The 55,441-nt window shown below is 70.0% G+C and carries 56 protein-coding genes and 1 tRNA gene (2 of these 57 running past the window's edge); 33 read left to right on the top strand and 24 right to left on the bottom strand.

The features are described 5' to 3' along the window. On the bottom strand, positions 1-269 hold the beginning of the coding sequence (locus AC07VM_RS00840) for a spermidine synthase (RefSeq protein WP_494909606.1). It extends 673 nt beyond the left edge of the window; 269 of the gene's 942 nt are visible here — the first part of the coding sequence; its start codon is at positions 267-269; its stop codon lies off the left edge, out of view. A 72-nt stretch (positions 270-341) separates the two neighbouring features. On the opposite strand from AC07VM_RS00840, the gene AC07VM_RS00835 reads away from it, so the two are divergent. Continuing rightward, positions 342-2,165, top strand: coding sequence for an ABC-F family ATP-binding cassette domain-containing protein (locus tag AC07VM_RS00835; RefSeq protein WP_494909605.1), 1,824 nt, complete (start codon positions 342-344; stop codon positions 2,163-2,165). Here AC07VM_RS00835 and AC07VM_RS00830 read toward each other — a convergent pair. Genes AC07VM_RS00830 through AC07VM_RS00820 form a run of 3 tightly spaced genes read right to left on the bottom strand, consistent with a single transcriptional unit; the run spans position 2,146 to position 3,608 of the window. Beyond that, positions 2,146-2,772 carry a dihydrofolate reductase family protein gene (locus AC07VM_RS00830; protein ID WP_267415317.1) on the bottom strand — a complete coding sequence of 209 codons (627 nt, stop codon included), beginning with the start codon at positions 2,770-2,772 and terminating at the stop codon, positions 2,146-2,148. The two genes, AC07VM_RS00835 and AC07VM_RS00830, sit on opposite strands and share 20 nt — an antisense overlap. Continuing rightward, positions 2,772-3,266: an SRPBCC family protein gene (locus AC07VM_RS00825; RefSeq protein WP_494909604.1), complete on the bottom strand. Its 495-nt coding sequence runs from the start codon at positions 3,264-3,266 to the stop codon at positions 2,772-2,774. Before AC07VM_RS00825 ends, AC07VM_RS00830 begins: the two co-directional genes overlap by 1 nt. Positions 3,267-3,269: 3 nt before the next feature. Next, the gene (locus AC07VM_RS00820; protein ID WP_267415315.1) at positions 3,270-3,608 is read right to left on the bottom strand and encodes an ArsR/SmtB family transcription factor; all 339 of its coding nucleotides are present in this window, start codon (positions 3,606-3,608) and stop codon (positions 3,270-3,272) included. A 115-nt stretch (positions 3,609-3,723) separates the two neighbouring features. Here AC07VM_RS00820 and AC07VM_RS00815 point away from each other — a divergent pair, with 115 nt between their 5' ends. The 4 genes from AC07VM_RS00815 (at position 3,724) to AC07VM_RS00800 (ending at position 8,313) form a co-directional block, all read left to right on the top strand. Next, on the top strand, positions 3,724-5,499 hold the full coding sequence (locus tag AC07VM_RS00815; RefSeq protein ID WP_267415314.1) for a Na+/H+ antiporter: 1,776 nt from the start codon (positions 3,724-3,726) through the stop codon (positions 5,497-5,499). A 103-nt stretch (positions 5,500-5,602) separates the two neighbouring features. After that, entirely contained in the window at positions 5,603-6,514 is a 912-nt protein-coding gene (locus AC07VM_RS00810; protein ID WP_494909603.1) for a MetQ/NlpA family ABC transporter substrate-binding protein, read from the top strand. 96 nt (positions 6,515-6,610) lie between these two features. Next, positions 6,611-7,654, top strand: coding sequence for a methionine ABC transporter ATP-binding protein (locus AC07VM_RS00805; RefSeq protein ID WP_267415312.1), 1,044 nt, complete (start codon positions 6,611-6,613; stop codon positions 7,652-7,654). Continuing rightward, the gene (locus AC07VM_RS00800; protein WP_267415311.1) at positions 7,654-8,313 is read left to right on the top strand and encodes a methionine ABC transporter permease; all 660 of its coding nucleotides are present in this window, start codon (positions 7,654-7,656) and stop codon (positions 8,311-8,313) included. Before AC07VM_RS00805 ends, AC07VM_RS00800 begins: the two co-directional genes overlap by 1 nt. Here AC07VM_RS00800 and AC07VM_RS00795 read toward each other — a convergent pair. Both AC07VM_RS00795 and AC07VM_RS00790 read right to left on the bottom strand, forming a co-directional pair. Next, the gene (locus AC07VM_RS00795) at positions 8,300-9,238 is read right to left on the bottom strand and encodes a pseudouridine synthase (RefSeq protein ID WP_494909602.1); all 939 of its coding nucleotides are present in this window, start codon (positions 9,236-9,238) and stop codon (positions 8,300-8,302) included. The two genes, AC07VM_RS00800 and AC07VM_RS00795, sit on opposite strands and share 14 nt — an antisense overlap. Positions 9,239-9,337: 99 nt before the next feature. Then, the gene (locus tag AC07VM_RS00790; protein WP_494909601.1) at positions 9,338-10,087 is read right to left on the bottom strand and encodes an SDR family oxidoreductase; all 750 of its coding nucleotides are present in this window, start codon (positions 10,085-10,087) and stop codon (positions 9,338-9,340) included. Positions 10,088-10,149: 62 nt separating this feature from the next. On the opposite strand from AC07VM_RS00790, the gene AC07VM_RS00785 reads away from it, so the two are divergent. Then, positions 10,150-10,626 carry an RrF2 family transcriptional regulator gene (locus AC07VM_RS00785; protein ID WP_494909599.1) on the top strand — a complete coding sequence of 159 codons (477 nt, stop codon included), beginning with the start codon at positions 10,150-10,152 and terminating at the stop codon, positions 10,624-10,626. 39 nt (positions 10,627-10,665) lie between these two features. Here the strand turns inward: AC07VM_RS00785 and AC07VM_RS00780 are convergent, their stop codons facing one another. Both AC07VM_RS00780 and AC07VM_RS00775 read right to left on the bottom strand, forming a co-directional pair. After that, the gene (locus AC07VM_RS00780) at positions 10,666-11,160 is read right to left on the bottom strand and encodes a MarR family winged helix-turn-helix transcriptional regulator (protein ID WP_267415306.1); all 495 of its coding nucleotides are present in this window, start codon (positions 11,158-11,160) and stop codon (positions 10,666-10,668) included. A 7-nt stretch (positions 11,161-11,167) separates the two neighbouring features. Further along, a complete protein-coding gene (locus tag AC07VM_RS00775; protein ID WP_494909598.1) occupies positions 11,168-11,665 on the bottom strand; it encodes a GNAT family N-acetyltransferase in 498 nt (165 codons plus the stop codon). Between the two features lie 123 nt (positions 11,666-11,788). Between AC07VM_RS00775 and AC07VM_RS00770 the strand changes: the two genes are divergently transcribed. The 6 genes from AC07VM_RS00770 (at position 11,789) to AC07VM_RS00745 (ending at position 17,386) form a co-directional block, all read left to right on the top strand. Beyond that, positions 11,789-11,860, top strand: a tRNA-Gln gene (locus tag AC07VM_RS00770). A gap of 1 nt (position 11,861) precedes the next feature. Then, complete coding sequence (gene glmU, locus AC07VM_RS00765; protein WP_494909597.1) at positions 11,862-13,292, top strand: bifunctional UDP-N-acetylglucosamine diphosphorylase/glucosamine-1-phosphate N-acetyltransferase GlmU; 1,431 nt, start codon at positions 11,862-11,864, stop codon at positions 13,290-13,292. 6 nt (positions 13,293-13,298) lie between these two features. Beyond that, a complete protein-coding gene (locus AC07VM_RS00760) occupies positions 13,299-14,333 on the top strand; it encodes a ribose-phosphate diphosphokinase (protein WP_267415303.1) in 1,035 nt (344 codons plus the stop codon). Between the two features lie 96 nt (positions 14,334-14,429). After that, complete coding sequence (locus AC07VM_RS00755) at positions 14,430-14,900, top strand: FMN-binding protein (RefSeq protein WP_267415302.1); 471 nt, start codon at positions 14,430-14,432, stop codon at positions 14,898-14,900. Between the two features lie 14 nt (positions 14,901-14,914). Further along, on the top strand, positions 14,915-15,796 hold the full coding sequence (locus AC07VM_RS00750) for an FAD:protein FMN transferase (RefSeq protein WP_494909596.1): 882 nt from the start codon (positions 14,915-14,917) through the stop codon (positions 15,794-15,796). A gap of 15 nt (positions 15,797-15,811) precedes the next feature. Next, on the top strand, positions 15,812-17,386 hold the full coding sequence (locus AC07VM_RS00745; RefSeq protein WP_494909595.1) for an FAD-dependent oxidoreductase: 1,575 nt from the start codon (positions 15,812-15,814) through the stop codon (positions 17,384-17,386). A gap of 97 nt (positions 17,387-17,483) precedes the next feature. Here AC07VM_RS00745 and AC07VM_RS00740 read toward each other — a convergent pair whose 3' ends face one another. From AC07VM_RS00740 to AC07VM_RS00730, 3 genes are all read right to left on the bottom strand, one after another. Continuing rightward, positions 17,484-18,980 carry a sensor histidine kinase gene (locus AC07VM_RS00740; protein ID WP_494909594.1) on the bottom strand — a complete coding sequence of 499 codons (1,497 nt, stop codon included), beginning with the start codon at positions 18,978-18,980 and terminating at the stop codon, positions 17,484-17,486. A gap of 26 nt (positions 18,981-19,006) precedes the next feature. Next, positions 19,007-19,735 carry a response regulator transcription factor gene (locus AC07VM_RS00735; protein ID WP_324170111.1) on the bottom strand — a complete coding sequence of 243 codons (729 nt, stop codon included), beginning with the start codon at positions 19,733-19,735 and terminating at the stop codon, positions 19,007-19,009. A 67-nt stretch (positions 19,736-19,802) separates the two neighbouring features. Continuing rightward, entirely contained in the window at positions 19,803-20,780 is a 978-nt protein-coding gene (locus AC07VM_RS00730) for an acetylxylan esterase (RefSeq protein WP_494909593.1), read from the bottom strand. Positions 20,781-20,975: 195 nt separating this feature from the next. Between AC07VM_RS00730 and AC07VM_RS00725 the strand changes: the two genes are divergently transcribed. Beyond that, on the top strand, positions 20,976-24,917 hold the full coding sequence (locus AC07VM_RS00725; protein WP_494910737.1) for a golvesin C-terminal-like domain-containing protein: 3,942 nt from the start codon (positions 20,976-20,978) through the stop codon (positions 24,915-24,917). Positions 24,918-25,022: 105 nt separating this feature from the next. Here AC07VM_RS00725 and AC07VM_RS00720 read toward each other — a convergent pair whose 3' ends face one another. Next, positions 25,023-26,183 carry a mandelate racemase/muconate lactonizing enzyme family protein gene (locus AC07VM_RS00720; RefSeq protein WP_494909592.1) on the bottom strand — a complete coding sequence of 387 codons (1,161 nt, stop codon included), beginning with the start codon at positions 26,181-26,183 and terminating at the stop codon, positions 25,023-25,025. An 84-nt stretch (positions 26,184-26,267) separates the two neighbouring features. Then, positions 26,268-27,071 (bottom strand): IclR family transcriptional regulator, encoded by an 804-nt coding sequence (locus AC07VM_RS00715; protein WP_267415295.1) that lies wholly within the window; start codon positions 27,069-27,071, stop codon positions 26,268-26,270. 338 nt (positions 27,072-27,409) lie between these two features. Between AC07VM_RS00715 and AC07VM_RS00710 the strand changes: the two genes are divergently transcribed. From AC07VM_RS00710 to AC07VM_RS00700, 3 genes are read left to right on the top strand one after another with little or no spacing between them, the layout of a single operon-like run. Then, a complete protein-coding gene (locus tag AC07VM_RS00710) occupies positions 27,410-28,240 on the top strand; it encodes a carbohydrate ABC transporter permease (protein ID WP_267415294.1) in 831 nt (276 codons plus the stop codon). Then, complete coding sequence (locus tag AC07VM_RS00705) at positions 28,240-29,097, top strand: carbohydrate ABC transporter permease (RefSeq protein ID WP_267415293.1); 858 nt, start codon at positions 28,240-28,242, stop codon at positions 29,095-29,097. The genes AC07VM_RS00710 and AC07VM_RS00705 overlap by 1 nt, the downstream gene beginning before the upstream one ends. Before the next feature lie 53 nt (positions 29,098-29,150). After that, the gene (locus tag AC07VM_RS00700; protein WP_267415292.1) at positions 29,151-30,464 is read left to right on the top strand and encodes a type 2 periplasmic-binding domain-containing protein; all 1,314 of its coding nucleotides are present in this window, start codon (positions 29,151-29,153) and stop codon (positions 30,462-30,464) included. A 72-nt stretch (positions 30,465-30,536) separates the two neighbouring features. Here the strand turns inward: AC07VM_RS00700 and AC07VM_RS00695 are convergent, their stop codons facing one another. Then, entirely contained in the window at positions 30,537-31,256 is a 720-nt protein-coding gene (locus AC07VM_RS00695) for an SDR family NAD(P)-dependent oxidoreductase (protein ID WP_494909591.1), read from the bottom strand. Continuing rightward, complete coding sequence (locus AC07VM_RS00690; RefSeq protein WP_267415290.1) at positions 31,253-32,146, bottom strand: dihydrodipicolinate synthase family protein; 894 nt, start codon at positions 32,144-32,146, stop codon at positions 31,253-31,255. The genes AC07VM_RS00695 and AC07VM_RS00690 overlap by 4 nt, the downstream gene beginning before the upstream one ends. Before the next feature lie 136 nt (positions 32,147-32,282). Here AC07VM_RS00690 and AC07VM_RS00685 point away from each other — a divergent pair, with 136 nt between their 5' ends. The 5 genes from AC07VM_RS00685 (at position 32,283) to AC07VM_RS00665 (ending at position 37,502) form a co-directional block, all read left to right on the top strand. Next, entirely contained in the window at positions 32,283-33,203 is a 921-nt protein-coding gene (locus AC07VM_RS00685) for an SMP-30/gluconolactonase/LRE family protein (protein ID WP_494909590.1), read from the top strand. Next, positions 33,200-33,859: a bifunctional 4-hydroxy-2-oxoglutarate aldolase/2-dehydro-3-deoxy-phosphogluconate aldolase gene (locus AC07VM_RS00680; protein ID WP_494909589.1), complete on the top strand. Its 660-nt coding sequence runs from the start codon at positions 33,200-33,202 to the stop codon at positions 33,857-33,859. The genes AC07VM_RS00685 and AC07VM_RS00680 overlap by 4 nt, the downstream gene beginning before the upstream one ends. An 87-nt stretch (positions 33,860-33,946) precedes the next feature. After that, complete coding sequence (locus AC07VM_RS00675; RefSeq protein ID WP_494909588.1) at positions 33,947-35,419, top strand: ABC transporter permease; 1,473 nt, start codon at positions 33,947-33,949, stop codon at positions 35,417-35,419. A gap of 56 nt (positions 35,420-35,475) precedes the next feature. Continuing rightward, the gene (locus tag AC07VM_RS00670) at positions 35,476-36,201 is read left to right on the top strand and encodes an ABC transporter ATP-binding protein (protein WP_494909587.1); all 726 of its coding nucleotides are present in this window, start codon (positions 35,476-35,478) and stop codon (positions 36,199-36,201) included. 50 nt (positions 36,202-36,251) lie between these two features. Beyond that, the gene (locus tag AC07VM_RS00665) at positions 36,252-37,502 is read left to right on the top strand and encodes an FAD-binding oxidoreductase (RefSeq protein ID WP_494909586.1); all 1,251 of its coding nucleotides are present in this window, start codon (positions 36,252-36,254) and stop codon (positions 37,500-37,502) included. A gap of 51 nt (positions 37,503-37,553) precedes the next feature. Here the strand turns inward: AC07VM_RS00665 and gnd are convergent, their stop codons facing one another. Further along, on the bottom strand, positions 37,554-39,002 hold the full coding sequence (gene gnd / locus AC07VM_RS00660) for an NADP-dependent phosphogluconate dehydrogenase (protein WP_494909585.1): 1,449 nt from the start codon (positions 39,000-39,002) through the stop codon (positions 37,554-37,556). 56 nt (positions 39,003-39,058) lie between these two features. After that, positions 39,059-39,949 (bottom strand): NAD(P)-dependent oxidoreductase, encoded by an 891-nt coding sequence (locus tag AC07VM_RS00655; RefSeq protein ID WP_494909584.1) that lies wholly within the window; start codon positions 39,947-39,949, stop codon positions 39,059-39,061. Positions 39,950-40,048: 99 nt separating this feature from the next. On the opposite strand from AC07VM_RS00655, the gene AC07VM_RS00650 reads away from it, so the two are divergent. The 7 genes from AC07VM_RS00650 (at position 40,049) to AC07VM_RS00620 (ending at position 46,563) form a co-directional block, all read left to right on the top strand. Then, positions 40,049-41,107: a D-2-hydroxyacid dehydrogenase gene (locus tag AC07VM_RS00650; RefSeq protein WP_494909583.1), complete on the top strand. Its 1,059-nt coding sequence runs from the start codon at positions 40,049-40,051 to the stop codon at positions 41,105-41,107. A 55-nt stretch (positions 41,108-41,162) separates the two neighbouring features. Next, a complete protein-coding gene (locus AC07VM_RS00645; RefSeq protein ID WP_494909582.1) occupies positions 41,163-41,951 on the top strand; it encodes an IclR family transcriptional regulator in 789 nt (262 codons plus the stop codon). A 132-nt stretch (positions 41,952-42,083) separates the two neighbouring features. Beyond that, the gene (locus AC07VM_RS00640) at positions 42,084-43,502 is read left to right on the top strand and encodes an MFS transporter (protein ID WP_267415280.1); all 1,419 of its coding nucleotides are present in this window, start codon (positions 42,084-42,086) and stop codon (positions 43,500-43,502) included. Beyond that, positions 43,499-44,284: an SDR family oxidoreductase gene (locus tag AC07VM_RS00635; protein ID WP_494909581.1), complete on the top strand. Its 786-nt coding sequence runs from the start codon at positions 43,499-43,501 to the stop codon at positions 44,282-44,284. Before AC07VM_RS00640 ends, AC07VM_RS00635 begins: the two co-directional genes overlap by 4 nt. Before the next feature lie 17 nt (positions 44,285-44,301). Then, on the top strand, positions 44,302-45,015 hold the full coding sequence (locus AC07VM_RS00630; protein ID WP_494909580.1) for a fumarylacetoacetate hydrolase family protein: 714 nt from the start codon (positions 44,302-44,304) through the stop codon (positions 45,013-45,015). A 16-nt stretch (positions 45,016-45,031) separates the two neighbouring features. After that, positions 45,032-46,069, top strand: coding sequence for an alcohol dehydrogenase catalytic domain-containing protein (locus AC07VM_RS00625; RefSeq protein WP_494909579.1), 1,038 nt, complete (start codon positions 45,032-45,034; stop codon positions 46,067-46,069). Further along, positions 46,066-46,563, top strand: coding sequence for a gluconokinase (locus AC07VM_RS00620; RefSeq protein WP_267415276.1), 498 nt, complete (start codon positions 46,066-46,068; stop codon positions 46,561-46,563). Before AC07VM_RS00625 ends, AC07VM_RS00620 begins: the two co-directional genes overlap by 4 nt. Positions 46,564-46,573: 10 nt before the next feature. On the opposite strand, the gene AC07VM_RS00615 is transcribed toward AC07VM_RS00620, so the two are convergent. Next, positions 46,574-46,699: a hypothetical protein gene (locus tag AC07VM_RS00615; RefSeq protein ID WP_017828452.1), complete on the bottom strand. Its 126-nt coding sequence runs from the start codon at positions 46,697-46,699 to the stop codon at positions 46,574-46,576. Positions 46,700-46,923: 224 nt separating this feature from the next. Here AC07VM_RS00615 and AC07VM_RS00610 point away from each other — a divergent pair, with 224 nt between their 5' ends. Further along, entirely contained in the window at positions 46,924-47,535 is a 612-nt protein-coding gene (locus tag AC07VM_RS00610; protein WP_267415275.1) for a 50S ribosomal protein L25/general stress protein Ctc, read from the top strand. Between the two features lie 99 nt (positions 47,536-47,634). Further along, positions 47,635-48,216 (top strand): aminoacyl-tRNA hydrolase, encoded by a 582-nt coding sequence (pth, locus tag AC07VM_RS00605; protein WP_267415274.1) that lies wholly within the window; start codon positions 47,635-47,637, stop codon positions 48,214-48,216. Between the two features lie 43 nt (positions 48,217-48,259). Here the strand turns inward: pth and AC07VM_RS00600 are convergent, their stop codons facing one another. Then, positions 48,260-48,952, bottom strand: coding sequence for a hypothetical protein (locus tag AC07VM_RS00600; RefSeq protein ID WP_494909578.1), 693 nt, complete (start codon positions 48,950-48,952; stop codon positions 48,260-48,262). Positions 48,953-48,973: 21 nt separating this feature from the next. Further along, a complete protein-coding gene (trpS, locus tag AC07VM_RS00595; RefSeq protein ID WP_494909577.1) occupies positions 48,974-49,978 on the bottom strand; it encodes a tryptophan--tRNA ligase in 1,005 nt (334 codons plus the stop codon). 45 nt (positions 49,979-50,023) lie between these two features. Here trpS and AC07VM_RS00590 point away from each other — a divergent pair, with 45 nt between their 5' ends. From AC07VM_RS00590 to AC07VM_RS00580, 3 genes are read left to right on the top strand one after another with little or no spacing between them, the layout of a single operon-like run. Continuing rightward, a complete protein-coding gene (locus tag AC07VM_RS00590) occupies positions 50,024-50,665 on the top strand; it encodes an SRPBCC family protein (RefSeq protein WP_292768421.1) in 642 nt (213 codons plus the stop codon). Next, entirely contained in the window at positions 50,662-51,345 is a 684-nt protein-coding gene (locus tag AC07VM_RS00585; protein ID WP_267415269.1) for a DUF4166 domain-containing protein, read from the top strand. Before AC07VM_RS00590 ends, AC07VM_RS00585 begins: the two co-directional genes overlap by 4 nt. Beyond that, positions 51,342-51,980, top strand: a complete 639-nt coding sequence (locus AC07VM_RS00580; RefSeq protein ID WP_494909576.1) for a DUF4166 domain-containing protein — start codon at positions 51,342-51,344, stop codon at positions 51,978-51,980. The genes AC07VM_RS00585 and AC07VM_RS00580 overlap by 4 nt, the downstream gene beginning before the upstream one ends. Here the strand turns inward: AC07VM_RS00580 and AC07VM_RS00575 are convergent. The 4 genes from AC07VM_RS00575 to sdhA all read right to left on the bottom strand — a co-directional run. Beyond that, the gene (locus AC07VM_RS00575) at positions 51,974-52,813 is read right to left on the bottom strand and encodes an exodeoxyribonuclease III (RefSeq protein ID WP_494909575.1); all 840 of its coding nucleotides are present in this window, start codon (positions 52,811-52,813) and stop codon (positions 51,974-51,976) included. The genes AC07VM_RS00580 and AC07VM_RS00575 overlap by 7 nt on opposite strands. A gap of 10 nt (positions 52,814-52,823) precedes the next feature. After that, entirely contained in the window at positions 52,824-54,038 is a 1,215-nt protein-coding gene (locus AC07VM_RS00570; protein ID WP_494909574.1) for a YihY/virulence factor BrkB family protein, read from the bottom strand. A 112-nt stretch (positions 54,039-54,150) separates the two neighbouring features. After that, positions 54,151-54,918 carry a succinate dehydrogenase iron-sulfur subunit gene (locus tag AC07VM_RS00565; protein WP_267415265.1) on the bottom strand — a complete coding sequence of 256 codons (768 nt, stop codon included), beginning with the start codon at positions 54,916-54,918 and terminating at the stop codon, positions 54,151-54,153. 2 nt (positions 54,919-54,920) lie between these two features. Next, positions 54,921-55,441, bottom strand: partial view of a succinate dehydrogenase flavoprotein subunit gene (gene sdhA / locus AC07VM_RS00560; RefSeq protein ID WP_267415263.1) — the 3' portion only. Its footprint extends 1,306 nt past the window's final position; the window shows 521 of its 1,827 coding nt (coding positions 1,307-1,827); its start codon lies off the right edge, out of view; its stop codon occupies positions 54,921-54,923.

The following is a 55,441-nucleotide window of genomic DNA, read 5'->3' as shown; positions in this document are numbered from 1 at the left end:
GTGGCCTCGACATAGCGTGCCAGCGTGAGGGCTCCGGCGCCCAGATGCACGGTGAACAGCGGCGCACCGGGCTCCGCCACGGCATCCATCGCCCGGGCGATGTGCTGGATGTACGCGTATTCGAGGTCGGTGGGCTCCGTCATGGAGACGACGGACTGCGGAATCCCGTCGACGCTGAGCTCGTAGCGACCGGGTCGCCGTTTCGACTGCATCAGCTTCGCCCTGCGGTCATCGAGCATGAGCGAGAACACCCGGCGATTCCTTGGCACCAGTCGATCTTAGGTCGGGTGGAGCCGAGGACGGCCGTGGCGCCCACCGCGCGCGGCTACCCTGGAGGGAACATGGCACATCTTCTCGGGGCTGAAGCCCTGCACCTCGAATACCCGACCAGAGTCGTCTTCGACTCCGTGACCCTCGGCATCGAGGAGGGCGATCGCATCGGCATCGTCGGCCGCAACGGCGACGGCAAGTCCAGCCTCCTCGGGATGCTGGCCGGCATCAAGGAGCCGAACTCCGGACGCGTCACGGTGCGCGGCGGCACCCGCATCGGCGTGCTCGACCAGGCCGACAACCTGCCGGACGACCTGACGATCAGCGCCGCCGTCGTCGGCGACACCCCGGAGTACGAGTGGGCGGGCGATGCGCGCATCCGCGACGTCATCGAAGGACTGCTCACCGATCTGCCCTGGGACGCCGAGATCGGCTCCCTCAGCGGTGGTCAGCGGCGCCGCGTCTCGCTCGCGAAGCTGCTCACCGGCGACTGGGACGTGATCGCGCTCGACGAGCCCACCAACCACCTCGACGTCGAGGCCATCACCTGGCTCGCGGGACACCTCAAGAAGCGCTGGTCCCCGAACTCGGGCGCCCTCATGGTCGTGACCCACGACCGGTGGTTCCTCGACGAGATCAGCACCGAGACCTGGGAGGTGCACGACCGCATCGTCGAGCCCTTCGAGGGCGGCTACGCGGCGTACATCCTGCAGCGCGTCGAGCGCGACCGGATGGCGGCCGCGACCGAGGCGAAGCGCCAGAACCTCGCGAAGAAGGAGCTCGCCTGGCTCCGCCGCGGCGCCCCCGCCCGCACGGCCAAGCCGAAGTTCCGCATCGACGCCGCGAACGAGCTCATCGCCGACGTGCCCGAGATCCGCGACAAGGTCTCCCTGCAGTCGCTCGCCGTCTCGCGCCTCGGCAAGGACGTGGTCGACCTGCTCGACGTCGGAGTGACCTACCCGACGGCGGACGGCGGCGAGAAGGTCGTGCTGCGCGACATCGAGTGGCGCATCGCACCGGGGGAGCGCACCGGCATCCTCGGCGTGAACGGTGCCGGCAAGTCCACCCTGCTCGGTCTCATCTCCGGCACCGTGGAGCCGACTGTCGGCCGGGTCAAGCGCGGCACCACAGTGAAGGTGCAGACCCTCACGCAGCGGCTCGACGAGCTCACCCAGCACTGGAACGACCCGGTGCGCGTGATCATCTCCGGGCTGCGCACCTCGTACACGATGGGGGCCGGCTCCAAGGCGCAGGACCTCACGCCGGGACAGCTGCTCGAACGGCTCGGGTTCGACTCCGCGCAGCTCTCGACGCCCGTGAAGGACCTCTCGGGCGGTCAGCAGCGACGGTTGCAGCTGCTCCTCGTGCTGCTCGACCAGCCGAACGTGCTGATCCTCGACGAGCCGACCAACGACCTCGACACCGACATGCTCGCCGCGATCGAAGACCTGCTCGACTCCTGGTCCGGCACGCTCCTGGTGGTCAGCCACGACCGGTACTTCCTGGAGCGCGTCACCGATCAGCAGTACGCGATCCTCGACGGTCATCTGCGGCACCTGCCCGGTGGCGTCGACGAGTACCTGCGACTGCGGCACCTGCAGTCCTCGACCGGTTCGAAGCAGACCGCGACGGCCGCGGCGACGGCGACCGCGGCGGCGACCGCCAAGGGACTCGACGGTGCCGCCCTGCGCACGGCGCAGAAGGAGGTGTCTGCCCTCGAACGGCGCATCCAGAAGCTCACGCAGCAGGTGAACACCGCGAAGACGGCACTGGCCGATCACGACCAGTCCGACTACGCGGGCCTCGGCGATCGCATGAAGAAGATCAGCGATCAGCAGGCCGAGATCGAGGAGCTGGAGCTGCGCTGGTTCGAACTCACCGAGGAGATCGGCTGACCCTATAGCGAAGGTGCGTGGTGTTCGGCGAAGGCTCCGCGCTCTTCAGCTCCAGCGCCACCCGTTCCGCATCCACGCCGTCGAAGAGGCGGATGCCGCTGCCGAACAGCACGGGCGAGACGGCGACATGGAACTCGTCCACCAGGCCGGCGTCGAGACACTGCACGATCGTCGCGGCGCCGCCCGCGATACGCACGTCGCGCGCGCCCGCGGCTGCCCGCGCGCGTTCCACTGCCGATTCGATGCCGTCGTTCACGAAGTGGAACGTGGTTCCCCCCTGTCGCTCCCATGGAGCGCGCTCCTCGTGCGTCACGACGAAGACCGGAGTGTGGAACGGGGGATCGTCCGGCCAGGCGTGCTCGCCGGCGTCGAACATGCGCTTGCCCATCACGCTCGCGCCGGTGCGCTCGAAGGTCTCGCGCACGATGTCGTTGTCGCGTCCTTCCTCCCCGCCGTCGCCGAGCTTCAGGTTCTCCCGGAAGTGCCGCTGCCGGAACACCCATTTCTGCAGCTCCATCCACTGCTTCCCCATCAGCTCGTCGGGGGAGTCGGGGGCGATGTAGCCGTCCAGCGACATCGAGACGCTGAAGAACACTGTGCCCGCCATCAGCCCCGGTGTCCTTTCCGCACGAGCTCGCCGACGTAGGCGGCGAGACTCGCCAGCGTCTGCCGTCCACCCTCGATCGCGCCGTGCTTCTCGATCGCCGCGTCACGCAGCTCCGGGATCGCGAAAACGGTGATCATCTCGATCCGGGTCGTCTCCCCGTCGGCCGTGAACGTGAGGATCGACTCGAATGCCTCGGGGTCGTCGCGATGCTCGCCGTGCCGCAGGGCGATCCGGGACGGAGGCTCGATCGCCGTCCACGCGATCCACTCGGGGTAGTCGGTGCCGTCGGGGCCGTGCATCACGAACACCCATTCGCTGCCGACACGGAACTCGAACGATCGCGTGGTGGTGGTGAAGCCGGTGGGCCCCCACCATTGCGAGAGGTGCCGCACCTCCGTGAACGCCTCGAACACCAGCTCTCGCGGAGCGTCGATCACCCTCGAGATCACGATCTCCCGGTCGGCGGTCGGTGTCTCTCCTCGTGCTTTCTGCATCCGCTAGTCCTGCCTCTCGTTCTTGAGTTCCTGCACATACGCGTCGAGTCGGTCGAAGCTCTCGCTCCAGAACCGCTCGAATCCGCCTGACCACTCGTGCACCGATCGCAGGCCCCGGGCGTCCAGAGCGTAGAGGCGCTGCTTGCCCGCTCTGCGGTCCCGGACCAGGCCCACTTCTCGGAGCACGCGAAGATGCTTCGACGTGCCGGGCTGGGACAACCCCAACTCCTCCGACAGTGTGGTCGCCGGTCGCTCGCCGTCGCGCAGCAGCGTCAGGATCTGCCGACGCCGAGGCTCGGCGATCGCATTGAACACATCCGATGTCGTCGCTGCTCGTGCCATGGAAGCAACATATACCCATATGGGAAAGTGTGTCCAGCGATGACCGGAACCAACTCCGCGGACGAGATCGGCTGACGGAGGAATATCCTTCTCTCATCGCTGTTGGGAGGTAAGGATGGAAGGCCTCGAAGTAACCGTCCTGCTCGGACTCACGATCCTCGTCGGAACCCTGATCGCCCCGCGCGTGCGCCTCGCGCTCCCGCTCGTGCTCGTCGTCTTCGGGCTGCTGCTCGGCTTCGTGCCGCAGCTGCGCGAGGTGCAGCTGCCACCGGAGACGGTCCTGCTGCTGTTCCTCCCGGTGATGCTGTTCTGGGAGAGCCTGACGACGTCGCTGCGCTCGATCCGCCGCGATTTCCGCTACATCCTCCCGATGAGCACGGTCCTCGTCGTCGCCTCGGCGTTCGCCGTGGCCGGCATCGGCGTGCTGTTCGGGATGCCGTGGGAGATCGCCCTCATCCTCGGTGCGGCCGTCGCCCCGCCGGACGCCACAGCTGTGGCCGCCCTCGGCCGCCTGCTGCCGCGCCGCATGTTCATGAAGCTCAAGGCCGAGAGTCTGACGAACGACGGCACCGCCCTGGTGCTCTACGCCATCGCCGTGTCGCTCGCGCTCGGCGGCCAGATCACCCCGCTGTCGGTCACGCTCGATGTGCTGATCTCCTACGTGGGCGGCATCGCGGCCGGTGTCGTCATCGCGGCGCTCGGCTACCTGCTGCTGCGTCGCACCTCCTCGACGATCGTGATCAACGTCGCGCTGCTGCTGATCCCGTTCACGGCGTTCCTCGTCGCCGAGATGGTGCACGCGTCCGGTGTGCTCGCGGTCGTCGTGGCCGGACTCATCGTGGCGTACGTGTCCCCTCGGGTGACGACCGCGTCCTCCCGGAGGCAGGCGGATGCGGCCTGGCCGTTCGGCGTCTTCCTGCTCAACGGCGCCCTGTTCGTGCTGATCGGCCTCGAGGTGCAGTACGTCGTGCACGAGATCTCGGCGGCGGCGATCGGGCGTCTGGTGCTCATCACGCTCTCGGTCTGGGCGACCCTGCTGGTCGTGCGCTACCTGTTCCAGTTGCTCAACGTGCCGTTCCAGCGCCAGACCGGTCCGCGGCCGGCGCCGGGCGCACGAGCCCGCGCCCGCGCCGTGTCGACCGTCGCCGGGATGCGCGGCGCGGTGTCCCTCGCGATCGCGCTCTCCGTCCCCACGACCATCACCGAGGGCGGAGAGATCAACGGGCGCGACGAGATCGTTTTCGTCACCGCGGGCGTCATCATGCTGAGCCTGCTCGTGCAGGGCATGCTGCTGCCGGCCATCGTGCGCTGGGCGCGGTTCCCGGCCGATCATGTCGAGGACGAGGAGTACGAGCTCGCGGAGCGCGCGATCTCCGGTGCGGCGCTCGCGGCGCTGGACGACCTCGCCGCCGAGCACGGGATCGGACAGGAGGTCCGCGACCGCGTGCGCTCCGAGGGCTACCAGATGCTGGAGTTCGCGAACGCACGATCGCTGGCGCGCGAGCAGGCGCTCGTCGACGCGGAGGCCGACGCGCTCGACGAGATGCTCGGCGAACCGGATCCGCTGAGCGCGGGCACCGCCGGGACCGATGGCTCCGAGGTCGATCCGGCGCCGAGCGGAGGCGCAGAGCGGATCGCGGAGACGGATGCGATCGACGGCTCGGTCCTGCAGATCATCGCCACCTCGACCGATGTCGACCTCGCGCAGCGGTCGCCCCTCATCCGGCATGAGGAGCACACGCGGCTCAAGCTCGCCCTCATCGACCGCAAGCGCGAGGTGCTGTTGGGGCTGCGCGGAGCCGGCACGGTGGACGACATCGTCGTGCGTCGCATCTCCGCCCGCCTCGACCTGGAGCAGGTGCGCCTGCAGGGGATCGAAGAGTTCGACTGAGCGGACCGCCGCTCGGCTGTGACGTCGTGTGACACGACGATTCCGCGCGCGCGGTCGAGCCTGCCTAACGTATTCGAGTCCCCCAAGAGAGGAACCCCTTCACATGTCACGCCGCACCACTTCCCTCCTCGCCGCGCTTGTCGCGGTCCCGCTCTTCGTCGCGCTCACGGGCTGCGCCACGGCATCCTCGAACGCCGGCTCCGGCAGCGAGGGCTCGACCGAGGACGAGGTCGTCAAGATCGGCGTCGTCGGCAAGGGCGACGCCCAGTGGCCGGCCTTCGTCGAGGCCGCAGCCGACGAGGGCATCACGGTCGAGCTGGTCGACTTCGGCTCCTACGAGCAGCCGAACCCCGCGCTCACCGAGGGCGAGATCGACCTGAACCAGTTCCAGCACATCGTGTACCTCGCCGAGTACAACAACGCCTCGGGCTCCGACCTCACGCCGATCGGCTCCACCGCGATCTACCCGCTGGGTCTGTACTCGACGAAGTACGACGACGTCGACAGCATCCCCAAGGGGGAGAGCGTCGCCGTCCCGGACGATGCCTCGAACCAGGCCCGTGCCCTCAACGTCCTTCAGCAGGCCGGTCTGGTCGAGCTGAAGAGCGGCGGCACGCCGTACTCCGACCTCGCCGACGTCGACACCGAGAAGTCGAAGGTCAAGGTCACCGCGCTGGAGGCGGCGCTGATCCCGACCTCGCTGCCCGATGTCGCCGCCGCGATCATCAACAACGATTTCGTGCAGGACGCCGGCCTCACGTTCGAGGATGCGATCGCTCAGGACGACCCCGAAGACGCCAGCGCGCTGCCGTACGTCAACATCTTCGCCGCCCGCGCGGAAGACGCGGACAACGAGACGTACCTCAAGCTCGTCGAGATCTTCCAGACCAACGAGGCCGTCCAGAAGGGCCTGCTGGAGTCGTCCGGCGGCACCGCCGTGGCGCTGCAGACGCCGGTGGAGGATCTGGTCTCCTCCCTCGCGAAGGTCCAGAAGGACGCCGACGCGAACAAGTAGGACGCGGGGGATTCCACCCCGTCCGATGAGGGAGAATCGGGTGGCGCGAAAACGCGTCACCCGATTCTTCGTTCCCGAAGCAGACCGGAGCAGCACATGCCGATCGTCACCCTGACGAACGTCTCCAAGACCTACCCCTCCCGCAACGGCGACGAGTCCGAGATCGTGGCCGTCGACGACGTCACCCTCTCGATCGAGAAGGGCGACGTCTTCGGGATCATCGGATACTCCGGCGCGGGCAAGTCCACGCTCGTGCGGCTGATCAACGCCCTGGAGCCCGCGACGAGCGGCACGATCACCGTCGACGGTGTCGACATCACCGCGCTCAAGGAGAGCGAGCTGCGTCGGGTGCGCGGCGGCATCGGGATGATCTTCCAGCAGTTCAACCTGTTCTCGTCCCGAAGCGTCAAGGCGAACATCGCCTACCCCCTCAAGCTCGCCGGCTGGTCCAAGCCCGACATCGAGGAGCGGGTCGCCGAGCTGCTCAGCTTCGTCGGCCTGTCCGACAAGGCGACGGCCTATCCGGAGCAGCTGTCCGGCGGGCAGAAGCAGCGCGTCGGCATCGCCCGAGCACTCGCCACCGGCCCCGCGATCCTGCTGGCCGACGAGGCGACGAGCGCGCTCGATCCGCAGACGACGCACGAGGTGCTCGATCTGCTCAAGCGGGTCAACCGGGAGCAGGGCGTCACGATCGTCGTCATCACGCACGAGATGGATGTCATCCAGACGATCGCGACCAAGGTCGCCGTGATGGAGAACGGCCGCGTCATCGAGAGGGGCGACGTGTTCGACGTCTTCTCCGCGCCGCAGAATCCCGCCTCGCAGCGCTTCGTCGGCACGGTCGTGAAGGGGATCCCCTCGCCTGCCGAGCTGGCCGTGCTCCGCGAGCGCCACCGGGGGCGGCTGGTCACGTTCTCGTTCCGGGACGGCGACTCCTCGCAGGCGCAGGTGTTCCTCGACCTCGCCGGCGCCGGTCTCGACTTCGAGCTCGTCTTCGGCGGCATCAACGACATCCGCGGGCGCGCGTTCGGGCACCTCACCCTCGCGATCCGCGGCGAGAGCGCGGCCATCGACCGCACGCTCGCCGACATCGCGCGACGCGTCGAAGTGACCGAGATCGCCGGAGAGGAGGCCCGCTGATGGACCGTCTGATCCAGCTGTGGCCGGAACTGCTGAAGGCCGCGCTCGAGACCCTGTACATGACGACGTTCGCGTTCGTCCTCGGCGGTGTGCTGGGACTCGCGATCGGTGTCATCCTCTACGTCACCCGCCCCGGTGGGCTCCTGGAGAACAGGACCGTCGCGTTCATCGCGAACCTCGGGGTGAACTTCTTCCGCCCGATCCCGTTCGTGCTCTTCGTGGCGGTGGCCCAGCCGTTCGCACGCCTCGTGGTGGGCATCGGCATCGGCACGACGGCCGGGGCGTTCATCATCGGTATCGCGGCAGCCTTCGCGATCGGCCGCATCGTCGAACAGCACCTCGTCTCGGTCCCGTCCGGCGTGATCGAGGCGGCGCGCGCGATGGGTGCGGGCCCGTGGCGCATCCTCTTCACGGTCGCGATCCCCGAATCCCTGGGGCCGCTGATCCTCGGCTACACCTTCATCGTCGTGGCGCTCATCGACATGACGGCGATGGCCGGGCTCATCGGCGGCGGCGGTCTCGGCGCCTTCGCCCAGGTCTACGGATTCCGGCAGTTCGAGCCGGTCGTGATGTGGACGGCGATCGTCCTGATCGTGGTGTTCGTGCACTTCGTGCAGATGCTCGGCACGCGCCTCGCACGCAAGGTCATGCGCCGCTGACGGGAGTCCCGCCGGCCGGCGCATCCTGGAGGGTGCGCCGGGTGGTGAACACGCGGTCCTTCCCGCTGAGCGGGTCCGCGAAACGCAGCTCCCGCGCGAGCAGCTGCAGCGGGCGGTCGAAGTCGTCCGGCAGGTCGTCGAGCAGGTCGGGGTAGAACCGGTCGTTCAGGATGCCGATGCCGAGCGCGGCGAGGTGCACGCGCAGCTGGTGCATCTTGCCGCTGTGCGGCCGCAGCAGCGTGTGCACCACGCGGTCGTCGCTGCCGATCAGCTCGACGAGGGTCTCGGCGTTCGGCTCCCTGGTGTCGTCGACCTCCACGCGCAGCTGGCCGCGGGGCTTGTCTATCCGATTGCGGTACACGAGCGGGAAGGCGGGGAGGTCGCCGTGTCGAGGGAGGGCGGACACCGCCTCGTACACCTTCTGCACCTCGCGGTTCTCGAACAGCAGCTGGTACGCGCCGCGGGTGGCGGGGCGCGACGAGAACATCAGCAGCCCCGCGGTCGCGCGATCCAGGCGGTGGATCGGCGCGAGGTCGGGATTGTCGAGCAGGTTGCGCAGTCGCACCAGCGCCGAGTTCTGCAGGAACTTGCCGCCCGGGGTCGTCGGCAGGAAGTGCGGCTTGTCGACGACCACGAGATGGTCGTCCTGGTGCAGGATCTCGATCTCGAACGGGATCCGCGTCTCGACCGCGGGCTCGCGGTAGTACCAGACGAACTCCACGCTCCCGAGCGGAGCGTCGCGGGGGACGGGCGCGCCGGCGGCCGTCACGATGTCGCCGAGGTCGAACCGCGTGAGCAGTCGCTCGGGGTCCAGGTGGAAGAAGCGCTCGACCATGTACGCCGACACGGTCGGCCACGGGCCGGTGAGGGGCACGTGCAGGCGAGTGGCTCCCACGCCGTCGCGCATCGGGAGGGGAGAGGGCATGCCCATCAGTCGGCCTCCGGGGAGCAGGGTCGCGGGTCGCGAGCGGGATGTTCCCACCCTAGGCGACCCGCCACCCCGGCTCCTTCCAGGGAGCGGCTGTCAGCGCGCTCCGGCCGCGAGCCAGTCGTCGAACGAGGTCGGTGCGAGCCGGGCGTCCGGTCCGGGGATGAGCACCTCGCCGGCGAACTCCACGCCCAGCGCGGCATCGCGCCATGCCGCCCGCAGGGGAAGGTCGCGGCCGCGGACGGCGAGGGTGCGTCGGGCCATGTCGACCGCGTCCTCGGTGCGCGGGCCCGCGATGTCGAAGGACCCGGAGAGCGGGGTCCCCACGGCCGTGGCCACCAGCGCGGCGGCGACGTCGGCCGGGGCGATGGGCTGCATCAGCAGCGGCGGCACGATCGCCTCGCCGTCGACGACCGTCCACTCGGCGATCATCGCCGGGAAGTCGTGGAACTGGGTGGCCCGCACGATCGTGAAGGGCACCGTCCCCGCGGTGACCTCGCGCTCCTGCGCCCGCTTGCCGTAGTAGTGCGGGTTTCCGGCGACGGCGTCGAGCGCGGCGATCGACAGCGCGACGTGGTGCCCGACTCCGGCCTCGGTCTCTGCGGTGAGGAGGTTGCGGGTGATCGTGGCGAAGGCATGCTCGGCCTCCGCGATGTCGGCGACCGGAGGGTTCGTGGCGTCGATCACGGCATCCGCCCCCTCCAGGCGCTGGCGGAGTCCGACACCGGTGAGGAGATCGACCCCCTCGCCGCGACTCAGCGAGACCGCCTCCTGGCCGGTCCGCTCCAGCTCCGCCACGACCAGACGCCCGATCCGTCCCGTACCACCAGCCACTGCGATGCGCATGCTCACTCCTTAATCATGGATATTACGTGTCCACAATAGAGTCCGGGCGGTAAGCTGGGCAAATGAAACTTCCGGAGACCTCCGAGTGGGTGCTGCACACGGTCGCCGTGATCGCCCAGCTCCCTGCGGGATCGACCGTCTCCGGCGCGCAGCTCGCGGAGCACTTCGGGGTTCCCGGCCCGTATCTCTCCAAGCAGCTCGCCAAGCTCGTGCGCGCGGGCATCCTCACCGGGAGCACCGGGCCGCGCGGCGGGTTCCGGCTGGCCTCGGGCCCGGAGCGGATCAGCATCCTCGACCTGGTGACCGCCGTCGACGGCGCCGCCGACCCGTACGTGTGCCGGGAGCTGCGTCAGCAGGGGCGCGGAGCAGCCCGCCCGGAGGACTGCACGCGGCCGTGCGCACTGGCCGCTGTCATGCGGCGCGCGCACGAGGCCTGGCGCGAATCCCTCGCCGGCGTCACGGTCGCCGAGATCGTCGCGGGCCTGCCGGCGGGAGTCCCGGAGAAGAATCGCAGACTGCTCCTCGAACCCGCGGGCTGAGGGGCACGACGTCAGGCGTCGAAGTTCACGCGTCGAAGCTCAGGCGTCGAAGCTCAGGCTCAGCTTGCGCAGGAGCCCGGCGAGGCGATCGCGGTCCGAACGGGAGAGGGCCTGCAGCAGATCGGCCTCCACGTCGACGAGGCGCGTGATCGCCGCGTCCACGCGGATGCGGCCGTCATCCGTGAGCGTCACCAGCACGCTGCGTCCGTCGCCGGGATCGGCCTCGCGGCGCACGAAGCGGCGGCCGACGAGCCGGTCGATCCGGTTGGTCATGGTGCCGCTGGAGACCAGCGTCTGCTGCAGCAGCTGCTTGGGGGAGAGCTGGAACGGTGCGCCCGCCCGGCGCAGCGCGGAGAGCACGTCCCACTCCCAGTGCTCCAGGTCGCTGCGGCGGAAGACGTCGCGACGGGCGCGATCGAGATGCCGCGAGAGCCGGTCCATCCGCGACAGCACCTCGAGGGGGGAGAAGTCGAGGTCGGGACGCTGGGTGTTCCATGCGCCGACGATCCGGTCGACCTCATCAGCCTCGCTCATCCGCCCATTATCGCGTGCGCGGGGCCGGGGTGCCGGACACCGCGAGCAGGTCGAGCGTCATGAACGTGCTGTGCGGGTCGGGGAGGTAGCCGCCGAACGGGCCGCACTCGACGAAGCCCGCCGCCGCGTACATCGCGCGGGCCGGGACGAAGAACTCCGCGCTGCCGGTCTCGAGCGAGACCCGGCGGATGCCGCGCGCCCGGGCGTCCGCGAGGAGGAACGCCAGCATCGACCTCCCCAGCCCGCGGCCGCGCACGGCCGGATCCGTCCGCATCGACTTGAGCTCCTCGTGCCCGTCCTCGACCGTCGCGAGGGCACCGGTGGCGACGGGGCTCCCGTCGAGGTGGCCGGCGAACAGACGCACGCGCGGCGTCAGCAGGCGCTCGAGCATGAGGGCGTGGCGGCTCTCCGCCGGCGCGGTGTGCTCCATCTCCGCATGATGGGCCTGCAGGAAGGAGGCGAGCTCCGGGGTGGCGGACTCGACCCGGTCGATCACGATGCTCATGGCGTCAGCATCGCAGAGCCGTGTTTCCGACGGATGACGGCGCGAGCACGCGTCATCCGCACACACCGGAACACCGGCCGGATCATGGCAGACTTGTCCCCGCGGTGCCCTCGGGCGTCGCGGTCCGCCGTGGTGTAATGGCAGCACGACAGCCTTTGGAGCTGTGAGGTCTAGGTTCGAGTCCTGGCGGCGGAGCATGACTGGGAACAATCTCGCCATCATCGTCCTCGCTGCAGGCCAGGGCACCCGCATGAAGTCGCGCCTGCCGAAGGTGCTGCATCCGATCGGCGGGCGTCCGCTGGTGGGCCACGTGCTCACCACGGCGGGGCGGCTGCAGGCCGCGCACGTCGAGGTGGTCGTGCGGCACGAGCGCGACCAGGTCGTCGCGGCGCTCGCCGAGGACTACCCCGACGCGGTGTTCGTCGATCAGGACGACGTCCCCGGCACCGGGCGTGCCGTGCAGGTGGCGGTCGAGGCTCTTCCCGACGACTTCGACGGCGACGTGCTCGTCCTCTCCGGCGACTGCCCGCTGGCCGACGTCGACACCCTGTCCGCCTTCCTCGCGGAGCACCGCGCCTCGGGAGCGCCGGCCACGCTGATGACCGCGCTGGTCGACGACCCGACGGGCTACGGGCGCGTCGTGCGCGACGCCGACGGCGGTGTCGACCGCATCGTCGAGCAGAAGGACGCGAGCGCCGAGGAGGCGGCCGTCCGCGAGATCAACGCCGGCATGTACGTGTTCCGCGCCGCGACGCTTCGGGCCTACCTGCCCCGGGTCGGCGTCGACAACGCGCAGGGCGAGATGTACCTGACCGACGTGCCCGGCCTGCTCCGTCGCGACGGCGACCGGGTGGCGGCGTCCGTCGTCTCCGACATCTCGGTGACCTTCGGCGTCAACGACCGCGCGCAGCTGGCCGAGGTCGGCCGACTGCTCAACCAGCGCATCGTCCGTCGCTGGCAGCTCGAGGGCGTCACCGTCATCGACCCGGCGACCACCTGGATCGACGACGACGCGAAGCTCGCGCCCGACGTCACGCTCCTGCCGAACACGCAGATCCTGCGCGCCACCGTCGTCGCCCCCGGAGCGATCATCGGCCCCGACACGACGCTGGTCGACTGCGAGGTCGGCGAGGACGCCGTGGTCCGTCGCACCGATGCGACCCTCGCCGTGATCGGCGCCGGGGCCACGGTCGGTCCGTTCTCCTACCTCCGCGCCGGCACGGTCCTGGGCGCCCAGGGCAAGATCGGCGCCTACGTCGAGACGAAGAACGCCGAGATCGGCGAAGGCAGCAAGGTCCCGCACCTCTCGTACGTGGGCGACGCGACGATCGGCCGCGGCGTCAACCTCGGTGCGAGCACCATCACGGCCAACTACGACGACGTGAACAAGCACCGCACCGAGATCGGCGACGAGGTGCACACCGGGTCGCACACGGTGCTCGTCGCGCCCGTTAGGCTGGGAGCCGGTGCGAAGACCGGTGCAGGCGCCGTCGTCCGCAAGGACGTCCCCGCCGGCGCTCTGGCCATGAGCGTCGCCCCCCAGCGCAACATCGAGGGCTGGGTCGAGAAGAACAGAGCAGGGACGGGCGCGGCGGATGCTGCGTCCCGCGAGAATTCGGCGGAATAGGCGGACATGGCGCGCAAGAAGAAGACGGTCGATCTGGATCGCGACAACGGCGTGGCCCCCGGGATCATCGCCAAGACCAAGAAGCGGCTCGTCGTCGCCGGTGGTCGCTCGCATCCGGCACTCACCGCAGCGGTCGCCGAGGCCCTCGGCACCGAGATCGCGCCGGTCGAGCACCGCACGTTCGCCTCGGGTGAGATCTACGCCCGCTTCGAGGTGTCGATCCGCGGAGTGGACCTGTTCCTGATCCAGACCTTCGGCGAGCCGGTCAACGAGTGGCTCATGGAGACGCTCATCATGATCGACGCCGCGAAGCGCGCATCGGCCAAGCGCATCACCGTCGTCGCCCCGTACTATCCGTATTCGCGTCAGGACAAGAAGGGCCGCGGTCGCGAGCCGATCAGCGCCCGCCTCGTCGCCGACCTCCTCAAGACCGCCGGTGCCGACCGTGTCATGAGCGTCGACCTGCACGCCGCGCAGATCCAGGGCTTCTTCGACGGTCCCGTCGACCACCTGTTCGCGAAGCCGGTGCTGCTGGACTACTTCGAGCGCACCCTCTCGCCCGCCGACCGCGAGATCCTCACGGTCGTCTCGCCCGACATGGGCCGCGTGCGCGTCGCCGACACCTGGTCGGACAGCCTGGGCGCCCCGCTCGCGATCATCCACAAGCGTCGTGACCCGAAGGTCGCCAACCAGGTCTCCGTGCACGAGATCGTCGGCACGGTCGAGGGCCGCACCTGCCTCCTCGTCGACGACATGATCGACACCGGCGGCACGATCGTCAAGGCCGCGCAGGCGCTCAAGGCCGCGGGTGCCCACCGCGTCATCGTCGCGGCCACCCACGCGATCTTCAGCGACCCGGCATCCGATCGGCTGCAGGACTCGTCCATCGACGAGGTCGTCATCACCGACACGATCCCGCTCACGGAATCGCGTCGCTGGGACAACCTGACGATCCTCCCGATCGCCCCCCTGCTCGCACGCGCCATCCACGAGGTCTTCGAGGACGGATCCGTCACGAGCATGTTCGGCGGCGACGCGTAACGCATCGTCACGGCACAGCCCGCGCATAGCCGTGGTGCTTACGGTCGAATGGTCGACCACCGGAGTCGACCGACACCGAGCCGGGAGGACCGCATCATGATCCGCACGACCGTACCGACCTCTGTCCGCAAGGGATCCGCGATCCTCGGGATCGCGGGACTCTTCGTCCTCGCCGGCTGCTCCGGCAACGCCGACGCCGAGTCTCCGGCCGACGGCGGCGCCACGGCGGACTCCGGATCGTCCTCCTCGTCCGGTGGCGACTCGACGGGCGCGTACACCGACGGCACCTACACCGCCGAGGGCTCGTACCAGACGCCCGAGACCGTCGAGCAGATCTCGGTCACGCTCACCCTCGCCGACGGCGTCGTGACCGACGTCGAGGTCACGGGCGACCCCCAGGCCCCCGAGAGCAAGCAGTACCAGGGCCAGTTCATCGACGGCATCGCCGATGAGGTCGTGGGCGTGGCCGTCGACGACCTGAACGTCAGCCGCGTCGCGGGCTCCTCGCTCACCAGCGGCGGCTTCAACGACGCCGTGCAGTCCATCAAGGAGCAGGCGGCCGCCTAGGCGCCTGGCGCGGCATGGCGAGCTGGCGCTTCGAGGCGATCGGAACGCACTGGGAGATCGAGTCGGCGCAGGAGTTGACCGACACCGCTCGTGCGGCGGTCTCCGCCGAGATCGAGCGGTTCGATCGGGAGTGGTCGCGGTTCCGGCAGGACTCCGAGGTCCGTCGCCTCGGGCGCGAGGGCGGTGCCTTCGCCTCCGCCGACGCCCGTCCGATGCTCGACGCGTATCGGGAGCTCTCCGCGGCGACCGCCGGTGCCGTGAACCCGCTGGTGGCCGACAGCCTCGACGCGCTCGGCTACGACGCGGAGTATTCGCTCGTCGCCGGAGATCCGGTGCGCGCGCCGGACGGCTGGGAGCGGCAGGTGCCCTGGACGGCCGGTGAGGTCACCGCATCCGTCCCCGCGCTCCTCGACGTCGGAGCCCTGGGCAAGGGCCGCCTGGTCGACCTCGTGATGCGCGTCCTGGAGCGCGTGCCCGGCGACCTCGTGGTGGATGCCGGTGGCGACATCCGCGTGCGCGGCGCGGCTGTGCGCATCGGCCTCGAGCACCCGTACGACGCGCGGAAGGCGATCGGCGTGGTCGAGGTGCAGGACCAGGCGCTGTGCGCGTCGGCGATCAACCGTCGGGCCTGGGGGAGCGGACTGCATCACGTGCTCGACGCCTGCACCGGACAGCCCGTCCGTACGTGGGCGGCCACCTGGGCGCTCGCTCCGGACGCGATGACGGCCGATGCCGTGGCGACCGCGCTGTTCTTCGACGGCGGCCCCGAACTCGCCGACGCCTGGGGTGTGGAATGGGTCCGCATGAGCACGGACGGGCGCGTGCAGCGCTCGCCCGGGTGCCCGGCGGAGTTGTTCCTCGCCGGTGGCGACACGCGCCGTCCAGCGCAGGATTAGGGAAGAGTGGAGACCGTGATCACGTCATTCGCCGCCGCACGCCAACGGGTCCTCGCGGTGCTCGGCTCCCTGTCGATGTACCGTCTCGTGCTCTTCGCGCTCATCGCCCTCGCCGTGATCGCATTCGCGCTGTCGCTGTTCGGCGTGATCGTGTCGCCGACCCCGCTCGAGCTCGTGGCGTCGTTCCTGGTGCTCGCGATCGTGATCTCGGCCGTCGACGCGGTGGCGCAGCGCATCCTGCGGCTCCCGTGGCGCATCGAGTCCTCGCTCGTCACCGCGCTCATCCTGCTGTTCGTCCTGCGGCCGGGCGTCGAGCTCGGCGCCCTCCTCGGCCTCGCGCTGGCGGGAGCGGTGGCGAGCGTCTCGAAGTACCTCATCGCCTGGCGCGGTCGCCACATCTTCAACCCCGCGGCGTTCGGCGCCGCGGTGGTCTCGATCCTCGGGGCGTTCGGCGCGTTCGAGTGGCTGGGCACCTCCTCCTCGTGGTGGGTCGGCACGCCCGTGCTCACGATCCCCGTGGCTGTCCTCGGCCTCGCGGTGCTGTGGCGCACCGAGAAGGTGCGGGTCGTGCTGGTGTTCCTGCTCGTCGCTGTCGCCACCTCGGTGGTGCGGCAGGCGGTGCAGGCGGCCGAGTTCGACATCGGCTTCGACGTGCTGACCGCGCTGCAGTTCGCGGTGCTGCAGTCGCCGTTCCTGTTCCTCGGGGCGTTCATGCTGTCCGAGCCGCTCACGCTGCCGCCACGCCGCCGCCAGCAGGTCGCCGTGGCCGTCGTGGTGGGCCTCCTGGCCGGATGGCCGATCTCCGTCGCCGGGCTCTTCACGCTCGGACAGGAGCGCGCGCTGCTGATCGGGAACCTGCTGGCGTTCGCCTTCGCCCTGCGCGGTTCGGTGCGGCTCGTGCTCCAGCGGCGCGAGTTCGTCACCCCGACCGCGCAGGAGCTCACCTTCCGGGCGAAGGGGCGCGTGCGCTTCCTGCCCGGTCAGTACCTCGAGCTCGACGTGCCGCATCACCGGCCCGACGCCCGCGGCACCCGGCGGGAGTTCAGCATCGTCTCCGCTCCGGCCGACCTGCCGACGCTGCGGATCGCCTACAAGAACGGCGACCAGAAGCATCCGTCCAGCTACAAGCGCGCCCTGGCTGCGGCCGAGCCCGGCGCGACGTTCGCGGTGACCGGCACCTGGGGGGACTTCATCCTGCCCCGAGGCGACCAGCCGGTGCTGATGGTGGCGGCGGGCATCGGCGTCACGCCGTTCGTGTCGCAGCTGCGTCAGCTGCAGGCGACGGGTCAGCAGCGCGACGTGGTGCTCGTGTACGTCGCCTCCGACGCGTCCGAGCTCGCCTTCCGGGAGGAGCTGGCCGCCACCGGCGTGCGCACGGTCGTGTTCACGCGCGACGAGCCGACCGACCTGCCCCCGCACTGGAGCTGGGCGCAGGGCGCCCGCCTGGACGCGGAGACCCTGGAGCGCACCGTCGCCGACCTCTCCGCGCGGCACGCGTTCATCTCGGGGCCGCCCCGGCTGATCGCCGACCTCGCGCCGGCCCTGCAGAAGGCCCGCAGCCTCACGACCGACGCCTTCGCCGGGTACTGATCCGCGGGTCAGGCCTCGCCGGGTACTGTTCCGCGGGTCAGGCCTCGGTGGTCGTGTTCCGCGGGTCGGGCCTCGGTGGTCGGTCGTGTTCCGCGGGTCAGGCTTCGGTGTCGGCGACGGTAGCGGCGGGGTTGACCGGGATGCGCACCGTGAAGGTCGTGTCGCCGGGTTCGCTGCTCACGGTGATGAAGCCGTGGTGCCCCTCGACGATGGCCTTGGCGATCGCGAGGCCGAGACCCGTGCCGCCCGTCTGCCGGGCGCGTGAGCTGTCGCCGCGGGCGAAGCGCGCGAAGAGCTCGTCGCGGATCGCGGGGTCGATGCCGGGACCGTCGTCGTGGACGCGCAGCACCGCCTCGTCCCCCTCGCGTGAGACGGTGAGCGTGATCGTGGTGCCTGCGGGGGTGTGCGTGCGGGCGTTCGCGAGCAGGTTCCCGACGACCTGGTGGAGCCGGCCGGCGTCGCCCACCACGGTGACGGGCTCGTCGGGGACCTCGATGGTCCAGTGGTGGTCCGCCGCCGTGGGGCGGGCGTCCGAGAGCCCTTCCAGAGCCAGCTGCGTGAGGTCGACCGTTCCGTAGACCAGCTCGCGGCCCTCGTCGAGACGCGCGAGCAGCAGCAGATCCTCGACGAGCCGGGTCATCCGCAGCGATTGCGCCTGGATGCGCTCCAGCGAGGAGGTCGTGCTCTCGACGACCTCCGGGTGCTCGGCCGGTGCCTCGGTCTGACGCAGCGCGCGCAACGACAGCTCCGAGTAGCCGCGGATGGACGCGAGCGGGGTGCGCAGCTCATGGCTGGCGTCCGCGACGAAGCGGCGCATCCGCTCCTCGTTCTTCTGCCTCGACGCCAGCGAGGTGTTCACGTGGTCGAGGAGCTTGTTCAGGGAGGCCCCGACGAGCCCGGTCTCGGTGCGCGGATCGGCCTCCGAGGCCGGCACGCGCTCGGTGATGCTGACCTCGCCGCGGTCGAGCTGCTGATTCGCCACCCGGGTCGCCGTCGTGGCGACCGCGCGCAGCGGGCGCAGGCCCACCCGGATCGTGATCGCGGTGGTCAGCGCCAGCAGGATCAGGCCGCCGATGGTCGCGAGGGCGATCACGGTGAGCAGCTGCGTGAGCTGATTCTGGATGTCGTCGCGGGGCAGGCCGGTGACGACGACGATGCCTCCCGCCGCGGGCAGCGCCATGAGCCGGTAGGAGCCGAGATCGCTGATCGAGACCGTGGCCACGGTGGTTCCCGCCAGTGCCATGCCGATCTCGGTCATCTGCTTCCGGTCGAGCGTCTGCAGAGTGCCGGTGAACTCGTCCTGCGCCGAGTTCTTCACGATCACGCCGCTGGCTCCGGTGAGCGGACTGACCACGGCGACCAGCAGCCCCGCCGCCGGCACGGTGTGCCCGGCCAGGACGTTGGGTGCCGTCGCCTCGGGCGCATCCGTCGCCTCCGCCCACCGCTGCACCAGATGCGCGTTGGTGGCCAGCTTCTGGTCGAGCTGGTCCTCCATCGTCTTGCCCAGCGTGGCGCTGGTGATCACGGCGACGATGACGAGGATCAGCGACACGAACCCGATCACGGCGGTCATCAGCCGTGTCTGCAGGCTCATGGGCCGTCTGGTCATCGCCGCAGGGGTCACTGCGGGGCCTTGATCATGTAGCCGACGCCGCGGACGGTGTGCAGCAGCGGCGTGCGTCCCGCGTCGATCTTCTTGCGCAGGTACGAGATGTACAGCTCGACGACGGACGACTTGCCGCCGAAGTCGTAGCTCCAGACCCGGTCGAGGATCTGCGCCTTCGACAGCACCCGGCGCTCGTTGCGCATCAGGTAGCGCAGCAGTTCGAACTCCGTGGCCGTGAGGTCGATCTCGGTGCCGTCGCGGACCACCTCGTGGCTGTCCTCGTTGAGGGTGAGGTCGGCGACGCGGAGGATCGACTGTCCGTCGTCGGCGGTCGCGTGGCCGGTGCGGCGGATGATCGCCCGCAGACGCGCGATCACCTCTTCCAGGCTGAACGGCTTGGTGACGTAGTCGTCTCCGCCGGCGGTGAGCCCGGCGACGCGGTCGCCCACGGCGTCCTTGGCCGTGAGGAAGAGCACCGGGACGAGGTTGCCGGACTCGCGGAGCCGCTTGAGCACCGACATGCCGTCCAGGTCGGGCATCATGATATCGAGCACGAGCGCATCCGGCTCGAACTCGCGCGCGACCTGGAGCGCCTCCATGCCCGAGGAGGCGGTGCGCACCTCCCAGCCCTCCATGCGCAGCGCCATCGCGAGCAGGTCGGTCAGCATCTGCTCGTCGTCGACGGCGAGGATGCGCAGAGGGGAGCCGTCGGGACGGTGCATTTCGGGCAGGTCGCTGGTCATGTCCCTATTCTGCGGAATCTCCTATGTGATTTCTATGGAGATCGCTATGCGTTGTCTGGGAGCGTGCTCACTCGAGGCGCTCGTCGAGGCGCTCGTCGGGGAGCGCGAGGAAGTCCAGGCCCTCCTGCAGCGCCAGCCGGTCCGCCTGCTCGCCGATCGCCCCGGAGAGGTGACCGTTGGCGCGCACGCCGAGCCGCCGTGGGCCGGACAGCGCGTGGTACACCGCGAACTGGCCCCGCGGGTCGACCGCGGGGTCGAGCACCGCCGCGCTCACCTGCACGGGAAGACGCAGGCGCCGCGCCGCGATCGCCGCGTCGTAGTAGTCGAGCACAGGGCGCGCCTCGGGGTGCGATCGCAGGTGCCGTCGAACGGCCTCGCCGCTGCCGGTTCCTCGCCGGGTGAGGCGCACATCGTGGTTCCCGAAGCTCGGCACGTCCAGGGCCGCCCGACGGAACCGGTCATCCCAGGGGAGGGCCATCGCGCCGATGCCGCCGCCGAAGCTCCCGCCGTGGAAGTCGAGGGCTCCGGACACGGCGGGAGCGATCTCGAGCAGGACCGTCGCCGCACGCCAGACGTCCGCCACGGCGAAGCGGTGCGAGTACGTGTCCCGGTGCGCGATCCCGGCGAGGACGTGCTCGTCGGGAGCAGCGGGGAAGCGGCTCGCGGTGCCGGGGTGCGTGCCCGGGGCGCAGGGCAGGATCGCGGCGGTGTCGGCCGGGACGCGGTCCGGATCGGGGCCGGTGCGCCCGCCGTAGCCGTGTCCGACCACGACGCCGCGCCGCACGTCGTCGGCATCCTGCGGCACCATCACGTACGCGGCGGCCCGCTCGCCGGCGGACGAGGAGAAGCGGATCTCGGTGACGCGGTGGGTCGCGGTCGGCTCCAGCTCGCGCGTGCGCTCCCACTCCACCGGTCCGGCGCCGAACTCCCGGAAGGTGGACCGCCAGAAGTCGTCGAAGTCGGCGGGCTCGTCCGGGGCGGAGCGCGGAGTCAGCAGCGCGCTCAGCGGGTATTCCGTCATCTCCTCGTGAGGATCCTGGCTCACCGCGTGCGTCCCTTCCTGATGTGTGTCCGCCGGCTCGACGTTACCGGCGCCGCGACGGATGGCGCGTCGGCGACCGGCGAGGCGGATCCATTGACATGATCGCATACGGATTGCAGTATGTGCATCATGGATTCAATTTCTGGCAATGGGGCCGAAGACAATTCTCTTCTGTGGAGCCGCCGATCCGTGCTGCGCATGCTCGTGATCGCCGGGGTGCTTCCTCCGGTGCTCGGCTCGCACGCGAACGGCGGATCTGCGGCCGCGACAGAGGTGACCACGGTGGGCGGCGCGTACGCCGATGCGCTCCGTCGCCTCGATAAGCCGAATCTGGCCTTCGACCGGATCGCGCAGCTGGTCGGGCAGAACCACAGGATGACGTTCTTCCAGGCGACCTGGGACGGCGGGGCGACCATCGTTCGAGATCTCGAGGTCGCGCACAACGGTGGCTGGCTGCCGGTCACCGACCCGGCTCACCGTTTCGACGAGCAGTGGCTCGTGCTGGAGGGGTCGCTCCCGGCCGGAAGCGCGCCCGAGCTCTACGGTCCGCTGACGCCGAGCTGGCTCGGCTTCACATCGTTCCAGGTGCTCGGCCCGCAGGCGATCGAGCTGACCACGAGCACCGACGACATCGAGCTGGTCGTGCGCTGGCGACTGGAGGGGGCGGCTCCGGAAGCACACCACGTGCTGACGGCCAAGACCGCCGGCGACTACATCGTGGGCTATCAGAGCCAGGACACACGCTCGCTGGACGACCTCGACGAAGTGCTCTGCGGTTCGTACCAGCACGCGCTCTCGGTGCTCGACGGGTCGGCCCCTCTGGGGGCCTGGGAGCTCTTCGCGCCGATGGCTCTGACGCAGTACGCGATCGGCGGCGTCGCCGTGACGTCCGGCGTGTACCTTCCCGCCGAGGTCGCCGAGTTCGTGCACGAGCGGCAGCTCATGTCCGACCGGCAGCCATACGGGATGAGCCTGCGCAACGACAGCCTCGACATCGTGCCGTCGATGTACTCGCCGCAACCGGGCCTGCGCACGGCCATGGCGGTCGGCGAGCAGCGCGGCTTCGCGTTCGGCGTCGCCGCCCGCGCCGACAGCCTGTACGGCACCTACACGCAGCTGTGCCGGAACGAGTACGGCCTGACGGCCTATCGACGGAACGTCTACGACAGGTCGCTGACGGATGCCGTGCACGCGATGACGGCCCTGATCGCGGTCGAGCCGGACGGTGACGACTCGATCGACTACATCCCGTCGTACTCGGGCTGGTGGAACCGGGCCAAGGGCTTCGTCGACGTCGAGAACGAGGATGCCGTCCGCGCGGCGGCCAGCGGCGTCGTGCTCGCGGCGCACTACCTGACCGGCACGACCGACAGCACGCTCTACGACCGTCGCGCGCGGCCGCTGGTCGAGTACCAGCTCTCGCGCAAGGGAATCGGGCACTCTCCCGTGATCGGGAGCCCGGTGTACAACGACACCACGCAGTACCGGATCGGGCGGATCGCCACGGATGCGGTGAACCTCGCGTCGCTGTACCAGCTCACGCACGGCCGCAATGCCGGCATCCAGCGACTCGCGGTGCAGGCGACCAAGTCTGGAGTGGTCGGGCAGAGCAGGGCGCCGTTCTCGAACGCGCTGGCGACGTACCGGGTGACCGGTGATCCGGCCTATCTGGCGGAGGCGACCCTCATCGCCCGGCGCTATGCGCAGGAGCAGATCCTCACGCCGTACCGGTCCAATGGTCAGCCGCCCGGCGGCTTCGCCTACAGCTTCTCCAAGTACTGGGTCGACCTGCTCGAGATGTTCGAGGCCACGGGTGAGACCGAATTCCTGGACGGCGCGTATCGCGAAGTGCAGCGTTTCATCACGCAGACCGCAGTCCGGCCGGTGCCGGACACGACGGTGACGGTGCCCGTCGGATCCGTGATCAAGCAGCAGTACGACTGGGAGTCCCGCTCCTCGCTGCCCTCGTACCCGACCACGAACGTCCCCACCGAGACGGTGCCCGCCTGGTACGTCTCGCCGTCCGGTCTCACGTTCGAGGCGCTGTCGTCGTTCAAGCTCGGTGTCAGCGCGCTCGCGAACCCCGGCGGCGGCTACGTGTTCAACCCGTGCTGGGCAGGAGCCCTGCTGCGGCTCGCGCATCACACGGGCGACGAGCTGCTCGCCGACATCGCGCACAACATGGTGATCGGCCGGTTCACGACCTATCCCGGTTACTACGGGCGTCAGTTCCAGGTCGCGCACATGAAGCCGGGCTTCGCGAAGAGCGGCCCGGTGGGCATCACCGGGTACTACTTCCACCATGCGCCCGCGCAGCTCGGTCTCGCGATGGACTACCTGATCAGCGAGAGCTTCTACCGCAGCGGCGGCGCCATCGAGTTCCCGCACGTGTTCGAGGCCGACTTCGCGTACTTCAAGTTCTTCGCCTACGGCCACGCACCGGGGAGCTTCTTCGGCGAGACCGGTGTCTGGCCGTATCTGCCCGCGGGGTTGATCTCGGTCGGCAATCCGCTGATCAACTGGATCGGCGGCGTCGGCAACGATGCGCTGTACATCAGCCTCACCAACTCCGCGGGCGATGCCCAGCAGGTCGTGGTCGACGTCGCCAACGACCTGACCGGCCTGTCCCGCGGCTCCTCGTGCGCCGTCGAAGTGGTCGCGGCGAACGGCAGCCGCACGACCTCGTCGCTTCACGCCGGCAGGATCACCGTCACGGTGCCTGCACGCGGGCTGCTGGCGCTCGTCCTGCGGAACGTCTCGGTGCAGCGGCCAGGGCTGCCGTCCGACGACATCGCCGACCATGGGCGGGACAGCTTCCACGAGGTCGATTCGGACCCGGCCACCGAGTACGGCGTCGCGCGCGGCATGCTCCTCGTCCGCCCCGATGGGCAGGGCTATGACGCGTACGTGCAGATCGACACCGAGCAGCAGGCCACGCTGTCGTACCGGATCGGCTCGAACCCGGTGGAGCAGGCGCCTCAGAAGGCGTATCCGTTCGAGTGGACGATCCCCGTGGACGATCTCACCAAGACGTTCCGGTACACGATCACCACGGGCGGCACCACGACCCCGGAGGTCACCCTGCGCCTGCCCGCGCGGATCAGTGGTGCCAACCCCGGCATCGTGGGCGACGTCATCGCGCAGGCGACCGGGACCGCGGGCGATCGGGTCCCGCTGATCATCGAGGTGCGCAACGCGACAGATGATCCGATCACGGGTGACCTCGCCGTCGCCGTGCCCTCGGGCTGGCAGCTCGAGGGTGCGGTGCCGTCGATCACCGTCGCTGCGGAGGGATCGGCACGGGTGGAGGCCGCGGTCGTGATCGCGGCGGCGGCGCCGCTCGGTGAGGTCGAGGTCACGGCGAAGCTGTCGATCGCGGGGGAGGACCCGGTGCCCCTGCGCGCCGCGGCGATCGAGGTGATCGACCGGCGACGGCTGGTGTCGCTGACATCCGACGTCGAGATCGTCAGCGGGCCGGGCGCGGTCGCGAAGCTCACCGCACTCGTCATCAACACCGGTGTGACGCCGCTGCAGGGCACCCTCGCGCTGTACGGGCTCACCGGGTGGAGCGTCGGGCAGCAGAGCTCGACCATCACGGTACCGCCGAGGTCCGATCTGACCCACACCTGGACGGTGACGGCCGGATCCGGCATCGCACCGGGCACCTCGACGAGGTTCGAGGCGCGGCTCGACCAGACGCTGCGCCGCGGCGTGCTCGTGCGCGTCGCCGACGAGGGCGCGATCACCCACACCCAGTCACCATGGCCCGGTTATCTGGAATCCGGGAACTGGTACCCGAGCGGTCTGTCAGGCTGGAACGGCACCCGCACCCGCTACAGCGACTCGGACTCGGTGGGCAGCACCGTCACGTGGAATGCGAATCTGCCGCAGGCCGGCCTGTACCGCGTCTCGGTCTGGTATCCGACGAACTCCACGACGACCACCTCGGCGGCCTACGTGGTCGAGCATCAGGGCGGCAGCTCCGAGGTGATCGTGGACCAGACGCAGGGAGCGGCGGCGTGGCGGTCGCTCGGCACGTTCCGCTACGGAGCCGATGCTGTGGGCACGGTGCGGCTCGAGGTGCGCAACACCAGCATCCACCGCGTCAGCGCCGCCCAGTTCGTCCGCGTCGGGGACTGACCCCCCACCCCGGTTCGAATCGCGCAAATGCTTCCATCCAGCCTCTGGATGGAACCATGTGCGCGATTCGAGCTCAGTGCCGCACGTACTCAGTGCCGCACGCGCTCAGTGCCGTACGTACTCCTTGATCGCATCCTCGTCGACGGTGACGCCGAGCCCGGGGCCGGTCGGGACGACGAAGCCACCGTCCGCCCGCACCTCGAGCGGCGTCGTCAGGAGGCGGTTGGCGACCGGCAGGGTGAACGGCTGGTACTCGAAGGCGAGCAGCGACGCGGCGCTCGCGGCCACGTGCACGCCGGCGGCCATCGCGATGCCGAAGGCGGCCGAGTGGTGCGGGGCGACCTGCACGTGGAAGGCGTCGGCGACGGCCGCGATCGCGAGCCCCTCGGTGATACCGGTGCGGCCGATGTCGGGCTGCGTGAGGCCGACGGCCCGGCGCGTGAGCCAGTCCGTGAACTCGAAGCGGCTGCGCATCGCCTCGCCGATCGCGATGGGGGTGGCGAGCGAGCGGGCGAGGTCGCGGTGGCCCTCCACATCCTCCGGCGCGAGCGGCGCCTCGAAGAACCAGGCCCGCCGGTCGTCCAGCTCCTGACCGAGCGCGCGTGCCTCGCCGAGCTGGTAGGTCCAGTGGGCGTCGAGCGCGACGTCGAGATCGGGGTGCACCGCGCGGATCGCGTCGTACGTCGCGAGGTCGGAGCGGATGTCGATGCCGAGGTGCAGCTTGATGCGGCGCACACCGCCCTCGACGAGCTCGGCCGCCTTCTCGGCACGCTCGACGTCGTCGACGCCGCGGATCCCGGAGACGTACGTCGGCAGCACCTCGTGGAAGCGACCGCCGGCGAGCTCGGAGACGGAGAGGCCGGTGGCGTGGCCCCACAGGTCCCAGAGCGCGATGTCGACCGCCGCCATCGCGTCGGCCTGGTGACCGGTCAGGTGCCCCCGCTCCCGCATCGACTCCGTCATGCGGTGCCAGAGCGTGCGCACCGAGCGCGGGTCCTCGCCGACGATCAGCGGGGTGAGCAGGTTGTCCACGATCGCCGCGGCCACGACGGGGGCGACGGGCGCCAGTGCCTCGCCCCAGCCGACGAGACCCTCATCGGTCTCGATCTTCACGAGCAGGGTCTCGTAGCCGGGAGCGTACAGGCTCCGCCACGGGGGTCGGATCACGTAGCCGCGGTGCTCCACGGCGGTGTCGCCCGCGTAGGAGTTGTTCGCATCCTCCTTCGAGAGGTAGAGGGGGAAGGTCTGGACGCGCGTGATCTTCACAGGGGTCTCCAAAGACATCGATGGTCGGCGAACCGGCGGCGCACGCCGCGGGCGGGGCTTCGGGGCCGCGGGGCGGCCGGGTGGTCAGAGCGCCGCGAAGGCGGAGGCGGTGCGGGACGGGCTGTATCCGAGGGCGACGGAGATCTCGTCGGCGGCCTCGATCAGTTGCAGGGCGAGCTCCTGGTGCGGCGCGTGCAGGTCGAGCACCGATAGCGGGCCGCTCGCCGAGATCCCGGCGACGATCTCACCGGCGCGGTTGCGGATCGGGACGGCGATGCACGCGCGACCGAACGCGAGCTCCTCGATCTCGGTCGCGTAGCCGCGGCTGCGCGTCTCGTCGAGGGCGAGCTGCATGGCGTCACGGTCGACGATCGTGTGCGGGGTGAAGCGCTGGGGCGTCTGGGCGAAGTACTCGTCCACCTGCTCGTCGGTCATGCCGGAGAGCAGCGCCTTGCCGAGGCCGGTGGCGTGCAGGGGGCCGGTGCGGCCGGCCATCGCGAACGACTTCGGCGCCAGCGCACCCTCGAAGTTGCAGAGGTAGGTGAAGGTGAAGCCGCTGAGCTCGGCGACGTTCACGCCGATCTCGATCTTCCGGGCGAGGTTCTGGGCGATCTGGCGCGACGCGCGGAAGATCGGCGACCCGTTGAGGGCGATCGTGCCGAGGGACACGGCCGCCGGCCCCAGACGGTAGAGCCCGGTCCGGGCGTCCTGCACCACGAACTTCATCCGGTCGAGGGCGGACATCATGCGCGAGACGGTGGACTGTCCGAGGCCGGTGAGGGTGCAGAGCTCGGAGACCCTCAGCTCGCCGGACTCCTCGGTGAAGCATGCGAGCAATGACATCGCCCGTTCGACGGTCTGCGTGCCGCCCACCGATTCCGACGCCATGGTGACTCCTCCTCAAGACTGCCGCCGCATCTGCGACGCCTGCGGCTCGTCGCCGCTGCCAGTCATCCTATTGAGAGAAATGATGCGAAGCAACACAAATGTGGGTGTCTTATGCATTTTGTGGATTTCGCATCCGCATTGTGGTTAACTGGCCGCACGTCGACGTCGACGACTGTGACGACGACGCGCAGGGCCCCGCAGAGGGTCGTCTCTACTGGAAAGTGACTGCAATGCATCAAGCCATACTCGAGCGGCCCGCGGAGAGCGAGCAGAAGGCTGTCGAGCCCCGCTCAGGGCGGCGCTCCACGTTGGGCGCGAAGGATCGCACCTTCGGTTTCATGATCGCACTTCCCGCGGTCCTCCTGTTCCTCGTGATCGCGATCTTCCCGCTCGTGTCGAGCATCGGCACCAGCCTGTACGACCAATCGCTGCTGCGCCCCGAGCGCACGTTCGTCGGCCTGGACAACTACGCGGCGGTCTGGGACGAGTTCTTCGCCCGGCTCGGCACGACCCTCGTCTTCGCGTCGCTCTCCACGGTCTTCCCGCTCGTGCTCGGCGTCGCGCTCGCCCTCCTCCTGAACGCCCGCATGCGCGGCCGCAACATCCTGCGCGGCGCGCTGATGCTGCCGTGGCTGCTGCCCGGCGTGGTGGTCTCGTTCCTCTGGGCGTGGATCTTCAACGACAGCTACGGCGTGGTCAACCATGTGCTCTCCGTCCTCGGACTCCCTGAGATCAGCATGCTCGGCACCCCGGCCGGCGCCATGGCCGCGGTGGTCATCGCCAAGACCTGGCACTCCTTCCCCTGGATCATGGTCGTCGCCCTCGCCGTCCTCCAGACCCTGCCGAGCGAGCAGATCGAGGCCGCCACGATCGACGGGGCGACCCGCTCGCAGCGGTTCCGGCACATCTCGCTGCCGCACATCGCCGGCCCGGTCACGCTCGTCGCCGTGCTCGAGTTCATCTACAACTTCGGCAACTTCGACACGATCTTCGTCATGACCGGCGGTGGCCCGGGCAACTCGACCACGACGCTCGCGGTCAGCCTCTACGACCTCGCGTTCGGCAGCTACGAACTCGGCAAGGCCTCCGCCATGGGTGCGCTCTGGCTCGTCCTGCTCGCGATCATCACGAGCGGTTACCTGTTCCTCAACCGACGGCTGGAGAAGTGATGCGCCGTAGTCGCGATGTGGGGGAGTCGATCATCCGCCCCCACCTGTCCATCCCGGGGCGCGTCCTGCTCCTGCTGCTGGCACTGTTCGGCCTGCTGCCGATCTACTGGCTCACGTCCACCGCGTTCACGAAGAAGGAGGACGTCTTCTCCCTCGACCGTCCGTTCTTCCCGGTCGACCCGACGTTCGAGAACTTCATCGGCTTCTTCCAGAACGACCTCCTGCTGAAGAACCTGATGAACAGCATCATCGTCTCGACCGGCACCGCCCTGCTCGCGGTCCTCGTCGGCGGGCTGATGGCCTACTCGCTGTCGAAGTTCCGCTACCGCGGGCGCAACGCCATCATGTTCATGTTCCTCATCGGACAGCTCATCCCCGGCGCCCTGCTGCTCATCTCGCTCTACCTGATGCTGAGCTCGGCCGGGCTCCTGTACACCTACACCGCGCTGATCATCTCGTTCACGACCTTCACGCTGCCGCTCGCGGTGTTCCTGCTGAAGGGCATCATCGACGCCCTCCCCGACGACATCCTCGAAGCGGCCAAGGTCGACGGGCTCTCGCGCACCGGGACCATGTTCCGGATCGTGTTCCCCCTCGTCGTCCCCGGTCTCATCACCGCGGGGATGTTCGCCTTCATGCGCGGCTGGAGCGACCTGCTCTTCGCGCTGACCCTCGCCGGACCCGACAAGCAGACCCTCCCGGCGGGACTCACGCAGGCCTTCATCCGCGAAGGCACGGCCGACTGGCCGGCGCTGATGGCGGCCTCGCTGATCACGTCGCTCCCGCTCGTCATCATCTTCATCCTCCTGCAGCGCTACTTCGTCTCCGGCCTCGCCGCCGGGGCGGTCAAGGGGTAGCCATGCGTCGCCTGAACAGCATCACCCCCCATCACCTCGAAGGAGCAGTCGCCATGACCATCTCGAACTCACAGCTGAGCCGCCGAGCCTTCCTCGGAGGCGGAACCGTCCTGGCCGCGTTCGGCGCCCTCGCGCTCGCCGGCTGCGCGACGCCCGCCGCACCCGGCACCGGCGCGGGCGCCACGGCCGCCGCGGGGACCGCGGCCAAGACGATCAACTTCTACGGGAACTCGCTCGGCGAGGAAGCCCTGAAGTCCGCCTGGCAGGGCATCCTCGACGGCTTCTCCAAGAAGGAGGGCGTCACCGTCGCTCCGGTGATCTACCCGTACGACCAGGCCGCGACGCAGCTCGCGCTGACCGGACGCTCCGGCAACCTCATGGGCGTCGGGCAGTCCGGCGGGTGGCAGGTGCTGACGCCCATGAACGTGCTCGCCGACCTCAGCGACCTCGCGAAGGGGCTGGGCATCCCGCAGGGTGTGCTCGACTCGTACACGATGGACGGCAAGCTGCTCGTGCTGCCCCTCACGGCTGCCGGAATCGGCATCATCACGAACGGCGAGATCGCGAAGAGCGTCGGCATCACCTCGGGCATGACCGTGGAGCAGTTCGCCACGGCGCTCGAGAAGATCAAGAAGCAGGACTCCTCGCTGATCCCGTACGCCGCGGTCACCAAGAACCCCGACCTGAAGGACGCCGTGCCGTGGATGTGGGGCTTCGGCAGCGACGTCGTGACCGATGACCTGAAGTGCACGCTGGGAGACGCGGAGAGCGTCAAGGCGGTCACCTGGTACAAGTCGCTGCAGGACGCCGGCCTCACGCAGACGAACGTGGCACGCAGCGACGCCCGCATCCTGTTCGCGAGCGGTCGCGCAGCCCTGTACGACGACGCCCCGCTCGCCTCGACCTTCGTCAAGACGAACGGCGCCGCCCAGAACATCATCGACAACATCGGGGCGATCTCGCGCCCGACGGCCGGCGGCAAGGACTCGTTCAACCGGGCCTGGGGCAGCGGCGTCTTCGCGACGGCGGGCGAGGGAGAGCTCACCAGCCGGGACTTCATCCTCTACGCGGCGACCAACGTCGAGGCGGCGACGGCGCTGTACGAGAACTCCGCAGTCGCCCCGGCCGCCAAGTCCGTCGCCGACAAGATCCCCGCCCTCGCGGCCGACAAGTTCCAGGGTGCGTTCCGCACGGAGGTCTCGGAGCACGCGCGCGGCGCCGCCTGGGACCGCGTCGCGGTGACCGCGCAGATCGACTCGGCCATCGGCGCGGGCGTCGCGACGATCCTCGCCGGTCAGGTCGATGTGCAGGCCGGCCTCAACGCGCTGAAGAAGGAGGTGCAGGGGCTCCTGGACTCCAACTCCTGAGCCTCCGCATCCACGAAGAAGGCCGCGTCCCGAAAGGGGACGCGGCCTTCTTGGTGGGCCGGGAGCCGAGGCTCAGAGCCAGCGCTCGCGCAGCACCGGCTTCAGCCAGGCGGCCGGCGACGAGATCGACAGGCCGCCGTCGACCGCGATCGACGTGCCGGTGACGAAGGATGCGGCGTCGGAGGCCAGGAACGCCACGACGGACGCCACCTCCTCCGGACGACCGATGCGCCCGAGCGGGTAGCCCTCGCTCTCTCCGGTGTCGACGGCCGAGATGCTGCCCGGCTGGACGGCGTTGACGCGGATACCGCGGGGGCCGTAGTCGAGCGCGAGCTGGCGGATGAGGCCGTCCACACCGGCCTTGGCGGCCGCGTAGGCGGGCAGAGCGGGAGCCGCGAGTGACGAGTTCACCGAGGTCACCGCGACGATCGAGGAGCCTGCTGCGAGGCGGGGGAGCGCCGCCCGCGCCACGAAGAACGCGGAGTCGAGCGTGGCGCCCAGGGCGCCGCGCCAGTCCTCGTCGCTCGTGGCCTCGGCGCGTGCGATCGGCATGCGGCCGGCCGCGAGCACCACCGCGTCGAGCCGGCCGAGCGCCTGAGCGGCTTCGGCGACGGCACGGTCCGCCTCTTCGGGACGGCTGCAGTCGGCGACGAGGTACCGCGCGAAGACGGGGTCGGCGGAGTCCTCGAGTCCCACCCCGACGACGGCGTCCCCGGCGTCGACGAACGCCCGGGCGATCGCGAGTCCGATGTCGGAGCTGCCGCCGATCAGCAGCACGCCGCGGCGGGTCATGCGCGTACCGCGGTGGGAATCGGCGGGAGCGCGAGCTCGTCGAGCACGAGGGCGACGGCCGCGCGGCTGCCGGCGTCCAGGGGGGATGCGGGATAACGCACGGTCGCGTGGTCGATCACGCCGCGCGCGACGAGGATCTCCTTGTGCACCGCCCACGCGATGCCGCCCTGCAGTCCGATCAGCACGAGAGGGAGCATACGACGGAACTCGGCGCGGGCCTCCTCGACGCGCCCCTCCTGGAAGTGCGTGAGCACCGGGCCGAGGAGATCGGGGAACTCGCACGCCGGCATGGTGCCGACCGCGCCCCTGGCGTACTCCTCGAGGCAGAACTGCGCGTTCTGCCCGCCGAGCACCGCGAAGTCCGGGACGTCGATCGCCGCGACGACCGCGCCGACCTTGGGTGCCGTCGGCGGCGCCTCGACCTTGACGGAGTCGACCCCGTCGAGCCGGGCGATCTCCGCGATCAGCGACGGCGCCATCGCGACGCCGGTGACACCGGGGGCGTCCTGGATCATGACCGAGAGCGAGGTCGCGGCGGCGACGTCGCCGTAGAAGTCGACGAGGGTGCCGGCCGGCGGCTTCACCATGAACGGCGGGAGCACCATGAGCGCATCCGCACCGCCCTCCTCCGCGAGCAGGGACTGCTCGATCGAGGTCGCCGTCGAGGTGCCGTTGACGCCGGCGATCACGGGGATCCGGCCGTCGACCACGCGGACGACATCGTCCAGGATCGTGCGCCGTTCCTCGGTGGTCAGGGCGAAGCCCTCGCTCGCCATGCCGAAGACGGCGACGCCATCGACCCCCGCAGCGAGCTGGAACTCGACCAGTCGGCGCAGGCTCTCGCGGTCGAGGGCGCCCGACTCGTCGAAAGGAGTCGCCAGGATGGGCATCAAGCCGTGGAGTGTCGGAGCCATCAGCAGTTTCCCCGCTTCTTCATCGTGTACCCGTATTTCTCGCAAGTGTTATGCATATTGTGAGATAGTCTGCCACATAACGGTTACGAGCTACCAGCGAAGGATGACCCGGATGTCGCACACTCAGACCTCCCGAACCGTCGAGATCCTCTCCGACGCCCGCTACGTCCAGGCCGAGTCGCCGCGATGGGACGGTCGTGACGGCTCGCTGGCCTGGATCGACATGGCGACCGGCTCTCTGCATCGCGGACGGATCGCGCACGGGAGGATCGTTCCGGAGACCGCGGTCGTGGTCGGTGCGCAGATCGGTGCGCCGATCCCGCTGGCGGAGCCGGGGGCGGGCTGGCTCGTCGGCGTCGATCGTCGCGTGGTGCACGTGAGCGACGACGGCATCGTGTCCGCGCTCACGGGGGACATCGCGGGGACCGGCGACTACATGAACGACGGGGGCGGCGATCCGTCCGGGCGCTTCTGGGTGGGCAGCCAGTCGATGCCCCGCGACCCGCACTGCACGCTGTGGAGCATCGAGCCCGACGGGACGCCGGTCGCGCGGCTCGGCGGGGTGACGGTCTCGAACGGGCTCGCCTTCGACCGCACGGGCTCCACGCTGTACTACATCGACACGCTTCCGCACCGCAGCATCGAGGCCTTCGACGTCGCCCCGGACGGGCAGCTGTCGAACCGGCGCACGGTGTGCCGCGTCGACGGCGGCAACCCCGACGGCATGGCGATCGACCGGGACGGCATGCTCTGGGTCGCGGTCTGGGACGCCGCCGAGGTGCGCCGCTACTCGCCCGACGGGGTGCTTCTCGAGTCGATCGCCCTGCCCGCGACGCGGCCGACCGCCGTCGTCCTCGTCGACACGCTCCTGGTGATCACGACGGCGAGCATCGGGATCGCGGAGCCGACGGAGGCGGACGGCGCTCTCCTCGGCGTCCGGGTCGAGGTCGGCGGCGAGCCCGCTTTCCCCTGGCGCGGCACGACGGCGACCGTCCACGATGCGGGCACGGTCGCGGGGGAGGCCGCGTTGTGAGCACCGTCGACAACGCACAGCTCCGGGAACGGCTGCGGATCACCCGGCTCGTGGCGATCCTCCGCGGGACGGATGTGGATGCCACGGTCGCCGCGGCCCGCACGCTGCTCGACGCGGGCGTCCTGACCCTCGAGATCGCCCTCACGCTGTCGGACGCGGAGGAGGCGATCGCCCAGGTCGTGCAGGATGCTCCGGTCGAGGCCCTGATCGGCGCGGGCACCGTGCTCGACGAGGCCGACGTCGAACGGGCGGTCGCCGCCGGTGCGCAGTTCCTGGTGACCCCCACGCTCACCGCCTCCGTGCCCTACGCGATCGCGCAGGGGATCGGCGTGCTCCCCGGTGTCTACACGCCCACCGAGGTCCAGCAGGGGCACGACCTCGGCAGTGCGGCGGTCAAGCTGTTCCCCGCGTCGGGTCTCGGGCCGGGCTTCCTCCGTGCCGTCCGCGATCCCTTCCCCGAGGCGAGGATCATCCCCGTGGGCGGCGTCAGCGTCGACACCGTCGGCGAGTACCTCGCGGCGGGTGCCTTCGGGATCGGGGTGGGCGGACCGCTGGTCGGCGATGCGGCGACACCCGGGGGCGACCTCGACGCGCTCGCGGGCCGTGCCCGGTCGTTCGTCCGGACCGTGCGCGCCGACGGACCCGTGCACGCATAGGTTCCTCATCACCGGCCCCTCGAACTCGCATATGAGCGATTCCTAACGTCGATCTCACCCCGCGATGGCCGCGGTGGAGGGAGAGAGATGTACGGAACCTATCTGCGGCGCGAACTCGCGGGCCGCAAGAAGCAGACCCTGATCGTCGCGATCGGGTTGGCGATCGCGATCGCACTCGTGATCGTGGTCAACGCCCTGACCGCCGGAGTGCGCGATGCGCAGGCCCAGGCGCTCGAGTCCGTGTACGGGGTCGGGACCGACCTCACCGTCACGGGCGCGGCGACCGAACCGGGGCAGGGGGAGAGGCCGCGCTTCGACTTCGACGCGGATGCCGGGGAGACCGACGGGGAGACGACCACTCTCGACCAGTCGATGCTGCGGACCGACTTCCTCCGCGGCACGCTCGACTCCTCGGTGCTCGACACCGTCGCCGCGACGGACGGCGTCGCCGCGGCGTCCGGGGCGCTGAGCCTCACCGACTCCACGTTCTCGGGCGAGCTGCCCAGCGGAGGATTCGGGCAGCAGGACGATCAGCAGGACGGCCAGCAGGGCGCGGCTCCGGAGCAGGGGCAGGCTCCGCCGGACGGCGGGCAGGGCGGCGGCTCCTTCGGCGTCGACTCCTTCTCGGTGCTCGGGATCGACCCCGCGGCGACCGCGATCGGTCCGCTCGCCTCCGCCGAGGTGACGGACGGCCGCGGATTCGACGCGGGTGACGCCGAGGCCCTCGTCGCCCTCGTCGACAGCACCTACGCCACGACGAACGAGATCGCGGTGGGAGACACCATCGACGTGGCGGGGTCCGACGTCGAGGTCGTCGGGATCCTCGGCTCGACCTCGGACTCCGCGGACACGGCGGCGAACGTCTACCTGCCGCTGCGCACCGCGCAGTCGCTGGCGGGGGTGGAAGACGTCATCTCCACGGTCTATGTGCAGGCGGATTCCGCCGCGTCGATCGATGCCGTGCAGTCCGCGCTCTCCGACGCTCTGCCGGATGCGACCGTCACCTCGCAGGCGGAGCTCGCGTCGACGGTCTCGGGGTCGCTGTCCAGCGCCACCGCGCTGATCACGAACCTCGGGACCTGGCTCTCGATCATCGTGCTCGCGGTCGCCGTGCTGCTCTCCGTGCTGCTGACGATGTCCGGGGTGGGCCGGCGCACCAGGGAGTTCGGAACGCTCAAGGCGATCGGCTGGTCGAACGGTCGCGTCGTGCGCCAGGTCGCCGGAGAGTCCCTGGTGCAGGGGCTCATCGGCGGAGCGGCCGGTCTCGTCCTCGGCGTCCTCGGCATCGTGCTCGTCAACGTCCTGAAGCCCACCGTCGCGGCGACCGGTGCGAACCAGGGGGCGGGGCCCGGCGGCATGCGCGGTGGCCCCACCGGTGCGGGCGGCGGGATGTTCTCGACGACGCCGGCGGCGGACATCGTGCTCCAGGCGCCGTTCACCCCGTGGGTGCTGGTGGCCGCCGTCGGCCTCGCCGTGCTGGGCGGGCTCGTCGCCGGCGCGTTCGGTGGCTGGCGTGCCGCACGACTCAGCCCCTCGGAAGCGCTGCGGTCGGTCGCATGAGCACCGCCCGGAGCACCCCTCGCACGCCCCTCGGATCCGATCAGAAGGAGAACGACATGACCATCGCCGACCTCGCCCCCGCGGCACAGCGGGACGACGCCGACCAGCCCCTGTATCGCGCGGCAGGCGTCACCCGCACCTACACGCACAAGGGACGCATCGTGAAGGCCCTGACCGGCGTGGATCTGGAGATCATGCCCGGGGAGTTCGTCACGATCCAGGGACCCACCGGGGGCGGGAAGTCCACGCTGCTGCAGCTGCTCGGCGCTCTCGACGCCCCGTCGACGGGCTCGCTGCTGCTCGACGGCCGCGAGCTCGCGTCGGCGTCGGCGAAGGAGCTCGGGCGGATCCGGGCGGAGGAGATCGGGTTCGTGTTCCAGGGATTCAACCTGATCCCGACGCTCACGGCCACGGAGAACGTCGACATGGCGCTGGAGCCGCTCCGGCTCGACCGAGCGGAACGGCGCACCCGGGTCGCCGAGGCGCTCGTCCACGTCGGTCTCGACGACCGGGGCGACCACCTGCCCTCCGAGCTCTCCGGTGGTCAGCAGCAGCGCGTGGCGATCGCGCGGGCGATCGTGAAGCGGCCGCGGGTGCTGCTGGCCGACGAGCCGACCGGCAACCTCGACGAGAGCATGCGCGACGAGATCCTGACCCTCCTCGAATCGCTGTGCGCGGAGGGGATCACGATCATCGTGGTGACCCACGATTCCGCAGTGGCGCGACGCGCGACGCGGCGCCTGCGCCTCACGAAGGGGGTGGTGCAGGACATCACGTCCTAGCGTCGACGGATGGGGGCCCGGATGTCGGCCGTGCTGGCTACAGTGTCGGCATGGCCGACAGCGATGTTGCTCCCGTTCCCTCCGTCCATCGTCCCCGCACCGCCCACGAGGTCGCCGAGGTCGTACGGCTGGCTTCCCGCGAGGCCGTGCCCTTGACGGTCGTCGCGGGTGGGCACGGCCCCTGGTCGCACGCGCCGGCCGAGGGCATCCGTCTCGAGCTCGGCGAGCTGTCCGGCATCGAGGTCGACGGCACCACCGTCCGCATCGGCGGCGGCGCGGTCTGGGGCGACGTCGCCACGGCGCTCGCCGCGCACGGACTCGCCCTCAGCTCCGGCGACACCGCATCGGTGGGCGTCGGCGGTCTCACCCTCGGCGGGGGCATCGGCTGGATGGTGCGGGCGTGGGGTCTCGCGGTCGATCAGCTGATCGGGGCGCAGGTGGTCACCGCCGAAGCCGAGGTCGTCGAGGTCTCGGCGTCCGCGCATCCCGAGCTGTTCTGGGCGCTGCGCGGCGGCGGAGGGAACTTCGGCGTCGTCACCCGCTTCGACTTCGCCGCGCACCCGCTGTCCGGCATCGCCTTCGCCGAGAGCACCGTCGACGGCGATGCGACCGCCGTGCTGCGCGCCACCCGGGACCTGCTCCGCGATGCGCCGCGAGAGCTCACCGTCACCTACATGGACGTGCCGCCGATGGACCCGAGTGCACCGGCGGGGGCGCGCCTGAGCGCGGTGTGGGCCGGGCCCGAGCCCGACCGCCTGCGTGCGGTGCTGGAGCCGATCTCCGCAGTGGACGGTGTGCGGACCGAGGTGACGACACCGGCGTACCGGGAGGTGCTGCTGGAGATGCCGGAGCCGGAGGGGGAGGAGGCCGCCGCCCCGCCCGGCTTCCTCGGTGGAAACGGACTGTTCGCCGAGCTCGACGACGCCCTCATCGCGCAGCTGGTGGCCTTCCGCCGCTCGTACCCGGCATCGGTCGTGTTCCTGCGGTCCCTGGGCGGGGCGGTCGGCGACGTGGCGCAGGAGGACACCGCGTTCCCCGCGCGCTCGGCGACCTGGTTCGTGCTCGCGGGCGCCTTCGACATCCCCGGCACGCTCGACGACGACACCCGTGCGGCGATCCGATCCGACTGGCGGGCGATCGAGATCGGCCGCCTCGCGGAGTACGGCAACTTCGCCGACACCGAGCGACCCGAGGCGGTGCCCGGCATGTTCACCGACGCGGGGCTCACCCGACTGCGGGCGACCAAGGCCGTGTGGGATCCGCAGAACCTGTTCCGTCGCAATCACAACATCGCGGTGTGACGCACGAAGGGCCGGACACCTCGCGGTGCCCGGCCCTTCGACGGTGAGACGTCAGTGCGTGTCTTCCGCCTCGATCTCGGTGCGGTCGCCCGACCACAGCGTGTGGAAGGTGCCTTCCTTGTCGATGCGCTTGTAGGTGTGCGCGCCGAAGAAGTCGCGCTGACCCTGCACGAGCGCGGCCGGCAGGCGGTCGGCGCGGATGCCGTCGTAGTACGACAGCGACGAGGAGAACGCCGGGGCGGGGATACCGGCTTCGGCGGCTGCGATGACCACTCGGCGCCAGGCTGCCTGGGCGCGCGTGATCGCCTCGGTGAAGTACGGGGCGGTGAGCAGGACCGGCAGGTCCGGCCTCTCGGCGTAGGCGTCGGCGATGCGGTTCAGGAACTGCGCGCGGATGATGCAGCCGCCGCGCCAGATCTTGCTGATCGCGCCGAGGTCGATGTTCCAGCCGTACTCTGCGGCGCCGGCGCGGATCTCGTCGAAGCCCTGCGAGTAGGCGACGATCTTCGAGGCGTAGAGCGCCAGGCGGACGTCCTCGATGAACGCGTCGGTGTCCTCGACCGAGAACTCCTCCTCCGGACCCGGCAGGTCGCGGGAGACCGCGCGCTGCTCGGGATGCGAGGAGAGGGAGCGGGCGAAGGTCGCCTCGGCGATGCCCGAGACGGGGACGCCGAGCGACAGCGCGGTCTGCACGGTCCAGGCGCCGGTGCCCTTGGCGCCGGCCTGGTCCAGGATCACATCGACGAGCGGCTTGCCGGTCTCCGCGTCGACCTGGCGGAGCACCTCGGCGGTGATCTCGATCAGGTACGACTCCAGCTCGCCGCGGTTCCACTCGGCGAAGATCTCGGCGATCTCGGCGGGGGACTTGCCCGTGCCGCGGCGGATGAGGTCGTAGGCCTCGGCGATGAGCTGCATGTCGGCGTACTCGATGCCGTTGTGCACCATCTTGACGAAGTGTCCGGCGCCGTCGTGGCCGACGTGCGTGACACACGGCTCGCCCTCGGCAACCGCGGCGATCGACTTGAGGATCGGGCCGAGCGTGACCCAGGATTCGTCCGAGCCGCCGGGCATGATCGACGGGCCGAGCAGCGCGCCCTCCTCGCCGCCGGAGATGCCGGCGCCGACGAAGTTGATGCCCGTCTCGCGGACGGCCTTCTCGCGGCGGATCGTGTCGGGGAAGTAGGCGTTGCCGCCGTCGACGATGATGTCACCGGGCTCGAAGACCTCGACCAGCGCGTCGATCACGGCATCGGTCGGGCCGCCGGCCTTGACCATGATGATCGCGGTGCGCGGCTTCTGCAGCGAGTCGGCGAACTCCTGGTACGTGTGGGCCGGGACGAAGCCGGCCTCGGGGTGCGCGTCGAGGAGCGTCTGGGTCTTCTCGTAGCTGCGGTTGAAGATCGCCACCGTGTTGCCCTCGCGGCTGGCGAGGTTGCGGGCGAGGTTCGACCCCATGACGGCGAGTCCGACGACTCCGATGTTCGCTGATGCTTCGGGCACAGAAGGCTCCTCGATCGTGAAGAAGGGTTGGTTTCAGCGTATCGCTGTAGGAGGGGTCAGTGCTCACCTGTGTCACGGGAGGCGATGAAGCGCCGCGACACCGCGATGTCGCGGTCTCCGAGGCCCGCGGCGACCAGCTCGTCGAACGCCGCGCGCAGGGTGGGCAGCAGCACCGGTGCGGTACCGGTGGCCTCGGCGATGTCGGCGGCGAAGCCGAGATCCTTCACCATGTACTTCGCGACGCCGCTGGGGGAGTCGTCACCGGTGACGAGCTTCTCGCGACGGCTCTCGAGCAGGCGGGAGCCGGCGTATCCGCCGGAGAGCAGCGACCAGAGTGTGTCGAGGTCGAGACCGGAGCGGTCGGCGAGCACCGTGGCCTCTCCGAGCGCGAGGATCGTGGCGGAGACGACGAGCTGGTTGCAGGCCTTGGCGACCTCGCCGGCGCCGAGCGGCCCGAGCAGGACGGGAGTACCGCACGGGGCGAGCACCTCGGCGGCGAGGGCCGCATCCTCCGGGGTGCCGCCGAGCATGATCGAGAGGGTCCCGGCGATCGCGCCGTCTTCACCGCCCGAGACGGGGCAGTCGACGACCCGCACCCGTCCCTCGGTCTGCGCGCCGATGCGCTCCGCGAGCTCCCGCACGGCCGGTGCCGACGAGGTCGAGCCGATCAGGATGAGCAGCTCGCCGGCATCCGCGAGAAGTCCGTCCGGGCCGTCGAGCATCGCCTCGAACGGGGGAAGGTCGGGAAGCATCATCAGGAGCACGTCTACTCTGGAGGCGAGCTCGCGTGGCGTCTCCGCCCAGGAGGCTCCGGCTGCCAGCAGCTCCGGTTGCGGGCGGCGGGCATGGATGACGAGTCGTCCGTGGGCGGCGAGCAGGTGGTCGGCCATCGGGCGGCCCATGGCGCCGAGACCGACAGCCCCGACGGTGACGGAGGAGATGTCCATCCGCACACGGTAGCAATAATCCAATGGATAGAACAGTGTCCAACTGGATGGATCTGAGCTAAAGTGAGGGATCCACGACTTCCCGAGGAAGGGATCAGCATGACGGGGACCGAGAAGAAGCTGCGCGCCGTCGTGACGGTGCCGCTGCGCGAAGACCTGTGCCGGCTCATCGAAGAGCTCGAGCCTCGCGTCGAGGTGGTCCGCGATCACTCTCTCCTCCCGCCGATGCGCGGCCCGGCCGATTGGTCCGGCGATCCCGCCTTCGCTCGTACCGCGAGCGAGCAGCAGGCCTTCGACGAGCTGGTCGACTCCGCCGATGCTCTCTTCGGGATCCCCGACGTGGATGCTGCGGCGCTGGCCCGCACGGTGGCGGCGAACCCGCGGCTGCGCTGGGTCATGACGACGGCGGCAGGCGGCGGGGCCGCGATCAAGGCGGCGGAGCTGGAGCGCACCGACCTCGATCGGATCGTCTTCACCACCAGTGCGGGCGTGCACGGGGGACCGCTGGCCGAGTTCGCCGTCTTCGGCGTGATGGCAGGAGCGAAGAACCTCCCGCGGCTCCTCGCCGATCAGAGCACCCGCACGTGGCCGGACCGTTGGGAGATGCGTCAGCTCGACGAGATGACCGTGCTGGTCGTCGGTCTCGGCGGCATCGGCTCGGAGTGCGCGCGGCGCTTCCACGCGCTCGGTGCGCGAGTCTGGGGCACCACCCGGTCGGGGGAGCCGGTCGCCGGCGTCGATCGCCTCGTGCGCCTCGATGAGCTGCGCGAGGCGGTGGCCCACGTCGATGCGATTGTCGTGACGCTGCCGGGTACGGAGCAGACCCACCACCTGATCGGCGCGGACATCCTCGACGCGATCAAGCCGGGGGCGATCATCGCGAACGTCGGTCGCGGCACGGTCGTCGACGAGGCCGCCCTGCTCGGGGCGCTCGACGACGGTCGAATCGCCTTCGCGGCCCTCGATGTGTTCGAGCAGGAGCCGCTCGACGATGCGTCGCCGCTGTGGACGCATCCGAACGTGCTGGTGAGCCCGCACACGGCCGCGCTCAGCTCGAAGGAAGAGGAGCGGATCGCCCGACGCTTCGCCGAGAACGCGGCGCGCCTGCTCGATGGAGAGCCGCTGATCGCCGTGGTCGATACGGTCGAGTTCTACTGATCCGCAGGCAGGTGCTCGCGCGCCTGCGGCCCCACTGACGGCGGAAGGCGCAGCCATGGACGACGACACCCGCGAGGGGCGCGATCCCGCGCCTGCCGTCACCCGAAGCATCCGCCTGCTGGGTCTCCTCGCCGACGCCGGCGGCCCCCGGACCCTGACCGAACTCGCCGGCGAGCTCGGGCTGGCGAAGTCGTCGACCGCGAATCTGTGTCTCGCACTCGAGGCCGGCGGTATGGTCGACCGCACGCCGCAGGGGTATCGGCTGGGAGTGCGCACCGCCGAGCTCGGGGGTGCGTTCGCCGCGCAGTTCAACCAGGTGCGCGAGTTCTACAGCGTGTGCGAGGCCTCGCCGCAGCTGGCTTCCGAGCTCGTGCAGGTCGCTATGCTCGACGGCACGGACGCGCTGTACCTCGCCCGGCACGAAGGGTCGCGGTCGCTGCGGCTGGGGACCCCGCTGGGCTCACGCCTCCCTGCTCCGCTCTCGGCCACCGGGCGCGCGCTGCTCGCGGCGATGAGCGATGCCGAAGTGGTCGCGCTCCTGGGGGAGGATGCCGTCTTCCCCGCGCTCACGGAGCGGAGCGCGACCACCATGAGCGGTCTGCTGGAGGTGCTGGCCACGGCTCGTCGGCGTGGCTGGGCGCTGGATGCGGAGGAGTCGTTCCGCGGCATCGTCGGCGTCGCCGTGCCGCTCGAGGGCTGGGCGCCCACCGATCCGCCGCTGGCACTCGGCGTCGCCATCCGTGCCGCCGAGGCCGACTACGAACGCATCGAGCGCGTGGGCGAGGCTCTGCGCGCGGCCGCCGCGGCGTTGACGAACCCCTTCAGCGTGGCCGTGCGTCGCTGACTCCTTCCGCCCCGCCGTGCCCCTCGGGAGGCGGCTGGTCTTCGTGCGCTCCCACCCGGTCCAAAGGGTTGAACGCAATCCAACGGGCTGGTACAGTCGTGGTCACGCCGCAGGCGAAGCCGATCGAAGGAGATGGCAGTGACCGACCCCCGCACCTCAGCACGAGCAGTGTCCGATGACCCGGAGTACGCGGCGAACCTGCGCCGGGCGACGCTCGCGTCCAGCATCGGCAGCGCGCTCGAGTACTTCGATTTCGCGCTCTACGGGCTCTCGACGGCGTTGATCTTCAACGTCCTGTTCTTCCCGCAGGATGACCCCGCCATGGCCACGGTCGCCGCGTTCGCGACCTTCGGCGTCGGCTTCCTCGCGCGACCGTTCGGCGGCCTGTTCTTCGGCGTCCTGGGCGACAAGCTCGGACGCAAGTGGGTCCTGGTCGCCACGATCGTCCTGATGGGCGGGGCCTCGACCGCGATCGGCCTGTTGCCCACCTATGAGGCGATCGGGCTCTGGGCCCCCATCCTGCTGGTGCTGATGCGCCTCCTGCAGGGCTTCGGTGCGGGCGCCGAGCAGGCGGGCGCGACGGTGCTGATGGCCGAGTACGCGCCCGTCAAGCGCCGAGGCTTCTTCTCGGCCCTGCCGTTCGTCGGCATCCAGGCCGGAACCCTGCTCGCCGCGGTCGTCTTCGGGCTGATCACGCTGCTCCCCGAGGACCAACTGCTCAGCTGGGGATGGCGCGTGCCGTTCCTCGCCTCGTTCGCGCTGATCCTGCTCGCCCTGTTCATCCGGATGCGGTTGCGCGAGACGCCGACCTTCATCGAGCTCGAGAAGCACGAGCAGATCGCGGACCGCCCCATCAAGGAGATCTTCACGCACGGGCTCCCGGGCGTCATCGTCGGCATCGGTCTGCGGATGGCCGAGAACGGCGGCTCCTACATGTTCCAGACCCTCGGTCTCGCCTTCTTCGTCACGGTGGTCGGTGACAGTGCCGACAAGAGCCTGCTCACGTGGGGTGTCACCCTCGGATCGCTGATCGGCGTCTTCTCCGTGCCGTTCACCGGACACCTCTCCGACCGCTTCGGGCGTCGCACGGTGTACCGGTTCGGAGCGGTCTTCATGCTCGTCTACACGTTCCCCGCGTGGTGGCTGCTGTCGCTCGGCAACTACGCCGTGGCCATCGGCGTGATCGCGATCGGCATCGGCGTGGCCGTGAACAGCATGCTCGGACCGCAGTGCGCCATGCTCCCCGAGCTCTTCGGCAACCGGCACCGCTACCTGGGGGTGGCGATGGCCCGCGAGATCTCGGCCGTGCTCGCCGGTGGTCTCGCCGGTGTGCTCGGTGCGTACCTCATCGCGGTGAGCGACGGGAACTGGGTGCTCCTCGCGATCTACATGGCCGTGCTCGCCCTCATCACGACCGCATCGACGTTCCTCGCTCCCGAGACGCTGCGTCGCGATCTCACCCGCGTCGACGACGCGATCAAGGTCTCCCGGGGAGAGGGCGGGGACGACGTCTTCGCCACGACCGTCTCGATCAAGGCCGTCGGGCGGTGAGCGCGCTGCCCGCGGGTCTCGCCCTCTTCGACCTCAGCGACCGCACGGCGCTCGTGACCGGATCGAGCCAGGGCATCGGCCGGACCCTCGCGGAAGGACTCGCCGGAGCGGGTGCGACCGTCGTGGTGCACGGGCGCGACGCCGTGAAAGCGGCGGCGGCAGCGCGCGAGATCGCGCAGGCGACGGGAGCGGTGGTCCACAGCGTCGTCTTCGATGTCACCGACGCTGCGGCGGTGGATACGGGGATGCGTGAGGTCGAGCAGCTCGTCGGCACGCCCGACATCCTCGTGAACAACGCCGGCGTCCAGCGGCGGGCGCCGATCGCGGAGTTCGCGGACGAGGACTGGGATGCGCTCGTGCAGACCAACCTCTCCAGCGTGTTCCACCTGTCGCGCCGCGTCGCGGCCGGCATGATCGCCCGGGGCTCGGGAAAGATCATCCAGATCGGCAGCGTGCAGTCGCAGCTGGCCCGTCCGTCGATCGCCGCGTACGCGGCGACCAAGGGCGCGATCGTGATGTTCACGAAGGGGCTGTGCGCCGACCTCGCCCCGCACGGCATCCAGGCGAACGCCATCGCTCCGGGCTACTTCGCGACCGCGCTCACGCAGGCGCTCGTCGAGGACGAGGAGTTCTCGGCATGGGTCCGAGGACGCACGCCGGCCGGACGCTGGGGAGACACCCGCGACCTCGTCGGCGCCCTCCTCTTCCTCGCCGGCGGTGCGAGCGACTTCGTCAACGGCCAGACGCTCTTCGTCGACGGCGGAATGACGGCGGTCGTCTGATGCGTCTCGGTCGAGTGATGTCCCCGGAGGGCCCCCGCTGGGTGCGCGAGACGCCTGACGGGTTCCTCCCGATCTCCGACCCGTTCCTCGCGTTCGCGGAGGGCCGCGCCCCGCATGACGAGGGGGACGCCGTCGAGGGAACCGTCGTCGCCCCGGTCGATCCGCTCGTCATCGTCGGCATCGCCCAGAACGGTCCCGACCACATCTCGCCGGTGCAGGCGTGGCTCAAGAGCCCGAGGACCGTGATCGGAAGCGGTGCGGAGGTCGCGCTGCGGCGCGACGCGGGCGCGCCGGTGGCCGAAGGGGAGATCGCCGTCGTGATCGGCCGGGCGACACACGGATTGACGGCGCGGAATGCTCATGAGTACGTGCTCGGCATCACGGCTGTGAACGATCTCTCCAGCCCCGACCGCGCGAGCATCGATCCGCGCAACTTCGAGTCCAAGTCGGGGGAGGGGTACACACCCCTCGGCCCGTGGATCGACACCGAGGCGGGGATCGACGACGTCGACCTCGACGTCGAGGTCGACGGGCTCCTCGTCGCCCGGACCGGGAGCAGGGAGCTGCCGATGGCGATCCGCGAATGCCTCGCCTACGTCGCCGCGTGGTCCGTTCTGGGGCCCGGCGACGTCGTGATGACCGGTGCTCCCCATTCGCAGGCGCCGGTGCGAGCCGGTCAGCGAGTGACGATCAGGGTGGCCGGAATCGAGCTGGTCACGGCGTTCGTCTGACCGAGGAGGAGACATCGTGGACAACCTCGCCGTGGTGGCCCACGCCGCCGACGATCTGCGGATCGAGGACATCGGTGCTCCCGCGCCCCACTCCGACGAGGCGGTCGTCGCGGTCGCCTACGGGGGAATCTGCGGGTCCGACCTGCACTACTTCCGGCACGGCGCGGCCGGGGCCTCGGTGCTGCGCGAGCCGATGGTCCTGGGGCACGAGGTCTCGGGCGTCGTCGCCGTCGCCGCGGCGGACGGCTCGGGCCCCGTCGTCGGCACCCCGGTGGCCGTGCACCCCCTGACCCCGCACGGTGACGGGCGCACGCCCTGGCCGTCCGATCAGCCGAATCTCGCGCCGGCTTCGACCTACCTCGGCTCGGCGATGCACCTGCCGCACACCCAGGGGGCGTTCGCACGACGTGTCGCGATGCCCACGCACATGCTGCACCCCCTGCCCGACGGTCTCGATCTCCGCACCGCCGCGCTGGCCGAGCCCGCGGCCGTGGCCTGGCATGCCCTGCAGCGAGCCGGCGAAGTGCGCGGGCGTCGTGTCGTCGTCATCGGCGCGGGGCCGATCGGTCAGCTGGTCGCCGCCGTCGCCCAGCGCGGCGGGGCGGCGTCCGTGACGGTCACCGACCTGCAGCAGCGTCCGCGTGAGATCGCCGAGGCGCGCGGCATCCGGGCGATCGATGCCCGGGCCGAGGCGGAGATCGCCGAGCTCCATGCCGACATCGTGGTCGAATCCAGCGGCACCGTCCCCGGACTCGCGGCCGCGGTCTCGGCGGCGATCCGCGGCGGAACGGTCGTGCTGCTCGGTCTGCAGCGCGGCGGAGATGTTCCCGCGCCCCTGGCCACGGCGATCACCCGCGAACTGACACTCCGCGGCTCGTTCCGCTTCGGCGCCGAGTTCGACGACGTCATCGCCGCCCTCGCCGACGGCAGCCTGGACGTCCGCGGTATCATCAGCGAGGTGCTGCCGGTCGAGCATTCTCACGATGCCTTCGCGCTGGCAGCCGATCCCGCGAGCTCCTGCAAGGTGCTCATCGATTTCGGCCTGGAGATATGACTGTGCGCATCGTCGTGATGGGTCCCAGCGGCTGCGGCAAGTCCACGGTCGGCGCGGCGCTCGCGGTGAGCATCGGGGCGCGCTTCGTCGACGGCGACGACCTGCATCCGCTGACGAACGTCGAGAAGATGGCCGCCGGCATCCCGCTCGATGATGCCGACCGGATGCCGTGGCTCCGCACGGTCGGAGCGGCGCTCCACGGCGAGGAACGGATCGTCATCGCCTGCTCCGCGCTGCGTCGTCGCTATCGGGACGCGATCCGCGAAGAGTCGCCCGACGCGTTCTTCGTGGAGCTGGTGGTGGACCGCGCCACGCTGGAAGCGCGGCTGACGCAGCGCGCAGAGCACTTCATGCCCGCATCGCTGCTGGATTCACAGCTGGAGACCCTGGAGTCGCTGCAGGACGACGAGAACGGCGTCCGCGTCTCGGCGTCGCTCGCTCTGGACGAGGAGCTGCGCCTCATCCGCGATGCGGCGCAGGCGTCGGCCCGGTGAGCGGAGCCGCTCAGTCCTTGCGGTAGCCCGAGCGTCCCATCGCGAACAGGGCGATGAACGACGTGACGGCCGCGCACACGGTCATGGCTCCGATCAGCCAGAGGAGTGCGTGCGAGAGGAAGGCGCCGTCGAGCATGGGGGTTCTCCGTGTTCTGCAGGAATAGGACCGGTGTCCTCAGCCTATCGGGTCATCCGGTACCATTGAGGCTGTACCTCGGCGAGGGATGCTTCTGCGCGTGCGCGATCATCCGTTATCGACGCGGCGAAGCAAGCCCGGTGGCTTTCCTCCTGCGTCAGCGAGTTCGAAAATTCCAAGACCACCGCGCGGCGCCTTCGCTGCGTGCCCCGAAGGAGAACCTCATGTCTGAAGACACCAAGGTCCAGGCCGAGCTGCGCGACAGCTTCGGCAAGGGCTTCGCCCGCCGCCTCCGCGCCGCCGGCAAGATCCCCGCCGTCATCTACGGCCACGGCACCGAGCCGGTGCACGTCGCACTGCCGGGCCACCAGGTCTCGCTCATCATCCGCCGCGCCAACGCGCTGCTGGAGCTCGACATCGAGGGCAAGTCCCAGCTCGCCCTGGTGAAGGACGTCCAGAAGGACCCGGTGCACCAGATCATCGAGCACATCGATCTCCTCGTCGTGAAGAAGGGCGAGAAGGTCGCCATCGACGTCCCGATCGTCGTCACCGGCGAGTCCGCTGCGGGCACCATCGTGAACCTCGACGCGACCACGCTGTCGATCGAGGCCGAGGCCACGCACATCCCGCAGAACATCGAGGTCTCGGTCGAGGGCCTGGAAGAGGGCGCGCACATCACCGGCGCCGACGTGAAGCTCCCCAAGGGCTCCACGCTGCTCTCCGACCCCGAGGTGCTCGTCGTCGCGATCTCCGTGCCGGCCGCGCCCACCGAGGACGACGCCGAGGGCGAGACCGCCGAGGCCACCGAGGCCGCCGAAGAGGCCGCCGCGGAGTGATCTCCGACTGATTCATCACAGAGGGGACGCGATCCGATCGCGTCCCCTCTGTCGTATCCTGACCCGGGGTCCTGCCCCGCGCAGTGAGAGGACGAGGACATGGCATCGACCTGGCTCGTGGTGGGACTCGGCAACCCCGGCCCGCGATACGAGACCACCCGGCACAACATCGGTCAGATGGTGGTCGACGAGATCGCGTCTCGCCGGGGCGAGGCGTTCCGTGAGCACAAGGGCGGCGCGCGCGTCGTCGAGACCTGGCTGCGTCCCGGTGCGGACAAGATCGTGCTGGCGAAGCCGAACACCTTCATGAACGTCTCGGGGACGCCGGTGGCGGCGCTCGCCCGGTTCTACTCGGTTCCTCCCGAGCAGGTCATCGTCGTGCACGACGAGCTCGACATCCCCTTCGACACGGTCAAGCTCAAGACCGGAGGCGGCCACGGCGGGCACAACGGTGTCCGCGACGTCGCTCGGGCGCTGGGTACGCCCGACTTTCCGCGCGTGCGGGTGGGCATCGGGCGACCTGTCGGTCGTCAGGATCCCGCCGACTGGGTGCTCGCGCCCTTCGGGAAGGACGAGCGGCCGAACCTGCCCATCCTCATCTCGGACGCGGCCGACGCCGTCGAGCTGCTCGTGGGAGAAGGGCTGCTCGCGGCACAGCAGAAGCACCACGCACCGCGCTGAGGCACCGCGCTGAGGCGGTGCCTGGGCTGGCCGGTGAAGGGCGTCAGGCCGTGTATGACGCGAAGCCGGTCGCGCTGCCGGCGCCGAGGGCGATGACCAGCACGACGAAGAAGATCACGACGGCGAGCACGGCCACGACGAGTGCGGCGATGCCGGCCCCGCGGCCCTGCTTCTTGCGGATCGCGATGATGCCGATGACGATCGCGGCGATGCCGAGGATCGTGCCGATCCAGAACGACAGCTCCGCCCACAGCACCTGATCGCGGACGGGGGAGAGGATGCTGAGGTCTCCGGTTGTCGTCGTGACGCCCGTCGGCAGGACACGACCGATCTCGAACGCGCTGATCCCGGCGATGATCGGGGTCACGACCGCGGCGACGGCCGCCAGGATCAGGGACAGCAGTCCCAGAAGCTTCGAGCGGGGCGGAGCGGTCTCCGGGACCGCGTAGGCGCCCGCGGGGGCCGCGTAGCCGCCGACGGGGACCTGGTAGGCCCCGGGAGGCGCTGCCGGGTACCCTGCCGGGGCGGAGGGCGCGGTCTGGGCGGGCGCTGCCGGGTAGCCTGCGGGCGGTGCCGGGTAGCCTGCGGGCGGTGCGGGGGCGAGCGGGGGAGCCGGGGCGACCGGGGGAGCCGGATACGTCGGAACGTTCGGGAGTGACTGGCCGCCGGGAGCAGCAGGGGAGTTCGAGGGTGCGGGGAACTCCGGGGACGGGGGCGGCAGCTGCGGATCGGTCACGCCCCCATCCTAGGGCGAGGCTCAGACGCGGCGGAGCAGCCCCACGCGGTCGTACACGTCCGACAGCGTGGCGTCGGCGACGGCGTCCGCCCGGCCGGCGTTCTCGGCGAGGATGCGGTCGAGCTCGGCCGGGTCGTCGAGCAGTTCGAGCGCACGCGCACGGACCGGCTCGAACTCGTTCACGACGACCTCGGCGAGGCCCTTCTTGAAGTCGCCGTAGCCGCGTCCCGCGTACTCGTCCTCGATCGCGGCGACCTGGCGCCCGGTGAGGGCCGCGTAGATCGTGAGCAGGTTCGAGACACCGGGCTTGTTCTCGCGGTCGAAGCGCACCGAGCCCTCGTTGTCGGTCACCGCGCGCATGACCTTCTTCGCCGACTTCGCGGGGTCGTCGAGCATCCAGAGCACCCCGGCGTCGCTCTCGGCCGACTTCGACATCTTCGCGGTCGGGTTCTGCAGGTCGTAGATGCGCGCGGTCTCCTTCTGGATGACCGGCATCGGCACGGTGAAGGTCTCGCCGAACCGCGAGTTGAAGCGCTCCGCGAGGTCACGCGTGAGCTCGACGTGCTGCTTCTGGTCGTCGCCCACCGGCACCACATCGGTCTGGTAGAGCAGGATGTCGGCGGCCATGAGCACCGGATACGTGAACAGGCCGACGCTCGTCGAGTCTGCGCCGTAGCGGGAGGACTTGTCCTTGAACTGCGTCATCCGGCCGGCCTCGCCGAAGCCGGTGATGGTGCTGAGGATCCAGGCCAGCTCGGCGTGCGCGCGCACGTGCGACTGCACGTACAGGGTCGACAGCGACGGCTCGATCCCGGCGGCGATGTACTGCGCGGCCGTGCGACGCGTCTTCTCGCGGAGCTCGGCCGGGGCCTGGGCGACCGTGATCGCGTGCAGATCGACGACGGAGAAGAACGCGTCGTAGGAGCTCTGCAGGTCCCGCCACTGGAGCAGCGCACCGATGTAGTTGCCGATCTGGAGGGAGTCGGCGGAGGGCTGCATTCCGGAGTAAAGGCGAGGTTTCGTCACGGTATCAATCCTATGGGGTGCGTGCCGTGCCCCTACGATGGGCGCATGGCCTCCGTGTCCCCGCGTTCACGGTCGCGAGGGGATCGGGCCCTCTATGTCGAGATCCTCATCGTCGCGCCCCTGGACGAGGTGTGGCGGCTGACGCAGGATCCGGCCTCGCACGTGCGCTGGGACGCGCGTTTCAGCGACATCGTGCCACAGCGCACCCGAGCAGACGGTGCGCAGGACTTCCGATACGAGCTCGATCTCGTGGTGCACACGATCCGCGGGACCGGTGTATCGCTCGCCACGAAGGAGAGCCCCTCGGGAGAGCGCACCTCCGCGCTGCTCTTCGACACCGACGACGCGCTCTCGCCGCTCGGAACCGGGCGCGGCTACTGGCGCTACGTGCCGACGGAGAAGGGCGTGCGATTCCTCACCGGCTACGACTACGCACCGGGATGGGGATGGCTGGGACGCGTTCTCGATCCGCTGGTGACCCGACGGTTCGTCTGGTGGCTCACCGCCCGCAGCTTCGATCGTCTCCGGTTGTGGGCCGAGCTGGGCATACCTCCGGAGGAGACCAGCGGCTGGCGGTCGCTCCGGCGCGGGTACCGACCACGCGCACGCAACTGCCTCTCGCGCCCCCGGCGCACCGGGCGGACCATCATGGAGGACGCACCGGTATCCCTCGAGGAGATCGCATGACGACCGGGACCGGGATCTTCGAGCGCGCACTGGGAGACGACTTCGCGCGCCTCCATCCGCAGCTGCAGCGCCGCTTCGGGGTCGGCGTGGACGCCGGATACGGCTGCATCGGACGCGGGGTGATGTCCGAGGTCCGGCGAGGCCCGTGGTGGACCCTGCCTTTCCTGCTGATCGGCACGTTCCGCAACATCCTGTTCCCCGAGCGGGGGCGGGACGTGCCGTTCCGGATCGACAACTTGGCCTACGTCGACGACTTCGGTCGCGAGACCGTGACCTTCGTGCGGACGATGGACGTGCGCCCCGGCCGCCGCCGCCGATTCGACGCGACCATGATCTACAGCGACGCGCGTCGACGGGTGGTCGACTACCTGGGTACGCACCAGCACCTGGCCGTCGACCTCGATCTGGCCGTCACCAACGACGGCGGGCTCCTGCTCACCTCGGGCGCACAGCGCTTCTACGAGGGGCCCATCGCCTTCCGCTTCCCGATGCTCTTCAGCGGGCGCGCTCGGCTCATCGAGCGCTACGACGACGAGCAGGAGCGGTATCTGATCGACCTCGAGATCCACAACGATGTCTTCGGGTTCCTTTTCGGCTACCGCGGTGCCTTCACCTGCGAGTTCGTCGGCGGACCGGCTCCGGAGACCGTCAAGCCGTACCGCGAGGAGATCCGCGAGTGACCGCGAGCGGAGCCGCCTTTCTCGAAGCGCTGGGGGAGGAGGCGGAGAGGCTTCATCCCGAGCTCCTGGCGCAGATGCGCGTCGAGGCGAGGAACGACGGAGCCGAGGGGGTCTTCGCGGTCGCCGGCAGCCGGTTCGGGCGCCTCGCCGCCCTCGCGTCGCCCCTCGTCGGGCCGCGGCTGCTCGTCACGCGGTTCGGCCGCGACGTGCCCTTCCGGATCGAGACCGTGTCCGGTCGATCGCCCTCGGGACGGCCGACGCTCGACACGGTCCGGGAGTTCCGTTTCGCCGACACGACACAGCACGTCGTCGACCGGCTCTTCGCGACGGGACATCCCGGCCTCGTCCAGAATGCGCTGGGGTCGAGGGGTCGGGTCGAGATGCTCGAGGAGTGCTCGGTGACCGATGACGGTGCACTGCGTATGCGCACTCGGGCCGTCGCGCTGCGTCTCGGCCGATGCAGGATCGCGCTGCGCGGGATTCTCCGCATCGACGTCGATCTCGTCGACGGCTGGGACGGCACTCACGACCGACGCACCATCGAGATGCGCGCGACGAGTCCCGTGCTCGGGACCGTCCTGGAGTACCGGGGATGGTACCGCTACGCGGATGCCACCCCCGGCGCCGCTCAGTAGCGGTAGTCGACGACGACCGGCGCGTGGTCGCTCCAGCGCTGGTCATAGGCCGCAGCGCGCGCGACGTGGTAGGTCTCCACACGCTCGGCGAGCGCAGGCGTCGCCAGGTGGTAGTCGATGCGCCACCCGGAGTCGTTGTCGAACGCCTGCCCGCGCATCGACCACCAGGTGTACGGTCCGTCGACCTCGCCGTGGAACTTCCGCCCCACGTCGATCCAGCCGAGGCCGGTGCCCACGGTGCCGTCGACACCGGAGACCTCCGCGCCGGCCTCGCCGAGGAACCGATCGAAGTACGCGCGCTCGCGAGGAAGGAACCCGGCCTTCTTGCGGTTGCCGCGCCAGTTCTTGATGTCGAGCTCGCGGTGTCCGACGTTCAGGTCGCCGGTCACCAGGGCGAGCGCGCCGTCGGCGCCGAGTTCTCCGAGCCGCGTGCCGAACGCGTCGAGGAACTTCCACTTCTCGTCCTGCTTCGGGGTGTCGGCCTCACCGGAGTGGACGTAGGCGCTGACGACGGTGAGCGGGCGGTCGCCGATCAGGAAGTCCGCCTCGATCCAGCGTCCCTTGGAGTCGAAGTCCTCGGGCCCGAATGCGGTGCGCGTGGCGAGGGCGGGCGTGCGGCTGGCGATCGCGACCCCGGCGCGGCCCTTGGCGGTGGCCTCGTCATGGACGATGGACCAGCCCGGCAGCGCGGCTTCCAGGTGCTCGTCCTGCCCGCGGACCTCCTGGAGCGTGAGGATGTCGACATCGGCGGCATCCAGCCAGGAGCTCATCCCGTTGCGAGCCGCCGCTCGGATTCCGTTGACATTGACCGTGGCGATACGCAGATGAGGCATACCGACAAGCCTAACGAGCGCCGCCGACATCCTTTCCCGAGCGGTTCAGCTCCGACAGGAGGCGCTGCGCCAGCGGGGTGTTCGACGGTGCAGGAGCGGGAGGGGAGGCCTCGAGGTCGTGGAGCTCGTCCTCCGCGGCGCGCACGGCCCTCTCCGCGGACCAGGCGCGGTACCACGGGGCGGCCGCGCGGGCGGCGTGGGCCCGGCGCACGCGGATCCTCGCCGCCGTCAGCAGCGCCTGGTACTCGGCCTGCCGACGCTCCGCCTCCGTCTGGGGGAGGAGGGGGAGGTCGCGATCCTGCGCGGACACGGCGATCCAGGAGGAGGCGACGAGCATCACCACGCCGTTGACGCGGAACCACAGCAGGAGACCGATGAAGATGGCGAAGGTGGCGAGCAGGGGATTGGAGGGCGTGTAGCTCAGCAGGAAACCCGCTCCGTACTGCAGGATCGTCATCGCGCCGCCGCCGAGGAGGGCTCCGGGCCAGATCGTGCGCCAGCGCAGCGACGTCCCGGTGAGGAAGCGGACCATCGCCGCGAGAGCCGCCGACATCAGGGCGAACGACACCAGGACGGTGCCGATGCGGATGCTGATGTTGACGCCGTCGGAGCCGGAGTCCCAGCCGAGCAGGCTGAGGAGCCAGCTCAGCACCGCCGCGCTGGCGGAGCTGAGGAGCGAGCCGGCGACGAGCGCGGCACCGAAGATCACGGCCGCGAGCAGGTCGCGGGCCTTCAGGATCACGTAGCTGCGGCGGTCCGGCGGGAGACCGAAGATGTCCCTGGTCGCGCGGCGCGAGAACGTGACCCATCCGATCGCCGTCCAGATGACGGTGCCCAGGGCGATCAGACCCGTGATGCTCAGGACGCCGGTGGTGTTCGCGGCGATGTCCTTCACCTGTTCGGGCGTGACCACGCCGCCCTCGCCCTGCGGGAGGATCAGGTTCGGGATGTAGTTGTTGATCATGTCGATCAGGCCGTCGACCGCTTCCTCGCTGCCGCCGAGCCAGAGCCCGGCGATCGCGAAGGCGAGGTAGATCGCGGCGAAGATCGCGAAGAGGGCCTGGTAGCTCACGCCTGCGGCCAGCAGGAAGCCGTTGTGCTGCAGGAAGTGGCGCCAGACACGGACGGGGAACAGGCCCAGGGTCCGTTGCGTCAGTGCGGTCGCGCGTTCGACGGCCGCATCGAGACGACCGGACTCGGTCGCGGAGCCATCGGGTTTAGACACGTCCCCACCCTATCCAAGCGCGGGAGAGCGGGAGCGCAGGCCCCATGACGCGAGAGCAGGCGGTCCCCCGAAGGGAACCGCCTGCTCTCGCATGACCGCCTGATGCGGCGGGTCAGGGACGTCCGCGCAGGACCGCCTGCTTGACCTCGGCGATGGCCTTGGTGACCTCGATGCCACGGGGGCAGGCCTCGGAGCAGTTGAAGGTGGTGCGGCAGCGCCACACGCCTTCCTTGTCGTTGAGGATGTCGAGGCGGACCGCCGCGTTGTCGTCGCGCGAGTCGAAGATGAAGCGGTGCGCGTTGACGATCGCCGCCGGGCCGAAGTACTGGCCGTCGGTCCAGAACACGGGGCACGACGAGGTGCACGCGGCGCAGAGGATGCACTTGGTGGTGTCGTCGAAGATCTCGCGGTCGGCGATGGTCTGGACGCGCTCCTTGCCCTTCTCCGGCACGGAGCTGGCGACGAGGAACGGCTGCACCTCGCGGTACGACGCGAAGAACGGCTCCATGTCGACGACGAGGTCCTTCTCCAGCGGCAGACCCTTGATGGCCTCGACGTAGATCGGCTTCGAGATGTCGAGGTCCTTGATCAGCGTCTTGCAGGCGAGGCGGTTGCGACCGTTGATGCGCATCGCGTCCGAGCCGCAGATGCCGTGTGCGCAGGAGCGGCGGAAGGTGAGCGAGCCGTCGACCTCCCACTTGATCTTGTGCAGGGCGTCGAGCACGCGGTCGGTGGAGTAGAGCTCCACGTCGTAGTCGACCCAGTGCGGCTCGGAGTCGACCTCCGGGTTGAACCGACGGATGTTGAACGTGACGATGAACGACTGGATGCCGGTCTCTTCGGTCGTGTCGGCAGGTGCCTCTGCGATGGCGTTGGACATGCTCAGTACTTCCTCTCCATCGGCGGGTAGTTCAACTCGCCCTGATCGTTCTTCGTGAAGACGACGGGCTTCCAGTCGAGCTTGATGTGATCGCCCGGGTCGGAGGAGTGGGCGTCACCGGTCAGGTAGGCCATGGTGTGCTTCATGTACTTCTCGTCGTTGCGCTTCGGGAAGTCGTCGCGCATGTGGCCGCCGCGGCTCTCCTCGCGGTTCTGCGCCGCGTAGACGACGACCTCGGCGATGTCGAGCAGGAAGCCCAGCTCGACGGCCTCGAGCAGGTCGGTGTTGAACCGCTGGCCCTTGTCGTCGACGTGGATGTTCTTGTAGCGCTCGCGCAGCTCGGCGATCACGCCGAGCACGTGCTGGAGCGACTCGTGCGTGCGGAAGACCTGCGCGCCCTTGTCCATCTCGTCCTGGAGCGTCTTGCGCAGGACGGCGATGCGCTCGGTGCCCTGGTTGTTGCGCAGGCCCTCGAGCATGTCGGAGACGAACGCCGCGGGGTTCTCCGGCAGCGGGACGAACT

Source organism: Microbacterium sp. GW821-FHT01D02, from assembly GCF_059422585.1.
Note: the sequence above shows the minus strand (reverse complement) of the source record. Positions and strands in the feature narration are given on the sequence as shown.

Bases quoted from the DNA above. Each gene is read 5' to 3' on its own strand.
- AC07VM_RS00785 (WP_494909599.1), top strand. From the start codon at position 10,150: ATGAAACTTCCGGAGACCTCCGAGTGGGTGCTGCACACGGTCGCCGTG.
- AC07VM_RS00750 (WP_494909596.1), top strand. From the start codon at position 14,915: ATGGCGAGCTGGCGCTTCGAGGCGATCGGAACGCACTGGGAGATCGAG.
- AC07VM_RS00695 (WP_494909591.1), bottom strand. From the start codon at position 31,256: ATGACCCGCCGCGGCGTGCTGCTGATCGGCGGCAGCTCCGACATCGGA.
- AC07VM_RS00760 (WP_267415303.1), top strand. From the start codon at position 13,299: ATGGCGCGCAAGAAGAAGACGGTCGATCTGGATCGCGACAACGGCGTG.
- AC07VM_RS00835 (WP_494909605.1), top strand. From the start codon at position 342: ATGGCACATCTTCTCGGGGCTGAAGCCCTGCACCTCGAATACCCGACC.
- AC07VM_RS00740 (WP_494909594.1), bottom strand. From the start codon at position 18,980: ATGAGCCTGCAGACACGGCTGATGACCGCCGTGATCGGGTTCGTGTCG.
- AC07VM_RS00610 (WP_267415275.1), top strand. From the start codon at position 46,924: ATGTCTGAAGACACCAAGGTCCAGGCCGAGCTGCGCGACAGCTTCGGC.
- AC07VM_RS00815 (WP_267415314.1), top strand. From the start codon at position 3,724: ATGGAAGGCCTCGAAGTAACCGTCCTGCTCGGACTCACGATCCTCGTC.
- AC07VM_RS00795 (WP_494909602.1), bottom strand. From the start codon at position 9,238: ATGCCCTCTCCCCTCCCGATGCGCGACGGCGTGGGAGCCACTCGCCTG.
- AC07VM_RS00800 (WP_267415311.1), top strand. From the start codon at position 7,654: ATGGACCGTCTGATCCAGCTGTGGCCGGAACTGCTGAAGGCCGCGCTC.
- AC07VM_RS00725 (WP_494910737.1), top strand. From the start codon at position 20,976: ATGCTCGTGATCGCCGGGGTGCTTCCTCCGGTGCTCGGCTCGCACGCG.
- AC07VM_RS00665 (WP_494909586.1), top strand. From the start codon at position 36,252: ATGGCCGACAGCGATGTTGCTCCCGTTCCCTCCGTCCATCGTCCCCGC.
- AC07VM_RS00645 (WP_494909582.1), top strand. From the start codon at position 41,163: ATGGACGACGACACCCGCGAGGGGCGCGATCCCGCGCCTGCCGTCACC.
- AC07VM_RS00775 (WP_494909598.1), bottom strand. From the start codon at position 11,665: ATGAGCATCGTGATCGACCGGGTCGAGTCCGCCACCCCGGAGCTCGCC.
- AC07VM_RS00700 (WP_267415292.1), top strand. From the start codon at position 29,151: ATGACCATCTCGAACTCACAGCTGAGCCGCCGAGCCTTCCTCGGAGGC.
- AC07VM_RS00830 (WP_267415317.1), bottom strand. From the start codon at position 2,772: ATGGCGGGCACAGTGTTCTTCAGCGTCTCGATGTCGCTGGACGGCTAC.
- AC07VM_RS00825 (WP_494909604.1), bottom strand. From the start codon at position 3,266: ATGCAGAAAGCACGAGGAGAGACACCGACCGCCGACCGGGAGATCGTG.
- AC07VM_RS00780 (WP_267415306.1), bottom strand. From the start codon at position 11,160: ATGAGCGAGGCTGATGAGGTCGACCGGATCGTCGGCGCATGGAACACC.
- glmU (WP_494909597.1), top strand. From the start codon at position 11,862: ATGACTGGGAACAATCTCGCCATCATCGTCCTCGCTGCAGGCCAGGGC.
- AC07VM_RS00670 (WP_494909587.1), top strand. From the start codon at position 35,476: ATGACCATCGCCGACCTCGCCCCCGCGGCACAGCGGGACGACGCCGAC.
- AC07VM_RS00590 (WP_292768421.1), top strand. From the start codon at position 50,024: ATGGCCTCCGTGTCCCCGCGTTCACGGTCGCGAGGGGATCGGGCCCTC.
- AC07VM_RS00735 (WP_324170111.1), bottom strand. From the start codon at position 19,735: ATGACCAGCGACCTGCCCGAAATGCACCGTCCCGACGGCTCCCCTCTG.
- pth (WP_267415274.1), top strand. From the start codon at position 47,635: ATGGCATCGACCTGGCTCGTGGTGGGACTCGGCAACCCCGGCCCGCGA.
- AC07VM_RS00575 (WP_494909575.1), bottom strand. From the start codon at position 52,813: ATGCCTCATCTGCGTATCGCCACGGTCAATGTCAACGGAATCCGAGCG.
- AC07VM_RS00685 (WP_494909590.1), top strand. From the start codon at position 32,283: ATGTCGCACACTCAGACCTCCCGAACCGTCGAGATCCTCTCCGACGCC.
- AC07VM_RS00640 (WP_267415280.1), top strand. From the start codon at position 42,084: ATGGCAGTGACCGACCCCCGCACCTCAGCACGAGCAGTGTCCGATGAC.
- AC07VM_RS00805 (WP_267415312.1), top strand. From the start codon at position 6,611: ATGCCGATCGTCACCCTGACGAACGTCTCCAAGACCTACCCCTCCCGC.
- AC07VM_RS00820 (WP_267415315.1), bottom strand. From the start codon at position 3,608: ATGGCACGAGCAGCGACGACATCGGATGTGTTCAATGCGATCGCCGAG.
- AC07VM_RS00565 (WP_267415265.1), bottom strand. From the start codon at position 54,918: ATGTCCAACGCCATCGCAGAGGCACCTGCCGACACGACCGAAGAGACC.
- AC07VM_RS00585 (WP_267415269.1), top strand. From the start codon at position 50,662: ATGACGACCGGGACCGGGATCTTCGAGCGCGCACTGGGAGACGACTTC.
- AC07VM_RS00710 (WP_267415294.1), top strand. From the start codon at position 27,410: ATGATCGCACTTCCCGCGGTCCTCCTGTTCCTCGTGATCGCGATCTTC.
- AC07VM_RS00620 (WP_267415276.1), top strand. From the start codon at position 46,066: ATGACTGTGCGCATCGTCGTGATGGGTCCCAGCGGCTGCGGCAAGTCC.
- AC07VM_RS00790 (WP_494909601.1), bottom strand. From the start codon at position 10,087: ATGCGCATCGCAGTGGCTGGTGGTACGGGACGGATCGGGCGTCTGGTC.
- AC07VM_RS00705 (WP_267415293.1), top strand. From the start codon at position 28,240: ATGCGCCGTAGTCGCGATGTGGGGGAGTCGATCATCCGCCCCCACCTG.
- AC07VM_RS00675 (WP_494909588.1), top strand. From the start codon at position 33,947: ATGTACGGAACCTATCTGCGGCGCGAACTCGCGGGCCGCAAGAAGCAG.
- AC07VM_RS00630 (WP_494909580.1), top strand. From the start codon at position 44,302: ATGTCCCCGGAGGGCCCCCGCTGGGTGCGCGAGACGCCTGACGGGTTC.
- AC07VM_RS00690 (WP_267415290.1), bottom strand. From the start codon at position 32,146: ATGCCCATCCTGGCGACTCCTTTCGACGAGTCGGGCGCCCTCGACCGC.
- AC07VM_RS00755 (WP_267415302.1), top strand. From the start codon at position 14,430: ATGATCCGCACGACCGTACCGACCTCTGTCCGCAAGGGATCCGCGATC.
- AC07VM_RS00810 (WP_494909603.1), top strand. From the start codon at position 5,603: ATGTCACGCCGCACCACTTCCCTCCTCGCCGCGCTTGTCGCGGTCCCG.
- AC07VM_RS00650 (WP_494909583.1), top strand. From the start codon at position 40,049: ATGACGGGGACCGAGAAGAAGCTGCGCGCCGTCGTGACGGTGCCGCTG.
- AC07VM_RS00655 (WP_494909584.1), bottom strand. From the start codon at position 39,949: ATGGACATCTCCTCCGTCACCGTCGGGGCTGTCGGTCTCGGCGCCATG.
- AC07VM_RS00715 (WP_267415295.1), bottom strand. From the start codon at position 27,071: ATGGCGTCGGAATCGGTGGGCGGCACGCAGACCGTCGAACGGGCGATG.
- AC07VM_RS00615 (WP_017828452.1), bottom strand. From the start codon at position 46,699: ATGCTCGACGGCGCCTTCCTCTCGCACGCACTCCTCTGGCTGATCGGA.